56 protein-coding genes and 1 tRNA gene (2 of these 57 only partly in view) are annotated in these 56,741 nt (G+C 48.9%); 28 read left to right on the top strand and 29 right to left on the bottom strand.

Translation table 11 applies throughout. The features are described 5' to 3' along the window. Positions 1–749 carry the 3' portion of an archaetidylserine decarboxylase gene (gene asd / locus AB3Y96_RS02420; protein ID WP_367298405.1) on the top strand. 187 nt of this gene lie to the left of the window's left edge, so the window shows 749 of its 936 coding nt (coding positions 188–936); its start codon lies beyond the left edge, outside the window; it ends in the stop codon at positions 747–749. Between the two features lie 236 nt (positions 750–985). Continuing rightward, entirely contained in the window at positions 986–4,303 is a 3,318-nt protein-coding gene (gene mscM / locus AB3Y96_RS02415; protein WP_367298404.1) for a miniconductance mechanosensitive channel MscM, read from the top strand. A gap of 690 nt (positions 4,304–4,993) precedes the next feature. On the opposite strand, the gene epmA is transcribed toward mscM, so the two are convergent. After that, on the bottom strand, positions 4,994–5,971 hold the full coding sequence (gene epmA, locus AB3Y96_RS02410; protein ID WP_025798737.1) for an elongation factor P--(R)-beta-lysine ligase: 978 nt from the start codon (positions 5,969–5,971) through the stop codon (positions 4,994–4,996). 418 nt (positions 5,972–6,389) lie between these two features. Between epmA and frdA the strand changes: the two genes are divergently transcribed. From frdA to blc, 5 genes are all read left to right on the top strand, one after another. Continuing rightward, complete coding sequence (frdA, locus tag AB3Y96_RS02405; protein WP_040046330.1) at positions 6,390–8,189, top strand: fumarate reductase (quinol) flavoprotein subunit; 1,800 nt, start codon at positions 6,390–6,392, stop codon at positions 8,187–8,189. Continuing rightward, positions 8,182–8,916: a succinate dehydrogenase/fumarate reductase iron-sulfur subunit gene (locus tag AB3Y96_RS02400; RefSeq protein ID WP_025798733.1), complete on the top strand. Its 735-nt coding sequence runs from the start codon at positions 8,182–8,184 to the stop codon at positions 8,914–8,916. The genes frdA and AB3Y96_RS02400 overlap by 8 nt, the downstream gene beginning before the upstream one ends. A gap of 14 nt (positions 8,917–8,930) precedes the next feature. Next, positions 8,931–9,329: a fumarate reductase subunit FrdC gene (gene frdC, locus AB3Y96_RS02395; protein ID WP_040046331.1), complete on the top strand. Its 399-nt coding sequence runs from the start codon at positions 8,931–8,933 to the stop codon at positions 9,327–9,329. A 17-nt stretch (positions 9,330–9,346) separates the two neighbouring features. Beyond that, positions 9,347–9,703 carry a fumarate reductase subunit FrdD gene (frdD, locus tag AB3Y96_RS02390; RefSeq protein ID WP_072307833.1) on the top strand — a complete coding sequence of 119 codons (357 nt, stop codon included), beginning with the start codon at positions 9,347–9,349 and terminating at the stop codon, positions 9,701–9,703. A 109-nt stretch (positions 9,704–9,812) separates the two neighbouring features. After that, a complete protein-coding gene (gene blc, locus AB3Y96_RS02385) occupies positions 9,813–10,361 on the top strand; it encodes an outer membrane lipoprotein Blc (RefSeq protein WP_072307834.1) in 549 nt (182 codons plus the stop codon). A gap of 30 nt (positions 10,362–10,391) precedes the next feature. On the opposite strand, the gene sugE is transcribed toward blc, so the two are convergent. The 4 genes from sugE to efp all read right to left on the bottom strand — a co-directional run bounded on the left by sugE (position 10,392) and on the right by efp (position 11,902). After that, positions 10,392–10,709 carry a quaternary ammonium compound efflux SMR transporter SugE gene (gene sugE / locus AB3Y96_RS02380; protein WP_025798724.1) on the bottom strand — a complete coding sequence of 106 codons (318 nt, stop codon included), beginning with the start codon at positions 10,707–10,709 and terminating at the stop codon, positions 10,392–10,394. A gap of 178 nt (positions 10,710–10,887) precedes the next feature. Next, positions 10,888–11,019, bottom strand: coding sequence for an entericidin A/B family lipoprotein (locus tag AB3Y96_RS02375; protein ID WP_008814834.1), 132 nt, complete (start codon positions 11,017–11,019; stop codon positions 10,888–10,890). Positions 11,020–11,114: 95 nt separating this feature from the next. Beyond that, entirely contained in the window at positions 11,115–11,246 is a 132-nt protein-coding gene (locus AB3Y96_RS02370; protein ID WP_025798721.1) for an entericidin A/B family lipoprotein, read from the bottom strand. An 89-nt stretch (positions 11,247–11,335) separates the two neighbouring features. After that, complete coding sequence (gene efp / locus AB3Y96_RS02365) at positions 11,336–11,902, bottom strand: elongation factor P (protein ID WP_025798719.1); 567 nt, start codon at positions 11,900–11,902, stop codon at positions 11,336–11,338. Positions 11,903–11,946: 44 nt separating this feature from the next. Here efp and epmB point away from each other — a divergent pair, with 44 nt between their 5' ends. Next, positions 11,947–12,981 carry an EF-P beta-lysylation protein EpmB gene (gene epmB, locus AB3Y96_RS02360; protein WP_367298403.1) on the top strand — a complete coding sequence of 345 codons (1,035 nt, stop codon included), beginning with the start codon at positions 11,947–11,949 and terminating at the stop codon, positions 12,979–12,981. 66 nt (positions 12,982–13,047) lie between these two features. Here epmB and hemW read toward each other — a convergent pair whose 3' ends face one another. From hemW to AB3Y96_RS02335, 5 genes are all read right to left on the bottom strand, one after another. Beyond that, positions 13,048–14,178 (bottom strand): radical SAM family heme chaperone HemW, encoded by a 1,131-nt coding sequence (gene hemW / locus AB3Y96_RS02355; protein WP_367298402.1) that lies wholly within the window; start codon positions 14,176–14,178, stop codon positions 13,048–13,050. Further along, entirely contained in the window at positions 14,171–14,764 is a 594-nt protein-coding gene (gene rdgB / locus AB3Y96_RS02350) for an RdgB/HAM1 family non-canonical purine NTP pyrophosphatase (RefSeq protein WP_367298401.1), read from the bottom strand. Before rdgB ends, hemW begins: the two co-directional genes overlap by 8 nt. A gap of 53 nt (positions 14,765–14,817) precedes the next feature. Next, positions 14,818–15,120 (bottom strand): DUF167 family protein YggU, encoded by a 303-nt coding sequence (gene yggU, locus AB3Y96_RS02345; RefSeq protein ID WP_072307838.1) that lies wholly within the window; start codon positions 15,118–15,120, stop codon positions 14,818–14,820. 5 nt (positions 15,121–15,125) lie between these two features. Next, positions 15,126–15,680 (bottom strand): YggT family protein, encoded by a 555-nt coding sequence (locus AB3Y96_RS02340; protein WP_072307839.1) that lies wholly within the window; start codon positions 15,678–15,680, stop codon positions 15,126–15,128. Between the two features lie 73 nt (positions 15,681–15,753). Continuing rightward, positions 15,754–16,467, bottom strand: coding sequence for a YggS family pyridoxal phosphate-dependent enzyme (locus AB3Y96_RS02335; protein WP_072307840.1), 714 nt, complete (start codon positions 16,465–16,467; stop codon positions 15,754–15,756). Positions 16,468–16,489: 22 nt separating this feature from the next. Between AB3Y96_RS02335 and AB3Y96_RS02330 the strand changes: the two genes are divergently transcribed. The 3 genes from AB3Y96_RS02330 to AB3Y96_RS02320 all read left to right on the top strand — a co-directional run bounded on the left by AB3Y96_RS02330 (position 16,490) and on the right by AB3Y96_RS02320 (position 18,069). Next, entirely contained in the window at positions 16,490–17,506 is a 1,017-nt protein-coding gene (locus AB3Y96_RS02330; protein ID WP_367298400.1) for a type IV pilus twitching motility protein PilT, read from the top strand. Positions 17,507–17,570: 64 nt separating this feature from the next. Beyond that, positions 17,571–17,822, top strand: coding sequence for a type II toxin-antitoxin system Phd/YefM family antitoxin (locus AB3Y96_RS02325; protein WP_072307842.1), 252 nt, complete (start codon positions 17,571–17,573; stop codon positions 17,820–17,822). Further along, entirely contained in the window at positions 17,815–18,069 is a 255-nt protein-coding gene (locus AB3Y96_RS02320; RefSeq protein WP_103008914.1) for a Txe/YoeB family addiction module toxin, read from the top strand. The genes AB3Y96_RS02325 and AB3Y96_RS02320 overlap by 8 nt, the downstream gene beginning before the upstream one ends. Before the next feature lie 5 nt (positions 18,070–18,074). On the opposite strand, the gene ruvX is transcribed toward AB3Y96_RS02320, so the two are convergent. The 6 genes from ruvX to AB3Y96_RS02290 all read right to left on the bottom strand — a co-directional run bounded on the left by ruvX (position 18,075) and on the right by AB3Y96_RS02290 (position 22,443). Then, positions 18,075–18,497 (bottom strand): Holliday junction resolvase RuvX, encoded by a 423-nt coding sequence (gene ruvX, locus AB3Y96_RS02315; RefSeq protein WP_072307844.1) that lies wholly within the window; start codon positions 18,495–18,497, stop codon positions 18,075–18,077. After that, positions 18,497–19,060: a YqgE/AlgH family protein gene (locus AB3Y96_RS02310; RefSeq protein ID WP_072307845.1), complete on the bottom strand. Its 564-nt coding sequence runs from the start codon at positions 19,058–19,060 to the stop codon at positions 18,497–18,499. The genes ruvX and AB3Y96_RS02310 overlap by 1 nt, the downstream gene beginning before the upstream one ends. Positions 19,061–19,266: 206 nt before the next feature. After that, positions 19,267–20,220: a glutathione synthase gene (gshB, locus tag AB3Y96_RS02305; RefSeq protein ID WP_040046342.1), complete on the bottom strand. Its 954-nt coding sequence runs from the start codon at positions 20,218–20,220 to the stop codon at positions 19,267–19,269. Positions 20,221–20,229: 9 nt separating this feature from the next. Further along, the gene (gene rsmE, locus AB3Y96_RS02300) at positions 20,230–20,961 is read right to left on the bottom strand and encodes a 16S rRNA (uracil(1498)-N(3))-methyltransferase (protein WP_072307847.1); all 732 of its coding nucleotides are present in this window, start codon (positions 20,959–20,961) and stop codon (positions 20,230–20,232) included. Positions 20,962–21,069: 108 nt separating this feature from the next. After that, entirely contained in the window at positions 21,070–21,780 is a 711-nt protein-coding gene (gene endA / locus AB3Y96_RS02295; RefSeq protein ID WP_072307848.1) for a deoxyribonuclease I, read from the bottom strand. Positions 21,781–21,909: 129 nt separating this feature from the next. Continuing rightward, entirely contained in the window at positions 21,910–22,443 is a 534-nt protein-coding gene (locus tag AB3Y96_RS02290; protein WP_072307849.1) for a SprT family zinc-dependent metalloprotease, read from the bottom strand. Positions 22,444–22,936: 493 nt separating this feature from the next. Between AB3Y96_RS02290 and cadB the strand changes: the two genes are divergently transcribed. Beyond that, positions 22,937–24,265 (top strand): cadaverine/lysine antiporter, encoded by a 1,329-nt coding sequence (gene cadB / locus AB3Y96_RS02285; protein WP_072307850.1) that lies wholly within the window; start codon positions 22,937–22,939, stop codon positions 24,263–24,265. A gap of 104 nt (positions 24,266–24,369) precedes the next feature. Beyond that, positions 24,370–26,589, top strand: coding sequence for a lysine decarboxylase (gene cadA, locus AB3Y96_RS02280; RefSeq protein WP_367298399.1), 2,220 nt, complete (start codon positions 24,370–24,372; stop codon positions 26,587–26,589). A 174-nt stretch (positions 26,590–26,763) separates the two neighbouring features. On the opposite strand, the gene AB3Y96_RS02275 is transcribed toward cadA, so the two are convergent. The 3 genes from AB3Y96_RS02275 to AB3Y96_RS02265 form a co-directional block, all read right to left on the bottom strand. Further along, complete coding sequence (locus tag AB3Y96_RS02275; RefSeq protein WP_025798685.1) at positions 26,764–26,922, bottom strand: Hok/Gef family protein; 159 nt, start codon at positions 26,920–26,922, stop codon at positions 26,764–26,766. 267 nt (positions 26,923–27,189) lie between these two features. Continuing rightward, positions 27,190–28,350, bottom strand: coding sequence for a glutathionylspermidine synthase family protein (locus AB3Y96_RS02270; RefSeq protein ID WP_046458220.1), 1,161 nt, complete (start codon positions 28,348–28,350; stop codon positions 27,190–27,192). A gap of 2 nt (positions 28,351–28,352) precedes the next feature. Continuing rightward, complete coding sequence (locus AB3Y96_RS02265; RefSeq protein ID WP_072307853.1) at positions 28,353–29,036, bottom strand: DUF1190 family protein; 684 nt, start codon at positions 29,034–29,036, stop codon at positions 28,353–28,355. A gap of 513 nt (positions 29,037–29,549) precedes the next feature. On the opposite strand from AB3Y96_RS02265, the gene AB3Y96_RS02260 reads away from it, so the two are divergent. The 4 genes from AB3Y96_RS02260 (at position 29,550) to dhaM (ending at position 33,953) form a co-directional block, all read left to right on the top strand. Further along, on the top strand, positions 29,550–30,650 hold the full coding sequence (locus AB3Y96_RS02260; RefSeq protein ID WP_025798680.1) for a glycerol dehydrogenase: 1,101 nt from the start codon (positions 29,550–29,552) through the stop codon (positions 30,648–30,650). A 107-nt stretch (positions 30,651–30,757) separates the two neighbouring features. Then, the gene (gene dhaK, locus AB3Y96_RS02255; RefSeq protein WP_367298398.1) at positions 30,758–31,828 is read left to right on the top strand and encodes a dihydroxyacetone kinase subunit DhaK; all 1,071 of its coding nucleotides are present in this window, start codon (positions 30,758–30,760) and stop codon (positions 31,826–31,828) included. A gap of 1 nt (position 31,829) precedes the next feature. Continuing rightward, the gene (dhaL, locus tag AB3Y96_RS02250) at positions 31,830–32,459 is read left to right on the top strand and encodes a dihydroxyacetone kinase subunit DhaL (RefSeq protein WP_367298397.1); all 630 of its coding nucleotides are present in this window, start codon (positions 31,830–31,832) and stop codon (positions 32,457–32,459) included. Positions 32,460–32,492: 33 nt separating this feature from the next. Further along, positions 32,493–33,953, top strand: coding sequence for a dihydroxyacetone kinase phosphoryl donor subunit DhaM (gene dhaM / locus AB3Y96_RS02245; RefSeq protein ID WP_367298396.1), 1,461 nt, complete (start codon positions 32,493–32,495; stop codon positions 33,951–33,953). 70 nt (positions 33,954–34,023) lie between these two features. Here dhaM and AB3Y96_RS02240 read toward each other — a convergent pair whose 3' ends face one another. The 4 genes from AB3Y96_RS02240 to AB3Y96_RS02225 all read right to left on the bottom strand — a co-directional run bounded on the left by AB3Y96_RS02240 (position 34,024) and on the right by AB3Y96_RS02225 (position 37,293). Next, a complete protein-coding gene (locus AB3Y96_RS02240; protein WP_168780273.1) occupies positions 34,024–34,371 on the bottom strand; it encodes a DUF4156 domain-containing protein in 348 nt (115 codons plus the stop codon). Positions 34,372–34,555: 184 nt separating this feature from the next. Further along, positions 34,556–36,199: a chaperonin GroEL gene (groL, locus tag AB3Y96_RS02235; RefSeq protein WP_072307859.1), complete on the bottom strand. Its 1,644-nt coding sequence runs from the start codon at positions 36,197–36,199 to the stop codon at positions 34,556–34,558. A gap of 60 nt (positions 36,200–36,259) precedes the next feature. Beyond that, on the bottom strand, positions 36,260–36,553 hold the full coding sequence (locus AB3Y96_RS02230; RefSeq protein WP_008814807.1) for a co-chaperone GroES: 294 nt from the start codon (positions 36,551–36,553) through the stop codon (positions 36,260–36,262). 233 nt (positions 36,554–36,786) lie between these two features. Then, positions 36,787–37,293 carry an FxsA family protein gene (locus AB3Y96_RS02225; RefSeq protein ID WP_367300267.1) on the bottom strand — a complete coding sequence of 169 codons (507 nt, stop codon included), beginning with the start codon at positions 37,291–37,293 and terminating at the stop codon, positions 36,787–36,789. A gap of 366 nt (positions 37,294–37,659) precedes the next feature. Here AB3Y96_RS02225 and aspA point away from each other — a divergent pair, with 366 nt between their 5' ends. From aspA to AB3Y96_RS02200, 5 genes are all read left to right on the top strand, one after another. Then, positions 37,660–39,096, top strand: a complete 1,437-nt coding sequence (aspA, locus tag AB3Y96_RS02220) for an aspartate ammonia-lyase (RefSeq protein WP_072307861.1) — start codon at positions 37,660–37,662, stop codon at positions 39,094–39,096. 234 nt (positions 39,097–39,330) lie between these two features. Next, positions 39,331–40,632 carry an anaerobic C4-dicarboxylate transporter gene (locus tag AB3Y96_RS02215; RefSeq protein WP_072307862.1) on the top strand — a complete coding sequence of 434 codons (1,302 nt, stop codon included), beginning with the start codon at positions 39,331–39,333 and terminating at the stop codon, positions 40,630–40,632. 142 nt (positions 40,633–40,774) lie between these two features. Beyond that, positions 40,775–41,125 carry a divalent cation tolerance protein CutA gene (gene cutA, locus AB3Y96_RS02210; protein ID WP_072307863.1) on the top strand — a complete coding sequence of 117 codons (351 nt, stop codon included), beginning with the start codon at positions 40,775–40,777 and terminating at the stop codon, positions 41,123–41,125. Then, positions 41,101–42,795 (top strand): protein-disulfide reductase DsbD, encoded by a 1,695-nt coding sequence (locus AB3Y96_RS02205; protein WP_367298395.1) that lies wholly within the window; start codon positions 41,101–41,103, stop codon positions 42,793–42,795. The genes cutA and AB3Y96_RS02205 overlap by 25 nt, the downstream gene beginning before the upstream one ends. Positions 42,796–42,854: 59 nt before the next feature. Further along, complete coding sequence (locus tag AB3Y96_RS02200) at positions 42,855–43,430, top strand: transcriptional regulator (RefSeq protein WP_040046355.1); 576 nt, start codon at positions 42,855–42,857, stop codon at positions 43,428–43,430. A 96-nt stretch (positions 43,431–43,526) separates the two neighbouring features. Here the strand turns inward: AB3Y96_RS02200 and AB3Y96_RS02195 are convergent, their stop codons facing one another. Further along, positions 43,527–44,171, bottom strand: a complete 645-nt coding sequence (locus AB3Y96_RS02195; RefSeq protein ID WP_367298394.1) for a YfdX family protein — start codon at positions 44,169–44,171, stop codon at positions 43,527–43,529. A 709-nt stretch (positions 44,172–44,880) separates the two neighbouring features. On the opposite strand from AB3Y96_RS02195, the gene AB3Y96_RS02190 reads away from it, so the two are divergent. Continuing rightward, positions 44,881–44,956, top strand: a tRNA-Phe gene (locus AB3Y96_RS02190). 264 nt (positions 44,957–45,220) lie between these two features. Here AB3Y96_RS02190 and AB3Y96_RS02185 read toward each other — a convergent pair. From AB3Y96_RS02185 to AB3Y96_RS02175, 3 genes are all read right to left on the bottom strand, one after another. Further along, positions 45,221–45,439: a helix-turn-helix domain-containing protein gene (locus AB3Y96_RS02185; RefSeq protein WP_367298393.1), complete on the bottom strand. Its 219-nt coding sequence runs from the start codon at positions 45,437–45,439 to the stop codon at positions 45,221–45,223. Then, entirely contained in the window at positions 45,436–45,909 is a 474-nt protein-coding gene (locus AB3Y96_RS02180; RefSeq protein ID WP_367298392.1) for a hypothetical protein, read from the bottom strand. Before AB3Y96_RS02180 ends, AB3Y96_RS02185 begins: the two co-directional genes overlap by 4 nt. A 339-nt stretch (positions 45,910–46,248) precedes the next feature. After that, positions 46,249–49,461, bottom strand: a complete 3,213-nt coding sequence (locus tag AB3Y96_RS02175; protein ID WP_367298391.1) for a hypothetical protein — start codon at positions 49,459–49,461, stop codon at positions 46,249–46,251. Between the two features lie 315 nt (positions 49,462–49,776). Here AB3Y96_RS02175 and AB3Y96_RS02170 point away from each other — a divergent pair, with 315 nt between their 5' ends. Further along, on the top strand, positions 49,777–50,559 hold the full coding sequence (locus AB3Y96_RS02170; RefSeq protein WP_367298390.1) for a type IV toxin-antitoxin system AbiEi family antitoxin domain-containing protein: 783 nt from the start codon (positions 49,777–49,779) through the stop codon (positions 50,557–50,559). Further along, positions 50,546–51,475, top strand: coding sequence for a nucleotidyl transferase AbiEii/AbiGii toxin family protein (locus tag AB3Y96_RS02165; protein ID WP_367298389.1), 930 nt, complete (start codon positions 50,546–50,548; stop codon positions 51,473–51,475). Before AB3Y96_RS02170 ends, AB3Y96_RS02165 begins: the two co-directional genes overlap by 14 nt. Before the next feature lie 524 nt (positions 51,476–51,999). Here AB3Y96_RS02165 and AB3Y96_RS02160 read toward each other — a convergent pair. Further along, complete coding sequence (locus AB3Y96_RS02160; protein ID WP_367298388.1) at positions 52,000–52,884, bottom strand: LysR family transcriptional regulator; 885 nt, start codon at positions 52,882–52,884, stop codon at positions 52,000–52,002. A 108-nt stretch (positions 52,885–52,992) separates the two neighbouring features. Here AB3Y96_RS02160 and AB3Y96_RS02155 point away from each other — a divergent pair, with 108 nt between their 5' ends. Further along, on the top strand, positions 52,993–53,496 hold the full coding sequence (locus AB3Y96_RS02155; protein WP_025798645.1) for a phenolic acid decarboxylase: 504 nt from the start codon (positions 52,993–52,995) through the stop codon (positions 53,494–53,496). A gap of 12 nt (positions 53,497–53,508) precedes the next feature. Here the strand turns inward: AB3Y96_RS02155 and AB3Y96_RS02150 are convergent, their stop codons facing one another. Further along, positions 53,509–54,930: a PLP-dependent aminotransferase family protein gene (locus AB3Y96_RS02150; RefSeq protein WP_367298387.1), complete on the bottom strand. Its 1,422-nt coding sequence runs from the start codon at positions 54,928–54,930 to the stop codon at positions 53,509–53,511. 195 nt (positions 54,931–55,125) lie between these two features. Here AB3Y96_RS02150 and AB3Y96_RS02145 point away from each other — a divergent pair, with 195 nt between their 5' ends. After that, entirely contained in the window at positions 55,126–56,529 is a 1,404-nt protein-coding gene (locus AB3Y96_RS02145; RefSeq protein WP_367298386.1) for a cytochrome ubiquinol oxidase subunit I, read from the top strand. Continuing rightward, positions 56,529–56,741 carry the start of a cytochrome d ubiquinol oxidase subunit II gene (cydB, locus tag AB3Y96_RS02140; RefSeq protein ID WP_367298385.1) on the top strand. It continues 795 nt past the right edge of the window, so 213 of the gene's 1,008 nt are visible here — the first part of the coding sequence; the start codon lies at positions 56,529–56,531; its stop codon lies beyond the right edge, outside the window. The genes AB3Y96_RS02145 and cydB overlap by 1 nt, the downstream gene beginning before the upstream one ends.

Here is a 56,741-nt window from a genome sequence, read left to right as displayed (position 1 = left end):
TTAATGAATTCTTTGTTCGTCCACTGCGCAGCGGCGTGCGTCCGGTTGCCGATCACGCCGACGGACTGGTTTTACCTGCCGACGGCGCAATCAGCCAATTAGGTAAAATCGAACAAGGTAAAATCTTGCAGGCCAAAGGCCATGACTACTCTCTAGAAGCCCTGTTAGCTGGCAACTATTTGTTGGCCGACGAATTCAAAGATGGTCATGTTGCCACGACCTACCTGTCGCCACGTGATTACCACCGCGTTCATATGCCTTGTAACGGCGTATTGCGTGAAATGATCTACGTTCCTGGCGATCTGTTCTCGGTAAACCCGCTTACTGCCGCTAACGTTCCTAATCTGTTCGCACGCAACGAGCGTCTAATTTGCATTTTTGATACAGATTTCGGCCCAATGGCGCAGATTTTAGTCGGTGCAACGATTGTCGGCAGCATCGAGACCGTTTGGTCTGGAACGGTGAACGTAACTCGCGAAGGTATTATTCAGCGTTGGACTTACCCAACTGCGGGTAATGAAGGCGCGGTAGTGCTGAAAAAAGGCGAAGAAATGGGCCGCTTCAAACTTGGCTCTACGGTTATCAACCTGTTTGCCGCCAACCGCATCGAATTTAACGCCACGCTAGCCAGCGGAGCCAAAACGCTCATGGGGGCTGAATTTGCTCACGGCGTTAGTGCAGCGGTACCCGCAGAAACCGTGATCGCAGAAGACACCATAGAGCAGACCGAAACACCTGCCGCAGAGTAAAACGCGTAGTGGCAAGCCACAATTGATGTGGGCTTGCCATCTTTCCCGCCTTTATTCTTTAGTTTATATACCCAAAATAATTCAAGTCGCATTGAGGCGGCGACGCAGTGAATCCCTAGGCGTTTACATAAGTAAATGACTGGGGTGAGCGAGGAAGGCCAACAAAGATGCCACTTGAAGTATGACGGGTATAAAGAATTAATCCGAGAAACGTTCGTAAAAAGAAAGGAAGAGTTATGCGCCTGATTACCAAATTGTTGATAACCGGGTTACTGATGTTATCCCTTCCACTTAGTGCGAACGCCGCACTGAATGAGCAACAGCTCGCCCAAGAACTCAAACAAGCCGAATCCAATAAAAATACCCCCAATCAGGCTGAACTGGTTGAGGCGCTTCAGAGCGCAATTAACTGGCTTAATGAGAGTAAAGCGTCTGCTCAACGTACTCAGCAATATCAGAAATCCATCAGCGATTTCCCCAAACTCACGCGAGAACTCCGCCAACAGCTCAGCGATGAAAGCACCCCACCGCTGCCCGCGGCATCGATACCTGCTAGCGACGCAGAACAACAAATTCTGCAAATTAGCAGCCAGCTGCTGGAAGTTTCACGTCAGTTACAGCAAGAACTCGACCGCTCGCGTGTTATCAGTGATTCGCTGAGTCAGGTTCCCCTCAAACAGGCTACCGCCCGCAAGGACTTAACGGAGGCCGAACGCCGCCTGCAAAATCTGGTTGTCACCAGCTCCCCGTTAGCGCAGGCGCAATCAAACCAGCTACAGGCCGAGGTCGCGGCACGTAAAGCGTTGGTCGACGAACTCGAGCTGGAACAGCTTTCTGCTAATAACCGTCAGGAATTGGCGCGTCTACAGGCAGATGTACTGCGCAAACGCCATGAGCGCCTCGATCTTCAGTTACAAGATTTGCGTAACTCGCTGAATATTCAACGTCAGCGTGAAGCCGAACAGGCCTTAGAACGAACTCAACAATTAGTTGAACAAAGCGGGGATTTACCCAAATCAATTTCCGAACAGCTAAAAATCAATCAGGAACTATCCCGCGCATTGAATGAGCAAGCGGCGCGTATGGATGATATTGCCAATCAACAGCGAACCGCCGCGGCGCAAACTATTCAGGTGCGTCAGGCTCTAAGCACCATTCGTGAACAAGCCCAGTGGCTAGGAGTTTCCACCGCGTTGGGGGAAACGCTACGTGCGCAGGTTGCGCGTTTGCCTGATATGCCTAAACCGCAGCAGCTCGATGGGGATATGGCCAAACTGCGTGTTCAACGTCTATCTTTTGAAAACCTGCTCAACAAAATTGAACCGGCCGCCGACTATAAACAAAACGATGGTAAGCCCTTAACAGCTTCACAGCAGCGTTTGTTACAGCCGCAGCTTAAAACACAGCGCGAGCTACTGAACACGCTGCTTTCCGGCTGTGATTCGCAAATCCTAGAATTAACCAAGCTCAAAGTCGCCAACACCCAGCTTATTGATGCGCTGACCGAGATTAAAGACGCCACCCACCGTTATCTTTTCTGGGCGGCAGACGTCGATCCTCTAGGCGTGAGTGCACCGTTAGACGTTATACAGAGCCTCAACCGCCTGCTGTCATTGGATACGCTTTCTCAGCTTAGCCAAGCGTTTCTCATGATGCTAACCACGAAAGAAACGCTGTTACCACTGTTTGGTGCCCTGTTACTGGTTGGCTTTAGTTTTTATTCTCGCCGCCATTATCAGGCCTTTATGGAGCGTGCCAGCAGTAAGGTCGGTAAAGTGACCCAAGACCATATTTCGCTCACGCTGCGCACGGTGTTCTGGTCAATTCTCGTGGCGTTGCCGCTGCCGGTGCTGTGGGCGGCGTTAGGTTATGGATTACAAAATGCATGGCCTTACCCGATGGCCGTTGCCATCGGTGATGGCGTAACGGCTGCGCTACCGGTGCTGTGGGCATTTATGATCAGCGCCGCATTTGCCCATCCAAACGGACTGTTCATTGCGCATTTCCGTTGGGAAGAACAACCGGTTAAGCGCGCGATGCGTTACTACCTCATGTCGATTTGGCTGATCGTGCCGCTGCTAATGGCGCTTGTCACCTTCGATAATCTAGACGATCGTGCGTTTGCAGGATCGCTGGGGCGCGCCTGTTTCATCATGCTTTGTGTAGCGCTCAGCCTGCTAACCACCAGCCTGAAACGTGCAGGCATCCCGCTTTACCTCAACAAGCAGGGCGACGGCGAAAATCTGATTAACCATGCGCTGTGGTGGATTTTGCTGTGTGCACCGCTGGTAGCCGCTTTCGCTTCTCTGCTGGGCTACTTCAATACGGCGCAAATTTTATTAGCCCGTCTAGAAAGCTCGGTGGCCATCTGGTTCATCTTGTTAGTGGTGTATTACATCATCCGCCGTTGGATGTTGATTCAGCGCCGCCGTATCGCCTTTGAGCGAGCCAAACAGCGCCGTGCAGAACGCTTAGAGAAGCGAACCAAGGGTGAAGAAGACTCAACTCCGCACAGCGTCGAAGGGAGTCAAGACATTGAAGAGCCAGTGGTCGATCTCGACGCTATCAGTGCTCAATCGCTTCGGTTGGTTCGTTCGATTCTTACCATGATTGCGCTGGTATCGCTTATTTGGCTGTGGTCTGAATTACATTCAGCTTTTGCGTTTTTAGAGAACATTCGTCTGTGGGATGTGACCAGCTCATCGCAGGGAGTTGAAAGCCTGCAGCCTATTACGCTCGGCGCGGTGCTGATCGCGATATTAGTCATGATCGTCACGGTGCAGCTAGTCAAAAACCTGCCAGCGCTGCTGGAACTTGGATTGCTGCAACACCTTGATTTAACGCCAGGCACCGGATACGCCATTACCACCATCACCAAATATCTGTTGTTGCTGATAGGCGGTCTAATTGGCTTCTCAATGTTGGGTATTGAATGGGCGAAATTACAATGGTTGGTCGCCGCTCTGACCCTCGGTTTGGGCTTCGGTTTACAGGAGATCGTTGCTAACTTTGCCTCAGGTCTGATCATCTTGTTTGAAAAACCGATCCGCATCGGCGATACCGTGACAATCCGCGATCTCACCGGATCCGTGACCAAAATCAATACGCGCGCAACCACGATTTCAGACTGGGACCGCAAAGAGATCATTGTGCCCAACAAGGCCTTTATTACTGAGCAATTTATCAACTGGTCGTTAAGCGATGCCGTCACCCGTGTTGTGCTTACCGTTCCTGCCGAGGCAACAGCAAGCAGCCAAGAAGTAACAGACGTTCTGCTTGAAGCGGCATCCAAATGCTCGCTGGTGTTAGAAACGCCCGCTCCAGAGGCATATCTGGTGGATATACAGCAAGGGATCCAGATTTTCGAGCTGCGTATTTACGCTGCTGAAATGGCGCATCGTATGCCGCTGCGACACGAGATCCATCAGTTGATCTTGGCTGGCTTCCAGCAGCACGATCTGAAACTGCCGTTCCCACCGTTCCAAGTGAGCACCGATACATTGCGGCAGGCGCGAGGAAGTATAAGAAGGACGTTTACGACTGGGGGGCTATAGTTTTTATGGCTTGCACAGTGAAAAACTCCATCAGCCGTGTATGAAATGGCGGTGTAAGGTTTCGTTCGCCTATCCGCTGCTGTATTCATATACAAACTGCGTAGTAGGCGACCGATGAGGGGCGCCAGCGCGCGCCCCTTCAATCCTCGCGCTTTTTATCCGAGACGCCATCTCCGCTCCGGTTTGGTATCGCCCATCCCGGGCGCCCCAAACTCCACCGGTACATCCCTGTACCGGCGGCTCTCTCTACCAAGACTTAAACGATTAAAAGATAAGAAAGAAGAGATAATAAAATCTTTGTCTTTTTTATGTTTAAAAAATGCGATTTAGAGCCGCCAGCAGGGATGCTGGTGGCAGGTTGAGGGCGCACAGGACGTGCGCTCCGAGACCGGTCGGCCAAACGACTCGGTAAAAAGCGCGAGAGTGAAGAGGTTGCGCGCTGGCAACCTCTTCTCGGACGCCTACGCCAGCGGTTTCATAGAAACACAAATGCTCACGGGCGGACGAAATTTTTCACCGCTCTCACATAAAAGATTCTAGATGCAAGGCGGCGTTGCTTGAACCGCCTCACTCGGACGCCTACGCCAGCAGCTTCATAGAAACACAAATGCTCACGGGCGGACGAAACCTTTCACCGCTCTCACATAAAAGATTCTAAATGCAAGGCAGCGTGGCTTGAGCCAAAATTACCTACGCCCTATCCACCGGAAACGCAATCACTTCACTTAACCGTTCTGCTTTAAGCGCCAGCATAATCAATCGATCAACGCCAAGTGCGACACCCGAGCAATCCGGCAAACCGTGCTCTAGTGCCGCCAGCAGATTCTCATCCAGTGGATGCTCTGGCAAACCCATTGCAGCGCGTTTACGGTTATCTTGTTCAAAGCGCATACGCTGCTCGCGTGCATCCGTTAACTCATGGAAACCATTCGCCAGTTCGATGCCTTTGTAATAGACCTCAAAACGCTCTGCCACACGGTGATCTTCGGTGCTGATTTGTGCTAAAGAAGCCTGCGAGGCAGGGAAATGATACACAAACGTTGGCTTATCACGGCCAATATTCGGCTCCACGCCAAAGGTAAACAGCAGCTGTAGCAGCGTATCGCGATCTTCTTCTTGATCGGCCACGTTGCTCAGATCGAGCTTCGCCGCAACTTCACGCAGCTGTACTTTATCGGCAGAAAGCGGATCCATATCCAAATGACGAATAAACGCCTGCTGATAGGACAGCGTTTCGGCGCTGTCGCATTCCAATACCTGTTGCAGAAGATCGTCGACTTCATTCATTAAACGGTACATGTCGTAGTGTGGGCGATACCACTCCAGCATGCTGAATTCAGGATTATGATGTCGACCTGACTCTTCATTGCGGAAGCTTTTTCCGAGCTGATAGATAGGACCACTGCCTGCAGCTAACAGGCGCTTCATGTGGTATTCCGGGCTGGTCATCATGTATAGCGTCATGCCCTGCGCCGCACCAGGGCCCACAAAGTGGGTTTGGAATGGCACAAGATGAATGTCCGTTACCGTGGCCTGACTCATCGCAGGCGTGTCGACTTCAAGAACACCGCGGTCCGAGAAAAATCGGCGAATGGTGGACACGATTGTCGCGCGCTTCAACAAATTGGCGATAGGGGCACTTGGCTGCCAGCTTGCCGTTTCGCTCATGATAATTACTCCGCTATAAAACAGGATGTGCAGTCTACCCGCATCATCGCAGGCAGACAAACCATTGGCGCTCACTGAGTGAGCTAATAACCACTAGGCAAAACTATTGGCTGCTCTATATTCTTTAAAAAGAACATAAAATAAATAAAAACCACGAGAACAGGCAAAAATAGCGCTGATATCACATTTTTGTACTACGGTTATTAGGAAAAACAGCAAAACAATCGATCACATCAAGTTTCTACTACTTCGTTTTAGGTATAATTTCATCACTTGAACTTATAAATCCTAGCCATTCCCGATGCGTACTAAAAGAGAGCAACTGTTTGAATATCTGCTACTACTTCTCTTTAGTGCGACATTTGGAATGGTTATTCATTTTAATTGATATTGACAATTGATCACCCGGAGGAATGCAGTGCAAACCTTTAACGCAGACCTTGCCATCGTCGGGGCAGGGGGTGCTGGTTTACGTGCAGCAATTGCAGCAGCGGAAGCCAACCCTCAACTGAAGATCGCGCTTATCTCTAAAGTATATCCAATGCGTAGCCACACCGTGGCCGCAGAAGGCGGATCAGCGGCCGTTACTCAGGCTCACGACTCATACGACTACCATTTCAACGATACCGTTGCTGGTGGTGACTGGCTTTGTGAACAGGATGTGGTGGATCATTTCGTCCATAACTGTCCTCGCGAAATGGCTCAGCTTGAGCAATGGGGTTGCCCTTGGAGCCGTAAACCTGACGGTTCCGTTAACGTTCGCCGTTTTGGCGGGATGAAGATTGAGCGTACATGGTTCGCCGCGGATAAAACCGGCTTCCATATGCTGCACACTCTTTTCCAAACTTCCTTAAAATATCCACAGATTCAGCGCTTTGATGAGCACTTCGTTCTCGACATTCTGGTCGACGAAGGCAAAGCACGCGGCCTTGTTGCCATGAATATGATGGAAGGTACTCTGGTTCAGATCCGTGCAAACGCCGTGGTTATGGCAACAGGCGGTGCAGGCCGTGTGTATCGCTACAACACCAATGGCGGCATCGTGACCGGCGACGGTATGGGCATGGCGTTAGATCACGGTATTCCTTTACGCGATATGGAATTTGTTCAGTATCACCCAACCGGCCTGCCGGGTTCAGGGATCCTGATGACTGAAGGCTGTCGTGGCGAAGGTGGTATTCTGGTCAACAAAGATGGCTATCGCTATCTGCAAGACTACGGAATGGGCCCTGAAACCCCACTCGGCGAACCAAAAAACAAATACATGGAACTGGGTCCACGCGACAAAGTTTCTCAGGCATTCTGGCACGAGTGGCGCGCAGGTCGCACCATCTCTACTCCGCGCGGCGATGTGGTCTATCTGGACCTGCGTCATCTGGGTGAGAAAAAACTGCTGGAGCGTCTGCCGTTCATCTGTGAGCTGTCTAAAGCTTACGTGGGCGTCGATCCGGTTAAAGAGCCGATCCCAGTTCGTCCAACTGCGCACTACACCATGGGTGGTATTGAAACCAACCAGACCTGCGAAACCCGCATTCAGGGTCTATTCGCCGTGGGTGAATGTTCTTCTGTTGGTCTGCACGGTGCAAACCGTCTGGGTTCTAACTCTCTGGCAGAGCTGGTGGTATTTGGCCGCGTTGCGGGCGAACACGCTGTTCAGCGCTCACAGGAAGCGACTCCGGCTAACGGCAGCGCGCTAGATGCACAGGCAAAAGACGTTGAAGCACGTCTGCACGCGCTGGCTAATCAGGAAGGTACTGAAAGCTGGGCGAAAATCCGTGACGAGATGGGTATGTCAATGGAAGAAGGCTGTGGTATCTACCGTACTACTGACCTGATGCAGAAAACCGTTGATAAATTGGCCGAACTGAAAGAACGTTTCAAACGCGTCAAAATTACCGATAACTCTAGCGTCTTCAATACCGACCTACTGTACACCATCGAATTGGGTCACGGCCTGAACGTGGCTGAATGTATGGCTCATGCGGCAATCAACCGTAAAGAATCCCGTGGCGCGCATCAGCGTCTGGATGAAGGTTGCACCGAGCGTGATGACGTTAACTTCCTGAAGCACACCCTGACATTCAAAAATGCCGATGGTCTCGCCCCGCGCATTGAATACAGCGACGTGAAAATTACCAAACTGCAACCAGCGAAACGTGTATACGGTGCTGAAGCAGAAGCTCAGGATGCAAAGAATAAGGAGCAAGCGAATGGCTGAGATGAAAATCTTAAAAATGGAAGTCATGCGCTATAACCCAGAACAGGATGCCGAGCCGCATTTCGTGACGTATGACGTCCCGTATGACGAAACGACTTCCCTGCTGGATGCGTTAGGCTACATCAAAGATAATCTGGCTGCTGACCTGTCTTACCGCTGGTCTTGCCGTATGGCAATCTGTGGCTCTTGCGGCATGATGGTTGACCGCGTGCCTAAGCTGGCGTGTAAAACCTTCCTGCGTGACTACCCAACCGGTATGCGCGTTGAAGCGTTAGGCAACTTCCCAGTAGAACGCGATCTGGTGGTCGATATGACTCACTTTATCGAAAGTCTGGAAGCCATTAAGCCATACATCATCGGTAACAACCGTAAACCAGAAGACGGCACCAACCTGCAGACCCCAGCTCAGATGGAAAAATACCATCAGTTCTCCGGCTGCATTAACTGTGGTCTGTGCTACGCAGCATGCCCACAGTTTGGTCTGAATCCTGAGTTCATCGGCCCAGCCGCTATCACTCTGGCACACCGTTACAATCTGGATACCCGTGACCACGGGAAGAAAGAGCGTATGCCTGTTCTGAACTCCGATAACGGCGTTTGGACTTGTACCTTCGTCGGTTATTGCTCAGAAGTTTGTCCAAAACACGTCGACCCAGCCGCAGCTATCCAGCAAGGCAAAGTTGAAAGTGCGAAAGACTTCATGATCGCGATGCTGAAACCGCAATAAGGGAGGATGAATCAATGACGACTTCAACTAAACGCAAACCTTATGTGCGTGGCATGCAGGCTAACTGGTGGCAGAAACTCGGTTTCTACAAGTTCTATATGCTGCGTGAGAGCTCTGCTCTGGGCAACGTATGGTTCAGCATCGTGCTGATTTATGGAATTTTCTCCATGAAAGACGGCGCTGCTGGCTGGGAAAGCTTTGTCGCTTTCTTACAGAACCCACTGGTACTGATCCTGAACATCATCTCATTGCTTCTGGCTGCACTTCATACCAAAACCTGGTTTGAGCTTGCTCCAAAAGCGGCCAATATCGTGGTTGGTGACACGAAAATGGGCCCTGGTCCGGTGATCAAAGCCCTTTGGGTGGTGACCATCATTGCGACTGTGGTCATTTTGGCCGTTACCCTGCTATAACCGTAAAGGAGAACATTGTGGATAATAAAGTATACAAACGTTCTGACGAGCCGGTTTTCTGGGGGCTATTTGGTGCAGGCGGCATGTGGGGGGCAATCATTGCGCCCGTCGTAATTCTGATCGTTGGCATCATGCTGCCTCTGGGCTGGTTCCCAGATGCACTGACTTTCGAACGTGCGCTGAGCTTCAGCCAGAGCTTCATTGGCCGTATTTTCTGGCTGCTGATGATCATTCTGCCGCTGTGGTGTGGTCTGCACCGTATGCATCACATGATGCATGACCTGAAAATCCACGTACCTGCGGGTAAGTGGGTATTCTACGGTTTAGCAGCGATTCTAAGCGTGGTTGCGCTGATCGGCGTATTCACGCTGTAATTAGCCATTTCGCTGACTATGAAAGCCTCCTCTTGGGAGGCTTTTTTATTGGTTAGATTTCCACGATCGGGTCTACACTTTAACGGTATCCATTTGAAAAGGAGCCGTTATGCCTGTTTGGTCTCGCATTGCCGCTGTTCTTACAGCACTGCTCTCCGTTGGCTGTAGTACTAAGCCACCGCCTGACGTTACCGTCGTCAGCGACTTTCAATTGCCCCGCTATCTCGGCAACTGGTATGAAATTGCCCGGCTAAATCATCCTTTTGAACAGGGATTAGATCACGTCACGGCGCATTACAGCATGCGTGAAGATGGCGGTGTAAAGGTCGTTAATCGTGGATTTAACGCTGAAAAACACCAATGGAAGGAGAGTATCGGCAAGGCTTATTTCGTTCAGTCACCGAACATTGCTTCGCTCAAGGTTTCTTTCTTCGGCCCATTTTACGGCGGTTACAACGTGATTGAGTTGGATAGCGAATATCGCTATGCGCTAATTTGCGGACCTAATAAGAACTATCTATGGATACTGGCGCGTACGCCTACCCTAGATGACAGCGTGAAGCAAAAGCTACTGGCAACCGCCCAGCGCTATGGATTTAAAACTCAGGATTTAATTTGGGTGAATCAATCACCTATCGATATGAGCCCGCCTCGATAGAGGCGAGCTGTAACGCGAGCGAGGCTAAGATTATTGGCTACTGAATTTCAACCCCAGTATCCCGATAACGATCAGGCACAAGCTGATAATTCTCGGCAAGCTCGCTGATTCCCCCAGCAGCACAATCCCCATAATTGCCGCCCCTACTGCGCCAATTCCCGTCCACACGGCATAAGCGGTGCCTGCCGGTAAAGTTTTCATCGCATGCGCCAGCAGCACCATACTCACTACCATGGCAGCAATAGTAATAATGCTCGGCGTTAAACGAGAAAAACCATGGGTATATTTTAGGCCAATTGCCCAAACAACTTCCAAGAGACCAGCGACCATCAGAATGATCCAAGACATGCGATTTATCCACAACGATGGGGTCGTCCCCGAATTAAGATACGTACACAGGTCGTCCTGCGCAGTTTTTTGAATGGTGAAGCGTGGTTAGAATACGATGATTTTGAGAAAAAGTTAAGAAGAGGAAATATCAGGGCGTAGGCAACAAGACAACGCCCTTGCGTATGACTAATAAAAGCTACTGTGCGGCGCGCTGAATCGCCTGACCACCGGCCTCTACATCTTCACCCGCACCACGAGTGGTATTACAGCCAGCCAGAGCGGCAAGAACTAACAGAGAACATACTAATGCGATGCTTTTCTTAATCATTGCTATCTTCCTTATCTGCGATTTTAAAAGTAATGCCTTCTAAGCGTAGACAAGAAATCAGCAGTAGGCGAAAAAACATCACCGCGCTTAATTAATTAGCTCGCAACCCGTGAAATCGCGCCACCGAGATGCTGCACGTCCTCACCAAATCCGCGGGCGGTGTTGCAACCGCTCAAAGCCGCTAACGCACTCACCATCAATGCCAACACAACGATTTTCTTTATCATATTTATCCGTGTTCCTCATGCGAGCCATTTGGGTAAAAAAAAACCGCGTTATACGCGGCTTTTTTAAAACAAATTAGCTTTCTTCGCAATTACTTAACGCGAGAAACATATTCGCCAGAGCGGGTGTCAACTTTGATCACTTCGCCGATCTGTACGAACAATGGAACTTTAACCACTGCGCCAGTGCTCAGGGTTGCAGGTTTACCGCCGGTACCTGCGGTATCACCTTTCAGACCTGGATCGGTATCAACGATTTCCAGCTCTACGAAGTTTGGAGGAGTAACCTGAATTGGACGGCCGTTCCACAGAGTTACGATACACTCTGCCTGATCCAGCATCCATTTAGCGTTATCGCCGATGGCTTTCTCATCGGCAGCCAGCTGCTCGAAGGTTTCGTTGTTCATGAAATGATAGAACTCACCGTCGTTGTACAGGTAAGTCAGGTTCAAGTCGACAACGTCCGCGCCTTCTGCGGAGTCAGTAGATTTAAAGGTTTTTTCAACACGGGTGCCGGTCAGCAGGCGACGCATTTTAACGCGAGCAAAGGCTTGGCCTTTACCTGGTTTAACGAACTCGCTGCTTTCTACTGCATAAGGCTCGCCCTCGAACATGATTTTAAGACCGGGACGGAAATCGTTGCTAGAATAAGTCGCCATAAAGGCCCTCTGAATTATTTATAACTGGTAGCTTAGCCAAAAAAATGGCACATATTGTAACTCAAAATACGCAGTCTAGAGAAGATTGGCTGCAACAACTTGCCGATGTTATTACTGAACCGGCAGAATTGCTTGAATATTTAGCACTTTCTGACAGCCCTGAATGGCAAAAAGGTCACGATGCGCGGCGTCTTTTCGCCCTGCGCGTTCCTTACGCCTTCGCTCGGCGCATGAAAAAGGGCGATCCGAACGATCCGCTCCTCCTTCAGGTCATGACGTCCGCCAACGAATTTATCGTCACGCCGGGCTATTCGACTGACCCGCTGGAAGAACAAAACGACGCCATCGCCGTGCCAGGACTGCTGCATAAATATATTAACCGAGCGTTGCTGTTGGTCAAAGGTGGCTGTGCGGTTAACTGTCGTTATTGCTTCCGCCGTCACTTTCCCTATCAGGATAATCAGGGAAACAAAGCCAACTGGCGCCAGGCCCTAGAGTATATTCGCCAACAGCCTGAACTGGATGAAATCATTTTCTCCGGCGGCGATCCGTTGATGGCGAAAGATCATGAGTTGGCTTGGTTGCTCGACGAGATAGAAACCATTCCGCATATTAAACGGCTACGCATCCATAGCCGCTTGCCGGTGGTTATCCCTGCTCGAATCACCGAAGCGCTGACCCAACGTTTTTCTCAGTCACGCTTGCAGATTCTACTGGTGACTCACATTAACCATGCCAATGAAATTGACTCAAAGTTTTGCGATGCCATGACACGCCTCAAACGCGCCAGCGTCACGCTTCTCAATCAGGGCGTTTTGCTGCGCGGAGTGAATGATAACGCCGATACGCTGGCTAAGCTGAGTAATGCGCTGTTTGACGCGGGGATTATGCCTTATTACCTGCATGTCCTCGACCGAGTACAAGGTGCGGCGCATTTTATGGTGTCAGATGATGAAGCACGGCTGATCATGCGTGAACTGATGACGAAAGTCTCAGGCTATATGGTGCCGAAACTCACCCGTGAAATCGGCGGTGAGCCAAGTAAAACAACCATTGATTTAGGCTTGCGCCAACGTTGATCTGAAACCTACCCCTGCCCTCCCCAAAAAAGAGGAGGGCAATCTGGGGACAGTGAGATAAGAACGTTACAAAAACAGCTCTAGCAACGAATTCAAAAATAGTTTGCCGTGCTCGGTAATCTGCCAGTACTCATCGGTTTCTACGATATAATTCTGTGCCAGTGCTTCATCAAGCTGAGCACGAATCACCTCTTCGCCAAGACCAGTGTACAGTTGGAACTCTGCACGCGGCGTCGGCTCAAGCAATCTAAAGCGGTTCATAAAGAATTCGAACGGACGATCGTCGTTCTCCACTTCATGCTGTTTATCGAGGTAGCGTCCTTGCATATAACCGCGCGGATGACGTGTTTTCGCCGTGCGTAAAATACGGCCGTCTTCGAATGTCACCTTGCCATGCGCTCCGCAGCCAATCCCCAGATAGTCGCCAAAGCGCCAGTAGTTCAAATTATGCTGGCACTGATAACCCGGCTTGGCGTAGGCCGAAGTTTCGTATTGCTGATACCCTGCCGCGCGTAGCAGCTCATCACCGCGCTGGAAAATGTCCCATAGCGCGTCGTCATCCGGTAATTTCGGCGGACGCGAACCAAACAGCGTGTTTGGCTCAATCGTGAGTTGATACCACGACAGATGCGGCGGATTCAGTTCAATCGCCTGGTGTAAATCATCAAGCGCCTCTTCCAATGACTGGTCTGGTAAACCATGCATCAAATCGAGATTAAAGCTGCGTAGTCCTAAACTCTGTGCCAGATGTGCCGCGCGTTTGGCCTCTTCAGGCCCGTGAATGCGCCCTAACCGCGTTAACTTCTCTGCGCTAAAGCTTTGCACACCAATCGAAATGCGATTGATGCCGGCTCTCTGGTAGGCGCTGAAGCGATCGGCCTCAACGGTGCCGGGATTCGCCTCCATAGTCACTTCCGCATTGGCCGCAACCGGTAAACGCGCACGCACGCCATCCATCAACCGCTGCATACCCTCAGCGCTCAGCAGGCTTGGCGTTCCACCACCGATAAAGATAGTGCCAATTTCGCGCCCTGAGGTTAGCGCCACATCAGCATCTAAATCAGCCAACAAATGGTCGACATATTCCGTTGAAGGAATATCGCCTTTCTGAGCGTGAGAGTTAAAATCGCAGTATGGGCATTTCTGCACACACCACGGGATATGTATATAGAGGCTAAGCGGGGGCAACTTAAGCATTGTGCATTGCTTCCAGCAGCAGCTTCAATGCTTTACCACGATGCGAAACCGCAATTTTCTGCTCTTTACTGAGCTGCGCCGCAGAACAACCTAATTCAGGAACATGGAAAATAGGGTCGTAGCCGAAGCCACCGTCGCCTGATGGCGCAAAACTGATTTCGCCCGCCCAGCTACCGTGGCATACCAGCGGCGTAGGATCTTCAGCATGACGCAAATAAACTAATACGCAGTGGAACCGCGCCTGACGTTGGCCTTCGGGAACATCTTTCAGCGCCACCAGCAGTTTCTCGAGATTCTGGCGATCGCTAGCATCTTCACCCGCATAACGCGCGGAATAGATCCCTGGAGCTCCGCCCAAAGCGTCCACCGCTAAACCGGAATCGTCAGCAATGGCAGGCAACCCCGTGATCTGCGCAGCGTGGCGAGCTTTTAGAATCGCGTTCTCAATAAAAGTCAGGCCCGTTTCTTCAGCAGACTCCACGCCCAATTCAGTTTGCGCCACAACGTCTAACCCAAAGTCTGCCAGCAAACTTGCCAACTCACGCACTTTGCCTACATTTCCCGTCGCTAGTACCACTTTTTGCATGATAAATCCTATATATAGCACCGGCAGGCTAACGCCTGCCGGTAGAAAAACAATTATTCAGGGGAGCACAGTGCAGAGATCACATCAGGAATTTTTTGGGGCTGGTTAATGCGAACCTGCTTATGCCGGCCCAACTCACCTTTCTCAATAACGACCTGACTTTTAGCGACCCGAAACTGTTTGGCGATAAATTTTTGCAGATGGGCATTAGCCTGACCATCCACTGGCGGTGCGGTAATGGCGACTTTAAGTTCTTCACCATGTAGCCCAACAATCTGGTCGCGGCTGGCTTTAGGCTGAATATAAAGGCGTAAAACCAACGCATCATTCTCGAACTTTACTGCGTCTGTACTCATTCCACTCACAGCAAGAACCAGAGTTGCCCCAACAGATCCATGCCGAGGTAATTCAGCATGTACAGCACCAAGATCACAACCATGGCTGAAAAATCTAAGCCGCCCATCGCAGGAATAAAACGACGTATCGGCGACATCAACGGCTCGGTCAGCTGCATCAAAACATAATCCATTGGACTGCGGCCTTGGCTGATCCAGCTCATGATAGAACGGATAATAATCACCCAGAACACCAGATAGCCCGCGGATTTAATAACGGAAATCAGACCAAATAGCAGGTTGTACGGGCTTAGTGAGATCTCTCCGCTTTGGATCAGCAACAACAACGGATATTTAATCGTCATCAGCAAAAATGCCACCAGCAGCGAAGACGAATCAATCGGCCCCAGTGAAGGAATTACGCGACGCAGCGGCCCTACAATTGGCTGAGTCACCTTCACAATAAACTGCGACAGCGGATTATAAAAATCAGTGCGTGCCCATTGCATCCAGATCCGCAGCAATAAAATCATGACGTAAAGGTCAATGACAGTTTTGACCAAGAAAGTCAGTGTTAGCATGAAAAACCCTTTATCCGTTAAATGGTAAGGTAAGTAAGAAAATTAAAATAATCAGCCTATTAACTGATAATTATTATGAAGTTGTACCGTAATCACGGGCGCCAAAAATAGCGGTACCAATACGAACAAGCGTACTACCAGCGGTAATCGCAGCCGCCATATCGTGGGTCATCCCCATCGATAGGGTATCGATATGCGGGTACTGCGTTTTAACAGCCAAAAATGCCTGTTTCATCTGTTCAAACACCGCTTTTTGCTTCGCAGGATCTTCTTCTGGTGCAGGAATGGCCATCAAACCACGTAGACGAAGATTTGGCATTTCAGCAACCTGCGCAGCTAGCGCATCAAGTTCGCTCAGCTCAATACCTGATTTGCTACTTTCGTCACTGATATTAATTTGGATCAGCACATTCAACGGCGCGCATTCCGCTGGGCGCTGCTCGCTTAGACGCTGAGCAATTTTCACACGATCGATGGTATGGATCCAATCAAAATGCTCCGCAACTAAGCGACTTTTATTTGATTGCAGTGGGCCAATGAAGTGCCACTCCAACTCCGCACCGTGAGGTGTCTGTGCAAAATGCTGGATTTTGCTCACCCCTTCCTGCACGTAGTTTTCACCAAAGACTCTTTGCCCAGCGGCCATCGCTTCTTCGATGGCGCTCACAGGCTTAGTTTTACTGACTGCAAGTAACGTAACTTCTTCTGGAGACCTGCCGCAATCCTGAGCCGCAGCGCTGATACGGCTCCTGACGGCCTCTAAATTTTGTTGGATAGTGCTATTCATAATTTTTGGCTCAGGAGGTTAAATGGATTTTTGTGATTTATTGGTTCGTAGTGTAAAGCAAAACGCATCAGATCTGCATCTTTGCGCTGGATATCCACCCGTTCTTCGTATCGACGGTGCGCTGCAGACGGTTGAAGCAGAGCCACTTACGTCCCGCCAGATTGACTCTTGGCTCGCGATGCATCTGCCCACCGAGGCCGATACTTTATGGCGACAGCAACATCAGGTAGATTTCGCCTTAAATCTACATGGGGGCGTCCGGCTCAGAGTCAATGCTTTCCAGCAATTACATGGCCCTTCGTTGGCTCTACGCATTATCCCAAATACGATACCGACGCTGCATGATTTATCGACACCAACGGCGCTGCCTAATCTTCTTGAGGCTGGTTCTGGGCTCATCTTGGTTTGCGGTGCGACCGGCAGCGGCAAATCCACAACGCTTGCCGCTATGCTTAACCATATAAACCACCATCACCCATGGCACATTATTACGCTTGAAGACCCCTTGGAGTTTATTCATATCCCGCAGCAATCGCTGATCCAGCAGCGTGAAATCGGCTCTCATGTTCCGAGCTTCAACCAAGCGCTACGCGCCGCGTTGCGAGAGGATCCCGATGTCATATTGCTGGGTGAATTACGCGATGCAGAATCCATTCGTCTAGCCCTCACGGCAGCAGAAACTGGGCATTTGGTATTAGCGACGCTGCACACGCGAGGTGCCGCACAGGCGGTAGAACGGCTGATTGATGTTTTTCCCACCGAAGAGAAAAATTTTGTACGCACCCAAATTGCAGGCAGCCTGCAAGCGGTGCTGGCACAGCAGCTTTTGCCCAAGCATGACGGGGGAAGAGTTGCAGCGTTTGAATTTCTGCTCAATACCCCTGCCGTCAGTAACTTAATCCGTGAAGATAAAGCGCACCAGATCGCCACCGTCCTACAAACGGGACAGAGACAAGGAATGTTAAGTTTTGAGCAGGACATGGCTCGCTTAAACGCACAGGGAATACTAGGAAGGATAAAAAATGACCATGACCACTAACCTGCTCACTAAGGACAATGTACAATATAGTTGTACATTGTCACTTTCCGGTCAGGAGATTTTTATGCGCAATATCACCTACTCAGCGGCTCGAGCCACTTTAGCCTCAGTCATGGATCAAACTATTCAGGACTGCACGCCCATACTGATCACCCGTCAAAATGGTGAAGACTGCGTTTTGATGTCTAGCAAAGAGTATTCCAGCCTCATGGAAACCGCTTATTTAATGCGCTCACCCGCGAATGCTGAACACCTGCTTAAATCATTGGCACAAGCTAGCGCCAAGGCTCTAGAAAAGAAGGTGCTGGATGAATAAATTCTTCACGGATGAGTCTTGGGCTGATTATGTTTTCTGGCAGGAAAATGACAAACGTTTTATTAAACGTATCAATGAATTGATTAAAGAAATCGAAAGGAGCCCGTTCACAGGCATTGGTAAACCAGAGCCTTTAAAACATCATCTATCGGGTTATTGGTCACGCAGAATTAATGAAGAACACCGGCTCATTTATCGGGTAGAACAAGACAGGATGATCATCCTGTCCTGTCGCTACCATTATTAATCAGCTCATCCCGCCTGCTGATCAAACCAGCTTTCAAGGATAATCACCGCAGAGGCTGCGTCGACGCTGCCTTTATCCAACGCCCGATAGCCGCCACCGGCAAAAAGATGCGATCGCGCTTCAACAGTGCTTAAGCGTTCATCGTGTAGGGCAATTTGCACACCAAAACGACCGTGAATGCGATTAGCAAATTTTCGTGCCTGAGCGGTGACCAGTTGTTCAGTACCGTCCATATTAAGAGGTAGCCCAACCACCACGAGATCTGGCTGCCACTCCTTTAAAATTTTCTCAATTTTTGTCCAGTCAGGCGAACCTTCATTCGCCTTAAACGAAGCCAGTGGCCGCGCTGTACCTGTAATCTCTTGTCCAATCGCAGCACCAATACTTTTAGTGCCAAAATCGAAAGCGATAATTGTTCTGTTACCCATCACGCGTGTCCTGCTGAAGTGGCCATATTGCGAATATCGACGCCCAGTTTTTTTGCCGCGCTGACCCAGCGTTCTGAAATTGGCGTATGGAATAGGATGTGAGCATCGGCTTCAACGGTTAGCCACGCATTATCCAGCAGTTCTTGTTCCAACTGCCCCGCCTCCCAGCTGCAATAACCTAATGAGACCAAAACATCTTTTGGTTGCTCTTGAGTCCCCAGCGTTTCCAGCACATCGCGAGAGGTTGTCATCATGCATTCAGCGGAAATGGCGACGCTGGAGCCGAAATTTGGCTGTGGTGTATGTAGCACAAAACCACGATCTTCAGCCAACGGGCCGCCGTACATGACCGGTTTATCCAGCCGAATTTTCTCGTCTCTTGGCTCTGGCGTGATTTTTAGCTTTTCCAATAGGGATCCCAGAGTGAGCTGTTCCAGTGGTTTATTGATGACTAAACCCATCGCGCCGTCTTTATTGTGCTCACACACATAGATAACGGAACGTTTGAATCGGCTGTCCTGCATAGAAGGCATAGCTATAAGAAAATGATGCGCTAAATTCATCGTCGTGGCTTCAACTCGCTGTATTTGTTTATGTGTTCACTGAAGAGTATTCAGTGAATATACCCGCCGACCTTTGAGGTACAGGGGCATAGTGATTTCATCCTGAAATTTCAGTATGCGAATTTTTTGGCTGGATGTCACGGGAGATAACCCCTACCTGCAAGCGCGATCAAACATATATCGAGCAAGCAGGTAGGGGGCAAAAATTACTTCTTACCGATGCGCTTTTCAATCGCATCCATCAGCATGCCAGTCACGGACACATCAGGGAATGCGGCTTCAATCTCACGCGCACAGGTAGGGCTAGTGACGTTAATTTCGGTCAGGCGATCGCCGATAATATCCAGGCCAACAAAGATGAGGCCTTTCTCTTTCAGTACCGGCGCTACTTTGCGCGCAATCGCCCAGTCACTTTCTGTCAATGGGCGCGCTTCGCCACGTCCACCAGCAGCCAAGTTACCACGGGTTTCGCCGCTTTTTGGAATACGCGCCAAGCAGTAAGGAACCGGCTCACCGTCCACAACCAGCACGCGTTTGTCACCGTCTTTGATCGCAGGGAGAAAGTTCTGTGCCATGCAGAAACGGCTGCTGTGCTCGGTCAGCGTTTCAATGATTACCGACAGATTTGGATCTTCCGCTTTTACGCGGAAAATCGATGCACCGCCCATGCCGTCGAGCGGTTTCAAGATAATGTCACCGTGCTTGGCATAGAATTCACGAATGTGTTCCGCTTTGCGCGTGACCAAAGTATCTGGCGTTAAATCGGCAAACCATGCGGTAAACAGCTTTTCGTTACAGTCGCGCAGGCTCTGCGGCTTGTTGACGATCAGGGTACCTTTATCTTCTGCACGCTCAAGGATATAAGTGGCATAAATAAACTCGGTATCAAACGGAGGATCTTTACGCATCAAAATAACATCGAGATCGGACAGCGCAATATCCTGTTCGCCGTGGAACTCATACCAACCCGCTTTATCTTCTTTCACACTCAGCAATTGAGTACGCGCACGCCCTTCCCCCACGTACATGTAAAGATCGTTCATTTCCATGTAGTGCAGTTCGTAGCCACGGCGCTGTGCTTCTAGCAGCATCGCAAAGCTGGTGTCTTTTTTGATGTTGATGGAAGAAATCGGGTCCATCACTATGCCAAGCTTAATCATTCTTTTCTCCTAGCCTAAATCGCCAAAGCGAACCTGAAGTGCGGTTATGGCTGTCAGCGCGGTGGTCTCTGTGCGTAATACACGAGGTCCTAACAGAATATCAGTAAATTGGTAGCCTGCGGTCATGGCAATTTCATCGGCAGATAATCCACCTTCTGGGCCAATCAGCAAACGTACGCGTTCAACGGGCAGCGGTAATGTGTTGATACTCGCATTAGCACGCGGATGCAAATTCAGCTTCAGGGAATCATCCTCTTCAGCGCACCACTGCTCTAACAGCATCGTTGGACGAACTTCAGGGATCACATTCCGCCCACACTGCTCGCAGGCAGCAATCGCAATTTTTTGCCACTGCCCCAGTTTTTTAGCCATACGCTCGGCGTCCAACTTAACGCCGCAGCGCTCAGAAATTAGCGGAGTAATAATACTGGCACCTAACTCAATGGATTTTTGAATGGTGAATTCCATCTTTTCACCACGTGAAATCACCTGCCCCAAATGCAAATGCAGCGGCGACTCACGGTCGTCTATCACACCAGCCTGTACGCTCACCCGAACATTCTTCTTGCTGGCCGAAATAATATGCGCGGTGAAAATCTGGTTACTACCATCAAATAATTGAATCTCATGCCCTTCGCTCATGCGCAGAACTCGTCCCACATGATTCGCAGCATCTTCGCTAAGATCAATTTCGCAAGGCGCATCAAGGCGTTCAGGGTGATAAATACGAGGAATACGCATGAAGTAGATCATCCTTATGAATGATGAAATAAGCGCCACAATGCGGCGCTGTTAAAAATATAGGTGGGATTATAAAGGCTGGAGTGGGAACCGACAAACGCCTAACGCTCAGCCTTTGGAAGCCTCACAGGCCTGCTGAACATAAGGATTATGATTGCCCTGCATGTTGGCAATTCGCCGATCGCGCGTGCACTCCCACTCGGTGACAGGATATTGGCGATTCCAGACGTCAAACAGCTGGGTTTGTTGTTTAGACAAACGAATGCTGTACCGATCGCGCATATAGAAATAGGTTCTGGCAATAGCCCCACGGGCGCGTGCGGGGGGTTCTGCCTGTTTGTTTTTGAAATCAACTTTCATCGGGCATTGCCCATACTGCCCTTCGCCACCGCGCCATTGGCTATACATGAAATTATTACGATCGCCGTTCACCTCTCCCACAGCAGGCTGCAAGTTATGCAGATCGGTTTCGATCTTTACGTATTGCGGTATTTTTGCACAGTTTTTACGCCCACCATCCTGCCAGCACTGCATTTGATGGCCAAACTGCCACGCAGGCATCACGTGTTCCCACTCAATACGTGAGGCGCGATTCTGATTTTTACGCGCCTGATACCCGCAACTTTCCAGATCGGGGGTGCCCTTTTTTCCTTGCCACTCAATTTGGCAGCCGCAGTAGAACGAGCCAGGAGCATCCTGATTCACTTTAACCGCAGCCGCTTTGGCCTGAGTGAAATTATTGATTTTTTGCGCCTGTCCCAAAAGTGGATAAGCCAGAAGTGCTGAAAACGTCAGCGCGTATGAAATTTTGCGAAGCATATTCCAAAAACAACATTGATATGGAAAAGGCCGCAGGGTAGACAATCCGCCTTAGCCACGCAAACATTGATGGAATTAAATTGTTAATAAATGAGGATTTGAGTGCTTATTAAACACTTTGGGAAATTTTTAATGCTCAGAAATCGAGCCAGGACTGAAGCTTAATACTTGCCCGCACTGACGGCAGCGATATTCCGATTCTTTCCGCATTACTTTATTGTGGCGGCGCACGGTCAACTGATGAAGTTGGCAACCACAGCGGTAGGGATACGTTTTTCCACTCACCGTCTCAACGCCAAATTTGTGTGTCCGACGCGGTTCAATACCAAGCACATGCCCCATCATCCACTGCCATTCACGGCCATGAGGGGCCACTTTGCCAAACTGCTTATAGACCAAGAGATGCGCCAGTTCATGTGGCACAACTTCATCGATGAATTCCTGTCCGTTCTCGAGTAACAAAACGGGGTTTAGGCGGATCTCCCAATCTTGCAGCCACGCGGTTCCCGCCGTGGTACCGCGCTGTTGATAGCTGATTTTGGGCTCAGGGTATTGTGTTTTTAGCTGTGCATTAGCCTGCGCCAACGCATGACGTAAGCACTGCATCACGGCCTGTTGCTGAGCAATAGGAATTCGTCGGGAGATAGGGGAACGTTGTGTCATGCCGATAGGATAATCAGAGAAAGAGTCGCTCGCAACTGCAATTAAAAACCGGGCAGAATTTATTATTTATAACAATATTCCTAATGATATTAATAAATAATTACCATTTAATTTATTTTCAAATCTTGGGTTAGATTAAACCAGCTTAATTGATAAGGCTAATTTACGAATTTATATAAATTAACATTCATCAGTTAGTTTATTGTTTTTCATAAATTAATCATTTTCATTGACACAAAAATAATTTGCACCTTACTGATAGATAACACTATTTATGTATCATAGGTCATATTGAATTATTCCACACTTATGCTACTGGCATATATCACATTGAATTTGTTTAATAAAAAATAAGCCACCATAAGGATTAGTGCTGCTGCAAAATATGAATTCTTACCTATACTTATTTTCGTGGTGAGTATTGCTAAGCAATTGACGCAATAAGATTACGTCTATTGGTCGAGCTTAATAATTATTATGGGAGTGGCAGTTTATGGCATCTGCAAAGAAAATTGGCCTCATTGCCTGCACCGGTGTTGTTGCCGGTAATATGATGGGAAGCGGGATTGCATTGCTCCCCGCTAACCTTGCAAGCTTAGGTTCTATCGCAATTATTGGTTGGGTTGTCGCGCTGATCGGTGCAATTTCATTGGCTTACGTTTATGCCCGACTCGCAACCAAAAACCCACAGGAAGGTGGTCCTATCGCCTATGCAGGTGAAATTGGGCCAGCCTTCGGTTTCCAGACCGGTGTGCTGTATTACCATGCTAACTGGATTGGTAACCTCGCTATCGGCATCACCGCCGTTTCTTACCTTTCTACCTTTTTCCCAATGTTCAACAATCCGATACCAGCGGGTATCGCCTGTATCGCCATTGTTTGGATCTTTACCTTCGTCAATATGCTCGGCGGCGCTTGGGTCAGTCGCTTAACTACGATTGGCTTAGTGTTAGTGCTTATTCCCGTTATCGGTACCGGTGTTGCAGGTTGGTATTGGTTTGATATGGGAACCTATCAGGCGAACTGGAATACCTCTGGGGGCACCGATTATCACGCCGTCATTAAAAGTATTCTGCTATGTCTGTGGGCCTTTATCGGCGTCGAATCTGCCGCGGTGAGTACCGGTATGGTAGAAAACCCAAAACGTAACGTCCCCATCGCTACCATGTTAGGAACATTCCTTGCGGGTATCGTGTATATCGCCGCGACTCAGGTTATCGCCGGAATGTACCCTGCGTCACAAATGGCGGCATCAGGCGCACCGTTTGCAATCAGTGCTTCCACCATGGTGGGTAGCTGGGCAGGGCCGGTAGTGTCTGCATTTACCGCATTCGCCTGTTTAACGTCTTTAGGCTCATGGATGATGCTGGTCGGTCAGGCAGGCGCTCGCGCCGCGCATGACGGCAACTTCCCGAAAGTTTACGGTGAAATGGATAAAGACGGCATTCCAAGAAAAGGCCTGTTCTTAGCCGCAATTAAAATGACAGTATTGATGGTGCTGATTACGGTGATGAACGCCAGCGGCGGTAAAGCATCGGATCTGTTTGGTGAGCTGACGGGGATCGCCGTACTGCTAACCATGCTGCCGTACTTCTACTCCTGTATCGACCTGATCCGTTTTGACGGTGCAAACCTGAAAAACATCCTCAGCTTGATCGCATCTGTACTGGGCTGCGTATTCTGCTTTATCGCCCTAATGGGTGCCAACTCCTTCGAATTGGCGGGAACCTTCATTATCAGCCTGGTCATCCTGATGTTCTACTCTCGTAAGATGGGTAGAAACCAAGATAATTTAACCACGCCAACGGATAATCAGTCTTAATACACTTAATCAGTAACCCGCAAGTTGTTAACAGCACACAGCACAGAGGATGAATTTCGCCTCTGTGCTAATAACCCAGCCCACAGAAGTCTGGAGAGTTTTGCATGAATATCATTGCCATCATGAACGATTTAAGCGCTTACTTTAAGGAAGAACCCCTGCGCGAGCTGCATCAAGAGCTGGAAAAGGAAGGCTTCCGCATTGCTTATCCTAAAGACCGCAACGATCTACTGAAGCTGATTGAAAACAACTCCCGCCTGTGTGGCGTTATTTTCGACTGGGATAAATATAACCTCGAACTCAGCGCTGAAATCAGCGAGCTCAACAAACTGCTGCCGATTTATGCCTTTGCCAACACCTATTCAACGTTAGACGTCAGCATGAGCGACCTGCGCCTCAACGTTCGCTTCTTTGAATATGCATTAGGCAGCGCACAAGATATTGCGACCAAAATCCGCCAAAGCACTGACCAGTATATTGATACCATTCTTCCGCCGCTGACCAAGGCGCTATTTAAATACGTTAAAGAAGAGAAATATACGTTCTGTACGCCGGGGCATATGGGCGGAACAGCATTTGATAAAAGCCCTGTCGGTAGTTTGTTCTATGATTTCTTTGGTGAGAACACCATGCGTTCGGATATTTCAATATCCGTATCTGAACTCGGTTCACTGCTCGATCATAGCGGCCCACACCGTGATGCTGAAGAGTATATTGCGCGCACGTTTAACGCCGATCGCAGCTATATCGTGACCAACGGTACCTCAACCGCGAATAAAATCGTTGGGATGTATTCATCTCCAGCCGGTGCCACTATCCTTATCGACCGCAACTGTCATAAGTCATTGACGCATTTGATGATGATGAGCAACGTTGTTCCTATCTATCTGCGCCCAACTCGTAACGCCTATGGCATTTTAGGCGGGATACCGCAGAGCGAATTCACCCGCGCTAGCATCGAAGAGAAAGTGAAAAATACACCAAATGCGACATGGCCCGTGCATGCGGTAGTCACTAACTCCACCTATGATGGCCTGTTCTACAACACTGAATACATCAAAAAAACGCTCGATGTTAAGTCGATTCACTTCGATTCAGCGTGGGTGCCTTACACCAATTTCCATCCAATTTACCAAGGCAAAGCAGGAATGAGCGGTGAACGCGTGCCGGGTAAGATCATTTACGAAACCCAGTCCACACATAAACTACTGGCGGCATTCTCTCAGGCATCGATGATCCACGTGAAAGGTGAGATCAACGAAGAAACCTTCAATGAAGCCTATATGATGCATACTTCTACATCGCCGCATTACGGGATCGTTGCATCGACGGAAACCGCAGCAGCCATGATGAGAGGCAACGCCGGTAAGCGCTTAATTAATGGCTCAATTGAACGCGCGATCCGTTTCCGTAAAGAAATTCGCCGCTTACGAACTGAATCTGATGGCTGGTTCTTTGATGTATGGCAGCCAGATAACATTGATGAAGTCGCTTGCTGGCCGCTAAACCCACGTAATGAATGGCATGGATTCCCGAATATCGACAACGATCATATGTATCTGGATCCGATCAAAGTCACTCTTCTGACCCCAGGTTTAAGCCCAAATGGCACTCTGGAAGATGAAGGGATACCGGCGTCGATCGTGTCGAAATATCTGGATGAGCACGGCATTATCGTGGAAAAAACGGGGCCGTATAACCTACTGTTCCTGTTTAGCATTGGGATCGATAAAACCAAGGCGCTCAGCTTGCTGCGGGCATTAACCGACTTTAAACGCGTGTATGACCTCAATCTGCGCGTGAAGAACGTGTTGCCATCGCTCTACAACGAAGCGCCTGATTTCTATAAAGAGATGCGGATTCAGGAACTGGCTCAGGGGATTCATGCTCTGGTGAAACACCACAATCTACCAGACCTGATGTATCGCGCATTCGAGGTATTACCAAAGCTGGTGATGACGCCTCACGATGCGTTCCAAGAAGAGGTGCGTGGCAACATTGAGCCATGTGCCTTGGATGATATGTTAGGGAAAGTCAGCGCCAACATGATCCTGCCGTATCCTCCGGGTGTTCCGGTGGTTATGCCGGGAGAAATGCTCACTAAGGAAAGCCGTCCAGTTCTGAGCTTCTTACAGATGCTATGTGAAATAGGCGCACACTATCCGGGCTTTGAAACGGATATTCACGGTGTTCATCGTGACGGAGCAACAGGGAAATACATGGTCGTGGTGCTGAAACAAGGCGCAGATGAGCCGGGTGATAAACCGAGTGATACGGTGAAGAAAGCGCCGGGGAAAAAACCATCAGCGGCTAAGAAATCATAACGGCGAGAAGATACAGGTAACGCTTATCCCCTGAAGGATTGATATCTAGCCATAATGGGGATAAAGCGGGTGCCTGAGAGCCAACCATGCATGAAAACAATTTGAGAAGACTGGGAAGGTTAGGCACCATCCCAGTCTGATTTTGCCGTTACATATTGCCGTTACATATTGCCGTTACAACGCGTGCTTATCTTCGTAGTTTAAGAACGCGGCAACTTCTGTTTTTCCCTGCTTAATGCGTAGCTCACACAGCGAGCCACGTACCATCCAGGTAAAGATCAATAGCGTAAAACACATCACTATTAATCCGTAAAGCAACAGCTTGCGCGACATCAAAGCCTCCAATTGCATTGCTGCATTGAAGAGGCTATCCTCACATTGTTCAGATGTGGTTAGGATTGCCTCAGGTTAATGTAAATTGACCTGGGGCTTTTACTTTCTGCCTCACCACACATTTCATGCTCAAGGCAAAAAGCCTCAAGCACCCGCCGTGATTCTATCCAAACAATGCTTATCTATCGCGCGTATATTGCCGTTACATCAGAGTTACGTGCATAACTGCAAAACGCTTCGCAGATATCACGCAGCAGGCAGCCAGACTCAGTCCACAATCACATGCGGATAGTAACGTGACAGATCCTGCGTGATCAGGCTGCGATCTTCACGAATGCCCATCCCTGCAGGTTGATCGTTCACCAGCCAACTACCGATCAGCACATAGCTGTCGCCAAATTTTGGTAACGGATGAAACTGCTGAATGATCATCCCTTCTTCGCCATAAGGGCCATCAACGCTTGCCACTTCTTTACCGTTTTCGACGATGCGAATATTCGCGCCTTCGCGAGAAAACAACGGTTTAACCACGTAGTGATCAAGCTCTGGCTGATTACCATCGGCAAAGTAGGCAGGTAGCAAGTTTGGATGATTAGGGAACATCTCCCACAGCATCGGCAGCAGCGCTTTGTTAGAGATGATGCTTTTCCATGCGGGTTCTAACCAACGCACGCCGGCATCTTCCAACTTGGTTGAGAAAATCTCGCGCAGCATGAACTCCCACGGATACAGTTTGAACAGGTTGCTAATCACCTGATCCTGCGTGTCCGTGAACTGACCGCGCTCGCCCAAGCCAATGTCTTCAATAAACACAAACTCGGTGGCTAAACCTGCTTCATGCGCACAATCTTGCAGATACTGAACAGTACCGCGATCTTCCTCGGTGTCCTGACAGCACGCCATGTGTAACAAACCGAAACCGTGCGCTTCTCTCAGCTCGGTAAAGCGTTCGATAAGCTTTTCTTGCAGGCTATTAAACTGGTCTGCGTTCTGCGGAAGTTTTCCAGCAGCGATTTGATCTTCAAGCCAAATCCATTGGAAAAACGCTGATTCATACAGCGACGTTGGCGTATCTGCATTGTTTTCCAACAGCTTAGCCGGATTCACGCCGTCATAGGCCAAATCCAGACGAGAATACAGAGAAGGCTGCTGAGTGCGCCAAGAGCTACGAACAAACTCCCAAACGTGTTTAGGAATTTGGAATTTCGTCATCAGCTCATCGCTGGCGATAACCTTCTCAACCACCTTCAAACACATCTGATGCAGTTCGGCCGTGGTCTCTTCTAGTTCTTCAACCTGTGCCAAGCTGAACTGATAAAACGCATCTTCACACCAGTAGGGTTCGCCATACATGGTATGAAATTGGAAACCGTACTCGGTGGCCTTTTCGCGCCAGTCCGGACGCTCACTAATAGGTACACGTTTCATGCTTAGCCACCCATGCTGCGGGTGCCGGATTTGCTTCCGGTCGCGGCATTGCTACGCTGCATAGTGCTCTGTTTAGCCACGCTCTCACCAAAGCCACCACGGGTAACGGTGGAGGTCGTTGCTGGTTTTGGCGCCATCGCCGTTTTCGGTACATTCATGCTGCGGCCACCGGCGGTTGCAGGACCGTAGCTTTTACCGGTCGCATCCACAAATTTACCGTTCGCTGGGCTTGCGGCTGATTTAGAGCTAAACAGTGGCTGTTGGTTATATGCACCACCGCCCATCATTCGGCCCATCATGTAACCCGCCATCAAAGGCATCCAGAAGCTACCGCTCTGCTGAGGCTGAGCCTGCGCTTCGCCATTAGTGCTCGGAGCCATACCGGCCTGAGCCGGCGCCTGAGTACATTGGCCTTCGCCAAACTCGGCAATACAGTCTTCACGCGACGCATATTTCGGCGCGGTTTTTTCCGCTTCTTTCAGCGCATTTTGATATGACTCTTTGCACTGAGCGCTCATCGAAGGATTCGCGTTGCTACAGTCGTCTGCGTTTTGATACAGAGATACGGTTTCGTCCGTTTTCTCACAGCCTGCCAGCATGAACACGGCGCTCACGGCAATAGCCACTGGCGCAAAACGCCAGCTCTTGCGGAAAGCATCGCGGTTAATATTCTTTGTCCGTTTCATTAGTGGATTTCCTCTTATTTCACAGGCTTGCTTAGGTGATAACCAAATTAGTTGGAGCAGCGTCAAGGCGGCAAATGAGAAAATCACGACCAACTTACGTCAGTAAGCGATTCGGATTTGCGAAAGCAACCGACGCAGAAGCAGCTTCAAATAAGAAGGGTATACAAAAATTGTGCCTATGTGTCCCAGTTACCCGTTAGCATAGGTTAAAGCTGCTTAAATTTAAAGCGTAACAGCCTATTCATACGGTGATTTACACAGCCAGAAAGAGGAATGTGCGATAGGTCTCTCTTTCACCTCTTCATAGCCTTTTCACGTTTCGATTTGAAACAAACAGACTGCCATATAGTTTCAAAATGAAACATAAACCTGCTTTGATTTTTGTCTTTTTTTTCGCCGTATAGTCATCTGCAGAGAAATAACAGCACCAATAAATATCCCGCTTCCGAAGTTTGGAAGTCATGCGCTTAGGTTTTAATCCAATTGCTTAGTGATTTATTGAGGAGCTTTATTATGTTGAAAGTCATCCAGTCTCCATCCAAATACATTCAAGGTGCCAACGCACTGCAATCTATCGGTCAGTACGCAAAAATGTTGGCCAATAACTATTTTGTTATCGCTGATGATTTTGTGATGAAACTTGCGGGCGATACCGTCGGCAGCAGCCTAAAACAGCATGATGTTGAAGGTCACTTCGCCCTGTTTGGCGGCGAATGTAGTCATAAAGAGATCAATCGCCTGATTGAAGAACTGAAGAAACACGGCTGTAAAGGCGTGATTGGTATCGGCGGAGGGAAAACGCTAGACACCGCCAAAGCTATCGCGTTCTATCAAAAACTTCCTGTTCTAGTAGTACCAACCATCGCATCCACCGATGCGCCAACCAGCGCCCTTTCCGTCATCTATAGTGAAGAAGGCGAGTTTGAAGAGTATCTGATGTATCCAACCAACCCAGATATGGTTGTGATGGACACCGCAATTATTGCCAAAGCACCGGTACGCTTACTCGTTGCGGGTATGGGTGATGCACTTTCTACCTATTTCGAAGCTCAAGCCTGTTACGACGCGCATGCTGTCAGCATGGCAGGCGGTGAGTCAACTCTCGCCGCGGTGACATTGGCTCGCCTATGCTATGAAACCCTGCTTGAAGAAGGCTACAAAGCGAAGCTGGCCGTTGAAGCTGGGGTTGCAACCACTGCGGTTGAACGCATCGTTGAAGCCAACACTTACCTGAGCGGCATCGGCTTTGAAAGCTCCGGTTTGGCGGCGGCCCACGCAATCCATAACGGCTTCACCGTTTTGGAAGAGTGTCACCACCTCTACCACGGTGAAAAAGTCGCTTTCGGGACCTTGACTCAGCTCGTACTGCAAAATAGCAGCAGCGAGCAAATTGAAACCGTGCTCGATTTCTGCTTACAGGTCGGTCTGCCAGTCACGCTCAAAGAGATGGGCGTTAAGGCCGATGACAAGCTAGAAGAAAAAATCATGGCGGTAGCCAAAGCCAGCTGTGCAGAGGGCGAAACCATCCACAACATGCCGTTCAAAGTCACTCCAGAACAGGTGTTCGCTGCCATTTTGGCCGCTGACCGTTTGGGTCAGGCGTGGTTGAAATAAACCGTAGATACTTTTAGGTCTTGCTTAGCCTTCAACCTCCTCTTTTTAAAAAAAGAGTGAGGTTGGGATAAGGCACATCAAACTCGGATCTCACCGGAGCCTTTTTAATGAAAAAGCTAATCAACCAAGTCGAAACCGTTTTACATGAACAAATTCTCGGATTAGTTGAAGCCCACCCTGAATTAACACTTCACCAAGACCCCGTATTCGTCACCCGCGCCGACGTGCCCGTTGCTGGCAAAGTCGGTATCCTTTCCGGCGGTGGTAGCGGCCATGAGCCTATGCACTGTGGCTTTATTGGTGAAGGCATGCTCGACGCTGCGTGTCCCGGCGAGATTTTCACGTCGCCAACGCCTGACCAGATGTATGAATGTGGCCAGGCTATCGACGGTGGCAAAGGCGTGCTGATGATTATCAAAAACTACACCGGCGACGTTTTAAATTTTGAAACCGCGGCAGAACTGCTGCATGACAGCGGCACTCAGGTCGGCACGATTTTGGTCGATGACGATGTTGCGGTAAAAGACAGTTTATACACCGCTGGCCGTCGTGGCGTCGCCAATACGGTGCTGATTGAAAAGCTGCTTGGCGCAGCCGCCGCTCGCGGTGACTCGCTCGATCAGCTTGTTGAGTTGGGGCATAAACTCAACAACGAAGGCCATTCTATTGGCATCGCGCTTCAGGCTTGTACGGTTCCTGCGGCAGGTAAACCTTCCTTCACCCTGCCCGATAACGTAATGGAGTTTGGCGTGGGTATCCACGGCGAACCCGGTATTGAACGCCGCGAATTTACCACGCTCAATCAAACCGTCGATGAGATGTTTGCCACTCTACTCGCTCATGGCAAATATCAGCGTACGCTACGTTCTTGGGATCGCAACGCGGGTGAATGGAAAGAACAAACGCAATCCAAACAACCGCTGCAAAAAGGCGATCGCGTCATCGCTTTGGTCAATAATCTAGGCGCCACGCCGCTTTCCGAACTGTATGGCGTTTACCATCGTCTTCAACATTGCTGCGCAGAGTTAGGCCTCACCATTGAGCGTAAATTAATCGGCTCTTACTGCACTTCGCTCGATATGCAGGGTATCTCAATCACGCTGCTGAAAGTTGACCAAGAAACGCTGTCCCTCTGGGATGCCCCCGTCAATACACCCGCTTTACGTTGGGGAATGTAATATGTCACTGACTAAACAACAGATCGTTAACTGGCTTATGCGCTGCGGCGAAGTTTTTGCCGAACAGAAAGATTTTCTCACCCAGCTCGATACCGAAATTGGCGACGCCGACCACGGCCTAAACATGAACCGTGGCTTTAATAAAGTCGTCGAAAAACTGCCTTCATTCGCCGATAAAGACATTGGTTTCATCCTGAAAAACACCGGCATGACGCTGCTTTCCAGCGTAGGTGGAGCCAGCGGCCCGCTCTTTGGCACCTTCTTTATTCGTGCATCGCAAAGCACTGCAGCCAAACAAAGCCTATCGCTTATCGAGCTCACTCAAATGCTGAAAGAAGGCATGGAAGGTGTGGTTAGCCGCGGTAAAGCAGAGCCAAACGATAAAACCATGTGTGATGTTTGGTGGCCTGTCGTGGCATCGCTCGAAGCCTCTAGCCAAAAAGATCTCCCTATACCACAGGCGCTGGATTTGGCTGTCGAAGCGGCTCGCCAAGGATTGGAAAGCACCATCACCATGCAGGCCCGTAAAGGCCGCGCCAGCTATTTAGGCGAGCGCAGTATTGGCCATCAAGATCCGGGCGCAACCTCTGCGTGGTTGATGATGCAAACCTTAGCAGCCGTCACCCACTAGTTGGCGTTTCGTTGAATGCACTAGGAATAAATTATGGTCAACATCGTTGTAGTATCTCACAGCGCCAAACTGGCTGATGGCGTTGCAGAACTCGCAGCCCAAATGATCCAGAACGGCTGCCGCTTAGCTGTTGCCGCTGGGGTGGACGATCCCGATCATCCGATAGGCACTGACGCCATTAAAGTCATGCAGGCGATCGAAGAGGTATTCGATCCCTCTGGCGTGTTGATCATGATGGATCTCGGCAGTGCATTACTCAGCGCCGAAACGGCGCTGGAACTGCTTGATCCTGAAATGAGCGCGCGCGTTAAGGCCTGCTCCGCCCCCCTCGTTGAAGGAACATTAGCCGCAGTCGTTGCCGCTTCGGCGGGCGCTTCGCTGGAAGCTGTCGAACGCGAAGCTCAATCAGCGCTCCAAGCCAAAAAAGCCCAGCTCGGTGAACAAGAGCCGACTCATGCCTCAGCGCCTAATCAGGCTGCTCCGCTCTCTTGCGACGAGCAAGGCGTAAATTGGAACGTGTTGAATCCAAATGGATTACACGTTCGCCCCGCCGCTAAGCTCGCTAACGCCTTAGCCCCTTTTGATGCCGAACTGGTGCTGTATAAGATCGATAAAGCAAAAGGAAATCGCCATGCCGATCCGCGCAGCCTAAACCAACTGGCGTTATTACAGGTGCGCAAAGGTGATGAGATCCGCCTAGTTGCCAAAGGCACACAGGCAGCAGAAGCATTGGCGGCGTTTAGACAGCTGGCGCAGACCAACTTTGGCGAAATTATTACATCCGATATCAGCGGCGGTCTAACGCTGCAAGGCAAATCAGTGATGGATACGCAGGTTAGTGCGCCCGCATTTGTCCTGCCCACGCAGGATATCGATGTACCCAATCGCTCAATTTTGTCGGATCGCGTGGAGATCGAGCAGCAGCGTTTACGTCAGGCCATTGCTAAAACGTTGCAGGATCTTAACCGTCTTGCGGATCGCACTAACCAATTACTCGGTAAACAGCACGCGGGGATCTTCGGCGCACACAGTATGCTCATCGACGATCCCGACCTGCAACATTCGGCCTTTAATCGCATTGCGAGCCAGCTATGCAGCGCCGAAACAGCTTGGCAGGCCGAGTTGACCGAGATGGCGAATGCATACCAAGAATTAGACGACGAATATCTGCAAGCGCGTGAGCTGGACGTTCGGGATATTTTACAGCGCACGTTGCTTCATCTGGCGGGCGAAACTCAGGAAATACAGAACCCGAGCATACCTTCCATTATATTAGCCCGTGAACTAATGCCTTCAGATGCCATTATGCTCGACCGCCGCTTGGTTCTGGGCATCGTACTCACCCAAGGTAACGCCCTGTCCCATGCCGCTATTTTAGCGAATGCTATGGGTATCCCGATGATTGTTGGCGTAGGTGATAGCCTGAAACAAGCGCAGGAAGGACAAAAAATAACCCTGAACGCGGCGCGCGGGGAAGTGATTTTAGGTTGTTAGTTTTATTTTTCAGCCAATAAAAAACCGGAGATTCATACTCCGGTTTTTTCGTGCGTCGTGTACCCATCGATCAATTAGGGCACTTGTACACTTGGCCGCTCATCTGGCTGTCTAACGGTGCAAAGCTTGACCAGAAGTTCTCGCTTGGACTCACGGCACCATAGATAACGTTGCCACCCATCGCTGCGGCTTTATTACGTAAATCATTTGCTGCGCCGCGCATAGAGCTAGACTCGCCGCCCTGACCAGACATCCAGTTGCTTTGAGAGCCCGTTACTTCGCCCAACAGCTGGCATTCAGTGCCTGGCTTGGTATCGGTGAATTTAATTTGCTGACCTGCGGTGTCCAGCTGCGTCGTAGAACTACAGCCAGCCAACAGCATCACTGCCGTCAGGCCCAATAAACCTTTAATCCGCATCTTCTTCCCCATTGATGTGTAGAAAGTCACGTCCGAATATTACCAGAATCAGGAAATTACGCTTATAAAAAAACAAAACCCCCGCCAAAGCGAGGGTTTTATTTAGAACGTTAGGATGGCTATGCCATAACCCGTGTCACTGATTGCCGATTCAAAAACTCAACGGCTTCAGCGACAAAGGAAATTACATCATGCCACCCATGCCGCCCATTCCGCCCATACCACCAGCGGCACCCATATCTGCTTTATCATCACGCAGATCGGTAACCATACATTCGGTAGTAATCATCAGGCCAGCGATAGACGCTGCGTACTGCAGAGCAGAACGAGTTACTTTGGTTGGATCCAAGATACCCATTTCGATCATATCGCCGTACTCTTCAGAGTAAGCGTTATAACCGTAGCTGCCTTCGCCCGCTTTCACGTTGTTGGCGATAACAGAGGCTTCTTCACCGGCGTTGATAACGATCTGACGCAGAGGAGCTTCCATTGCGCGCAGCGCAACTTTGATACCCACGTTCTGGTCTTCGTTAGCGCCTTTCAGGCCAGCGATTTTGCCAGCAACACGGATCAGGGCAACACCACCACCAGCAACCACGCCTTCTTCTACCGCTGCACGAGTTGCGTGCAGGGCGTCTTCTACGCGTGCTTTCTTCTCTTTCATTTCAACTTCGGTAGCAGCACCGACTTTGATAACTGCAACGCCGCCAGCCAGTTTAGCCACACGCTCTTGCAGTTTTTCACGGTCGTAGTCAGAAGTTGCATCTTCGATCTGCTTACGGATCTGACCAACACGGCCCTGGATCGCAGCTTCATCACCGATACCATCGATGATGATGGTGGTGTCTTTGTTGATAACGATACGTTTAGCCTGACCCAGATCTTCCAGAGTTGCTTTTTCCAGCTCCATACCGATTTCTTCAGAAATTACGGTACCGCCAGTCAGCGTTGCGATGTCTTGCAGCATAGCTTTACGACGATCGCCGAAGCCTGGAGCTTTAACAGCAGCCACTTTCACGATGCCACGCATGGTGTTAACCACCAGCGTTGCCAATGCTTCGCCTTCAACGTCTTCAGCGATAATCAGCAGTGGTTTGCCTGCTTTAGCAACGGCTTCCAGCACTGGCAGCATTTCGCGGATGTTGGAGATTTTTTTGTCAGCCAGCAGGATGAACGGGCTTTCCAGTTCGATAGAACCGGTTTCTGGCTTGTTGATGAAGTATGGAGACAGGTAGCCACGATCGAACTGCATACCTTCAACCACGTCCAGCTCGTCTTGCAGGCCGGTGCCTTCTTCAACGGTGATAACGCCTTCTTTGCCAACTTTTTCCATCGCTTCAGCGATCAGTTTACCCACGGTTTCGTCGGAGTTAGCAGAGATAGTACCTACCTGAGCGATTGCAGTGGAATCAGAGCAAGGCACAGACAGTTTTTTCAGTTCTTCAACCGCAGCAATGACAGCTTTGTCGATACCGCGTTTCAGATCCATTGGGTTCATGCCAGCAGCAACGGCTTTCAGACCTTCGTTAACGATAGCCTGAGCCAGTACGGTTGCAGTGGTAGTACCGTCACCTGCAGCGTCGTTCGCTTTAGAGGCAACTTCTTTAACCATCTGCGCACCCATGTTTTCGAACTTGTCTTCCAGTTCGATTTCACGAGCAACAGACACGCCATCTTTAGTGATGGTCGGCGCACCGAAAGATTTATCCAGAACGACGTTACGGCCTTTAGGGCCCAGGGTCACTTTCACTGCGTCTGCCAGTACGTTCACGCCGCGAAGCATTTTCACACGTGCTTCGCTACCAAATTTTACGTCTTTAGCTGCCATTGTTCTTTCCTTTAAACTTATTCAGTTAAGAAGATTATGCGTTGTCAAAAGAAGCGATTATTACGCTTCGACTACAGCCAGGATGTCGCTTTCGGACATGATCAACACTTCTTCATTGTCGATCTTCTCTGCTTTCACGCCGTAACCATCGTTGAAAATAACGATGTCGCCAACTTTAACGTCCAGCGGCTTCACTTCGCCGTTTTCCAAAATGCGACCTTTACCGACAGCGACGATTTCGCCACGGGTAGATTTACCCGCTGCGGAGCCGGTCAGAACGATGCCGCCAGCTGATTTGGACTCGACTTCTTTACGCTTGACGATTACACGGTCATGCAATGGGCGAATATTCATTGATAGCTCTCCTTTGAGAAGGTCCATATCGTTTAGGGTTGAACGCCGAAGCTAGAGGAACATCCTCCGCTCTCGGACTCGTGGTTACCAGATTGGGGCAACCAACAACCCCTTCAAGGGGTGATAAGTAAAAAATTTGTGTTTTTCTTCAACCTCTGCGAGGCAGAGCCAATAAAAGAAAAGGCGCGGCCGAAATTTGCCACGCCTTTGCTAAGAATGAAACACTAATACGCTTATTTGTCGTCTTTGTATCTATCGTCTTTATGATCGAGGCGATTATCTACCGGCGGACGGTGCTCATCTTTGCGTTCAAACTCGCCGTCAAAGGTGTTCCCGCCTTGGGTGCTATCAAAACCGCCGTCACCGAAACTGCCGCCGGAGCGAGAAAAACTGAAGTACGGCAATAGTTTGAGCGTTAGATGTTTTTGTACCGGAGGCAAAATCAGCAGCAGGCCTAAAAAGTCGGTGAAAAAACCGGGCAGGATGAGCAAAAAACCCGCCATAACCAATGAAACGCTTTTCACCATTTCTGCTGCAGGGCTTTCCCCCATCGCCATCTTCTGCTGCATCTGCATCAGCGTTTTCATTCCCTGATGACGAACCAGCGAAGCCCCGAGACAAGAAGTCAGGACTACGAGCAACAATGTCAGGGCAACCCCAAGCACTGCGGCAACCTTAATAAAAATAGATATTTCTATATAAACAAACAGAAATACCAATATGAGCGGTAACCAGCGCAACATCCTTCTCCTAAATTGCAGTGCTTTCTAATGATGAGTATTGCATTAAAGAACAACTGAGATAGTTAAAATTTAACAGCATATATGTCTAAAAACAGTCTATATATGACAAGTGGTGGCATTTTATACGTTTTCAACCCTATAACTCTTGTGGGTTATTTTCTTTATCTGTGAGAGTAATCACAGATATGTAAACACCTGAAACTTGAAGCGCCATATAGTGATCTGGGTTCATGCTTTTCCACACCAGCAGCATATGATCAGCCACAGAACAGAGAGGACGGATGATCCTTTCGAATTTGAAAATCTAAACGATATAAATCCATTAGCAAGTTTACTATTCGGCATCAATTAAAGAAGGTTCTTATGTCAAACAACATTCGTATTGAAGAAGACCTGTTAGGCACCCGTGAAGTTCCAGCAGACGCTTATTATGGTGTTCACACTCTGCGAGCGATTGAAAACTTTTATATCAGCAACAACAAAATCAGCGATATCCCTGAATTTGTTCGCGGCATGGTTATGGTTAAAAAAGCTGCTGCGCTCGCAAATAAAGAGTTACACACCATTCCGCGTAAAATTGCCGATACCATTATTCTTGCTTGTGACGAAGTATTGAACAACGGCAAATGCATGGATCAATTCCCTGTAGACGTATATCAGGGTGGTGCAGGTACTTCCGTTAATATGAACACCAACGAAGTGCTGGCAAATATCGGTCTGGAACTGATGGGCCACCAGAAAGGTGAATATCAATACCTGAACCCGAACGATCACCTGAACAAATGCCAGTCTACCAACGATGCCTACCCTACCGGTTTCCGTATCGCTGTGTATTCTTCTATCATGAAACTGCTGGATGCAATCAACCAACTGCGCGAAGGTTTTGATCGTAAAGCAAAAGAATTCGAAAACATTCTGAAAATGGGTCGTACCCAGTTGCAGGATGCGGTACCTATGACTCTGGGTCAGGAATTCAAAGCATACAGCGTATTGCTGAAAGAAGAAGTTAAGAACCTGCAACGCACCTCTGAGCTGCTGCTGGAAGTCAACTTGGGCGCTACCGCTATCGGTACTGGCCTGAACACGCCAGAAGGTTACTCTCAGTTAGCTGTGCAAAAACTGTCTGAAGTCAGCGGCCTGCAATGCTCTGTAGCAGAAGACCTGATCGAAGCAACCTCTGACTGCGGCGCATACGTAATGGTTCACGGTGCACTGAAACGTCTGGCGGTTAAACTGTCTAAAATCTGTAACGACCTGCGCTTGCTGTCTTCTGGTCCACGTACCGGTCTGAACGAAATCAACCTGCCAGAACTGCAGGCTGGTTCTTCAATCATGCCAGCTAAAGTTAACCCAGTGGTTCCTGAAGTGGTTAACCAACTTTGCTTCAAAGTCATCGGTAACGACACCACCGTAACCATGGCTGCTGAAGCAGGCCAGCTGCAGTTGAACGTAATGGAACCTGTTATTGGCCAGGCGATGTTTGAATCCATCTCTATCCTGACTAACGGTTGCTACAACCTGCTAGAAAAATGCGTCAACGGCATTACCGCAAACAAAGAAGTTTGTGAAAGCTATGTATTTAACTCTATCGGTATCGTAACTTACCTGAATCCGTTTATCGGCCACCACAACGGTGATATCGTTGGTAAAATCTGTGCCGAAACAGGTAAAAACGTGCGTGAAGTTGTTCTGGAACGTGGTCTACTGACCGAAGCGGAACTGGATGACATCTTCTCTGTAGAGAACCTGATGCACCCTGCTTATAAAGCAAAACGTTATACTGACGAAAGCGAACAATAATAAAGTTCGCTAGTCGATATCAGGCACGTCTGCCCCTTGGTCAGTCGTGCCTTTTTATTGCGACCAACATACTTAAAAAAAGAATTACACCCGATGTCATTGTGTTGCAGTGAATGATGAGTAAAAGAATTCTGAGTCACCTATGTGAGTATGAGCCTCAGAAAATACACTTATTCCACGCGGCAGCTTCAAGGACAAAAGGAATATTATCGTTACATCTTGAGGAGAAACACTATGTTAGTTTTGGAGCTGGTGATCGTACTGCTCGCCATATTCTTAGGTGCCAGACTAGGGGGCATCGGAATAGGATTCGCCGGTGGTTTAGGGGTTTTAGTCCTTGCCATGATCGGTGTTAAACCAGGCAATATTCCATTCGACGTTATTTCAATTATCATGGCCGTTATCGCCGCAATCTCTGCAATGCAGGTTGCCGGTGGTATGGATTATCTAGTTCATCAAACTGAAAAACTTCTGCGTAAGAACCCAAAATACATCACGATCCTTGCACCGATTGTGACCTATTTTCTGACCATCTTTGCTGGCACCGGTAATATTTCCCTGTCTGCACTGCCAGTTATCGCTGAAGTAGCGAAAGAACAAGGCATCAAGCCATGCCGTCCACTGTCTACCGCCGTTGTTTCTGCTCAGATTGCGATTACCGCGTCTCCAATTTCAGCCGCAGTAGTTTATATGTCTTCAGTGATGGAAGGCCACGGCATCAGCTATATCCACCTGCTGATGGTTGTTATCCCCTCTACCTTCCTCGCTGTACTGGTCATGTCACTGCTGGTTTCTTGGCTCTTCGACTCCAAACTGTCTGACGATCCTATTTACCAGAAACGTCTGGCTGAAGGCCTGATTGAACTGCGTGGCGACAAGCAAGTAGTTATCAAACCTCGTGCAAAAAGCTCTGTATGGTTGTTCCTGCTGGGCGTTGTGTGCGTCGTTTGCTATGCAATCATCAACAGCCCAAGCCTCGGCTTGGTTGAAAAACCGCTGATGAACACCACGAACGCGATTCTGATCATCATGCTGAGCGTCGCAACGCTGACCACTATCCTGTGCCGCGTTGAAACTGACAGCATTCTGAACTCCAGCACCTTCAAAGCAGGTATGAGCGCATGTATCTGTATTCTGGGTGTTGCTTGGTTGGGCGATACTTTCGTTCAAGCAAACCTTGATTGGATCAAAGAAACTGCGGGTACCGTCATTCAGTCTCACCCTTGGCTGCTAGCGGTAATCTTCTTCTTCGCTTCTGCTCTGCTGTATTCTCAGGCTGCAACGGCTAAAGCCCTGATGCCAATGGCGCTGGCGCTGAACGTTTCTCCTCTGACTGCAGTAGCCTCTTTCGCCGCGGTTTCTGGCCTGTTTATTCTGCCTACCTACCCAACTCTGGTTGCAGCAGTACAGATGGATGACACCGGTACAACCCGTATCGGTAAACTGGTCTTTAACCACCCGTTCTTCATCCCTGGCACTATCGGCGTGGCACTGTCTGTTATCTTCGGCTTCCTGCTGGGAAGCATAATGCTGTAAGCCTCCCTCGCTTGTAAGTACAAAAAGGACGCTTCGGCGTCCTTTTCTCATTCTAATCACGCTATTTTTGCGTTGCTGACAATTTTCGCTCACACAAGGTATAGTGTTGATTCAAAATCATCCACGGCGAGGTTTAGATCAGATGTCAGAGACTGAAAAGCCACTACCCGATAACGTTACCGATGCCATCGTCGTGCTCTGCACTGCGCCCGACGAAGCCTGTGCTCAGCAGCTGGCTTCGCTGGCACTGAGTGAAAAACTCACGGCCTGCGTTACGCTGCTACCCGGCGCATCCTCCATGTATTATTGGGAAGGAAAGCTGGAGCAGGAATACGAAGTCCAGATGATTTTGAAAAGCGAGCGCTCACATCAGGAAGCATTGCTAAGCTTTCTGAAACAGCATCATCCATACCAAACCCCTGAACTTTTAGTATTACCTGTTCACGCGGGAGATAAAGATTACCTGTCATGGCTCAACGCTTCTTTACGCTAGTTTTTCTGTTTATCTGTACTCTGCTTCCGGCACAGGCGTCGCTATTTTCTAGCAAAACGCAGTTTGTGCCAGTCGATCAGGCCTTCGCATTCGATTTCAAGCAACAAGAGAATAAGCTCGATCTAAATTGGCAAATCAAACCAGGGTACTACCTCTATCGTCAGCAGATTAAAATTGAGCCTCATCAGGCTAAAATAGCGCCGTTTACGCTGCCTGAAGGCCTAGATCATCATGATGAGTTTTACGGCAAAACCGCTATTTTTAAAGACAACTTAACGCTCAATCTGCGCCTCCAAAGCGCCGATCAAAACGCTACGTTGATTGTGACTTATCAGGGCTGCGCCGAGGCGGGTTTCTGCTATCCACCGGAAACCAAAACCATCCCCTTAGATTCAGTTACCACGCAGGCCACCACTGAGGTGGCACAAAATACAGCGCCTAATACGGAGTCTGCCCCTGCGCTACCGTTCTCACCGCTTTGGGCGCTTCTTATTGGGATCGGCATTGCCTTTACACCCTGCATCTTACCGATGTATCCGCTGATCTCCGCCATTATCCTTGGGCAGGATCGTCAACAGAGCTATCGCCGAATTTTTGTATTGTCGCTCGTTTATGTCCAAGGCATGGCAGTGACTTATACCCTGCTAGGGATGGTGGTCGCCGCCGCTGGATTACAGTTCCAAGCTGCTTTCCAACACCCCTATGTATTGATTGGGCTATCGATTTTATTCGTGCTGCTCGCACTGTCGATGTTTGGCCTGTTTACCTTACAGCTGCCTTCTTCAGTCCAGACACGCCTCACGCTCTGGAGCAACCAGCAACGCAGCGGATCGCTACTTGGCGTATTCGTCATGGGCGCACTGGCGGGCCTGATATGTTCGCCCTGCACCACCGCGCCGCTTAGCGCCATCCTGCTGTACATTGCCCAAAGCGGTAATCTGGCCGCAGGCGGCGGCACGCTATATCTTTATGCGCTGGGAATGGGCATTCCGCTGATCCTCGTGACCACTTTCGGCAACCGCCTGCTACCGCGAAGCGGGCCATGGATGCAGTACGTCAAAGAGGCGTTTGGATTTGTAATCTTAGCGCTGCCAGTATTCTTACTGGAGCGTATTCTGGGTGACGAGTGGGGGTTACGGCTTTGGTCGCTGCTGGGCGTTGCCTTCTTCGGATGGGCATTTGCACTGAGCCTGAAGTCCTCTCATCGCCTAGCGCGCATCATGCAAATTGTGATGCTAGGTTTGGCGCTGGTTTGTTCACGTCCACTGCAAGATTGGGCATTTGGCAATGCATCACAGGCAACCATTGCTCATCTACCGTTCCAAAAAGTGAATACTATTGCAGAACTGGATCACGCTCTGCAGCAGGCTAAAGCAGAGAACAAACCTGTTATGTTAGATCTGTATGCTGACTGGTGTGTGGCCTGCAAAGAGTTTGAAAAATACACCTTCAGCGATCCAACGGTGCGCCAGCAACTGGCGGATACCGTGCTGTTACAGGCAGACGTCACGGCCAACAACGCAGAGCATGCCGCTCTGCTCAAGCAATTAAACGTATTAGGCCTGCCAACTATCCTGTTCTACAACGCGCAGGCGCAAGAACAGCCGCAGCTGCGCGTCATCGGTTTTATGAAGGCAAAGGAATTCACAGCGCATTTGCACAATCGCTAACCATCAACGACACTGAGGATCCGATCGTGAAAGATCCGCACATAAGACAGGAGGATCACGTGCAACGAGAACTCGTGCTCAGCCAGGTACTTGGCCTGCTGGAACAACAAGGACTAGCAACCACGACCTTGGATAAGCTGGCTCCCCAGCTCGATATTTCAAAGGAAGAGCTAATTCGTTTTTGGCCAGATCGTGAAGCCCTGCTTTATGACAGTCTGCGCTACCACGCGCAGCAGATAGACACATGGCGCCGCCAGCTACTGCTGGATGAAACCCTTTCTGCGCGAGATAAAATCTTAGCGCGTTACCACGTGCTGGCCGAATATGTGCAGCAACAACGTTATCCCGGCTGCCTGTTTATCGCCGCCTGCAGCTTTTTCCCTGAAGACGATCACCCGATTCACCTGCTCGCCGAGCAACAGAAAGCAGCCTCTTACGAGTTTACGCTCGCGCTGCTGCAAGATATCGATATGGACGATCCTGAAATGGTCGCTCATCAGATGGAGCTAGTGCTGGAAGGCTGCTTAAGTCGTTTGCTGGTAAAACGCCAACTGCAAGATGTGGAAACCGCACGCCGCTTAGCTGAAGATATCCTGCAAATTGCGCGCTGCCGCCGAAATGGTGCCTTAGGCTAAGGCGCAGTATTTATTGTGATATCGATGAATAAACCACCCCTGAGGGTGGTTTATCGAAGGTAGGAAATAGAACGTGTTAATTAACTCATCGAGAGATTAATTGGCACCCACTAAAGAAACGCTGTCGGTAATAATCCCTTCTTCAGCGCCTTTCAGAGCCAAGTTCGCTTCATAGTATTTACCCTCTTTCAGCAACTGCTGCGCTTTTTTAACAGCCTGCTGAGTTTGTTTCAGCGGCATCAAATATTGAGTTTCCGTTACACCAACGCCAGCCAAACGCAGTTCTTCCATTGCGCCTTTATGATCGCCCTTCTTGAATTTGGCATTAGCGCTATCAATCGCTTTTTGTTTTTCAGGCGTTGCCACAAAATCCTCAGCTAAAGAAATAGAGGCATTGATCACCACGTAGTTATCACCAGCCAGCGGGGTTTTCTTATCGGTCTTAATAAAATCTTTCCAGTTGGTACTGTCATCAGTTAATAAGGTTTGCGCCTGATCGACTAATTTTTGTGCCACATCTGGATATCCACGGAATAAAGAGACGCGAGCATATTGCACATCACGCATGGCGTTAAAGCCTTGTTGAGCCACCTTCGCGACTTCTTTGGCCTGTTGGGCAGTGAGCACATTAGCGCTTACGGTGGTCGTTGCCGCTGGAGCAGTGGTTGCGCCATCAGCAGCCCAAGTAAAAGTAGACATCATGGCAAGAGAAAGCGCGGTTGCTGTAAGAATACGTTTCATAATTAATACACCTGATTTAATTTATATTATTCGGCTATACGCTGCTCTTCTAGAAATAAATAGAGCTTCGTAATCAACAAAACCAAGGTTATATTTCGACTACAATTGATGTCAACAAGCCTAAATTAAGCATGGTTTTTGTAAAATACACATTACGCTTCTGGGAATAAATAATTTACGGCTTATGTTCTATCATTTTATTTTATTACATAAGTGCAAAAATCAGACAAATAATTGACCATAAATAGAACATAACAACATGTTAAACAAAGAAATAACCCAGAGTCATTACAGTCAAAAAAAGTAAACCCATATCAATATTGGCCATCTCTTAGAGTGATATTTTCATACTGCATTATTATTAATATAAAAATTAGCTACCAGCATATAAAAATGAGTTCTTATGTTTAAAATACTATAGAGAATAACCATTCTATTTCAGCGTAAAAATAGCACTCGTAATTTTATGTCAGCCAAATAAACCGGCTATTCTGCCACTATAGAGCTTCTGGCTAGTTCTCAATCCCTCGTGATGACCTCGGCTGACCACTTCTCATAAAGCAGGAGATGAAGGTAAACAGAGATCTCATCGCTATGGCGCAAATTTCGTGCAAAAAAAACCAAAGTGCCGAAACATTAGGCAACCGATCAAGGGAATGAAGAAATTACGTTGACGCAACGATGCAGATCCAGTTTAATACGCCTCGTTGCCCGGATAGCTCAGTCGGTAGAGCAGGGGATTGAAAATCCCCGTGTCCTTGGTTCGATTCCGAGTCCGGGCACCACTATTTAAAAGAACCCGCCTATGGCGGGTTTTTTGCTTTCTGCTTTCCTGTTAAAAATCAGGACTCTTCATCGAACTTCGTTCGATTATTCGCCCCCAGCGCCACTATACACATCCTTCATGATCTTGATGCAACGAGCATCGACAAGATTAAAACCATGAATCCAACATATTTGCTGCAACGTAATTATTTCTGGCTGACGCGCTGCGCTTGCCACCTCGCGCTTCACCACCAGAATAAGCTGATGAAACACGTGAGTCGGAGTTATTCTGTCGGTTTGTGATAGCGGGAAGGCCAGATTTGTTCTGGCTGAACGCCCACTGCTTCGGCAATCAGCCTTTCACCTTTAGGCCAATGCCTTACTAAAGCATTCGTAAGCGTTGCGGAGGCCAGCCCCGCGTTGCGCGATACCGCAGAAAGTGAGGTTCCGCGCTTTTTCAGCGCCGCGATAATGTCGGCGGAATGCCAGTCCGATTGCATCATACCGCCACCTCGTCGATAAACTTCACACCGTCGGCGGTGCGGATCCAGCGCGGTGCTCTGAGTTCATCGGCAAAGTAACACACCAGCTCGAACAGCAATCCGGTGAGCTGCTGTCCTTCATCCGCGTTAAAGGTGTGTTTGCTCAGGAGTTCCGCCAGCGTCATGCAGTAACCGCAGAGGAGTTCTGATTCGGGTTCAAAAACGGGTATTTTGGTGGGGAGTTGGTCGACGGTGAAACGTTCAATCAGATGCGGTGGAACGGGGTCGTTGAGCGTGGATGATAACAGATTCAGGCAATCGCCAAGGCGGTAACACAGTGTCTGCCTTTCGCCTGAATGATGGCTTTCCATCAGCGCATCGGCTAAGCGTTCGCAGTGATCGGCTAAGACGGTGAAATCGGTATCTGCGTTGAAAGACAATGTGAATGGGGAGTTTTCGGGCGAATGTGTTTGTTTTGAGGTAGTAGCCATGGGCCGCCTCCGATGAGGAATTAATATACCCCACCACCGAAGAGACCAATCTTACGGGTGGTGGACTGAACGGAGTTGGTCTTACCGGCCTCATCGAATCCGGCGCACCTTGCGGTGCCCCCGCCCAGCCCACCATAGATGTAGCCGAACGCACGACACAAAAAAGACGCTCGCGCGTCATGTGTCGCCTGTAACAATTTCAGGAGGTCAATCCCGGCACCTGATTTGGCAGGTGCGGGTTAAGAATACTGCGATTAGTAATATGCGGCAAGGGCTACATCCTGTAGCCCTACATCTCACGCAAAAATATCCTGATTAGTAATAGTAAAAATCAGCGTCTTATTTTGGCGGTAGCTTTTCACGATTTTTTGCCAACCTAAATCCTTCAGGCAACGGCTTGAATTTATCGCCATCTTTAGACCAGCGTTTCGCCCTGCTTTGGAATGCCCTTAACGAATCGATATCCAGCGTTGCAGCAACCACAAAGTCATTATCACCGCCCTTAACTCGAGCAATATCTCGCATAAAGGATTCTTTTGCCGGAGAACGTACGCGGCTGTCGCCATATTTTCGGTTATTCACTAAGATGGTATAGGCGTGAACATCCAGCGCTGCTGATTCGATCAAGGATGCAAACGTATCCAGATCTTTATTCCAGCTCAATACCATTAATGCATCTACCGCGCCTTGAAATCGGATCCTCGCTTTACTGTTCTGGAGTTCAGAGCAAATCATAACGCCAAAATTGACGCCGTGATGAATATATACAGGCTTGCGATGCTTCGAATTGAGCGTCGAAAATGCCCAATATTTACCAAACGTTGAAAACAATGCCTCATCTTCACCTACTGCGGGTTCCAGCTTAGGTTGCCATATTTTGACGCTTGCGGGATAACCTAGTCGGTTATCAGAAAGGACAAGTACAGCCTCACTCCTCAGTTGATTATCATCAAAGTGGCGATATTCCGTCCCTGCGATCAGGCTGATATTTGCCGAACTCAAACAATCGGCAATACTGTTAACCCAACGTAACGGGATCGAAAGTTCAGGGAATAAAACATAATCGGGTTTAGGAGAAAGTTTCAATGTTGCATTAACTAGTTCAGATATGCGCTGATATCTTGAACGAGACAAGTTTGATTTATTACAGGCCATTTTGGCCCAGTCATCCTCATCTGTCTTCATGCTAGTTAGCGCAATAACAACTTTATGTTTCTTGTCTGTACCAATACGAATAAATTTTTTAGACCGAACAGCTTTTATCGCTTCATCCGAGTCCTGCTCAGATGCCAGCAACGTTGGTTTGACCCATACACCACGCAATGCTTGAGTATATTTTGCCCAAATGGTAGATGGTCTCTCATCCGGAGCCTTGTCTTCTGCGGAGGGTAACCCAACACATTCTGGCGCCAATTCAGATATTTCAGCAGGTGTTAAAGGACGCGTAGGAAAAACATAAGGTAAGTAACTCTCGTTCTTACGATTTCCTTTGGCCACTTTTTCTAGCCGAGTATTCTTAGTTGATTTCAAAAACAGCTTAATAATGACAATATCAACAAGCGAGGAAGCACTCATTAATTTCAATATTTTAGCTTCTTTTTTACTATCACGCTGATTAACAAGTTTTTCTGCTGACTGACTCTTTACGATCCGTTTATAAGGTTCCTTTGCTAAATCAGCCCGAGCCACCAATGGCGCTTTTAAATAAAAATCTGCTGAATCAAAGTGAAGCTCCAGTATATCGTTTAAATTTGTCAGGCTTTCAGAAATATAATTAAAAAATGTATGCGCAAGGCGCTCTTCTTTCTTTGACCGTTTATCTAGAAAAAGCCTATCAGTATTGTAATATCTCGTTGCCGCATCAACAAATATCCAGCTTAAGGTGCCTTTAATACAACGCCAAAGATCATTTACCGCCCGAGTTTTACAACCATTTATAGTCACTTCCTTGCCCGATGTAACCACCGATGCCAGCAGATCGATGGACTCGTAAGCTTTAAGTACAATTTTTTCCGCGTGCTGCCATTCGTTCATACTGATAGCAAAACCTAGTAATCTTGGCAGATAGCTAAAATGTGCAAACAGATTATCAGCCCTGAGAATATGGTTGTAAGCAAACTGATAGAACTCTTCCCGCTGCTCTTTCCATTCACTCGAAGGCAGATCCCGCGCCAGTGTTTCAACATAGCGTAATTGCAATGACCAGCCTAAGCGACGGATGGTTAATCCATCTGCACGACGCAAAGTATCAGCATTTTCACCCACACTACCGGCAGCAGAAAGTATTTTAGCCGCAGTGGAGTATTCCAGTTGATCCGGTGAAGGCATCAGCCGGTGTTCACTGGAAAGCTCATAGATCTCCTTTTCGATACTGTCGAGCAAGTCTATTCCAGCCCTCCCTTGAAGCACGAAAAGTTTTTGCTTATCAGATTGCAACTGGATGGTGGTCTTACCCTGGAATTGCGCACCCTGCTGTATTTGCCATATATGTTCTTGTTCATTTTTCTGGCTAATGCAATCGCTGCCAAGCCGCTCTTGCAACAGTAACATAAATTCGTGGTTATTGGTAACTTTCCCTGTATCGCGCATCACGAGGAACATATCATCGACATAACGGCCGTAGTGGATCGGCGATAATTTTTCGATGACCAATTTATCCCAATGGTGTAGCAATACATTAGAGATAATTCGACTGGCCGTTAATCCAATAACTAGGCCACCATTAATAGTGGGTGTTTTGTATGCTATTTTCTTTCCAAACGTTGCTGCACCACCAGACCAATTCTTTAAGAATTCAGCTAACTGTTCAGTAAATCCTTTTTCATCCTCAGTCAGTTTTACATTTAGCGTATCGCAGAGATCGTCAGAGGTTATAGCCAGTGGATCAATAAAGTGATAGTAACTTTTTAAATCCAGTGAAGCAGCAATAATGTCACGATCTTTTTCCAACTCGTCACGTATGGCCTTCAAGCCATCACCACGCCATTTCTGGTAGGGCTGAAAATAAGGGCTAAAAGAACCTACCGCACTAATATGAAAGGGATTATCCTGCTCATCGCTAAACAGTTCATCGTTACGAATGCGTTTTAGTCGTGCGCCATAGCAACTGTTATCTAAGCAGGCATCAAATTTATGCCCAACTAAGTTAATCCATAATGCGGAAATAATATGGCTATCAACCGGGAAGTCACCAATAATTCGAAACTCGGGTGTCAGGTCAAAATTTTCAAATAAATGCTCGGTTGCTCGAACAGGGTTAGAAAAATGGACATGCCCATTTTGGTATTCATCTTTTTTCTTTGTGGTTAATTTTTTCGGTAACAAACGAAATTTGCCAATAAGTTCCTCATTGCTGCTAAATCCATCGTCACTCTGCAAAAGATCTAAGAGTTTTTGCAGGTTTTCAAGTAATGCCTGCTCATACTCGGCAAATTTGGTGGCAACAGGAAATGTATTCTCAAAGAAGCTATCGGCTTTGGCCTTCCGGTAGGCAACCAGAAGGTCTTCGATCGTCAGGTCATCCCAGCCAGTGAAAGTTGCCTGATATGTCATGCGTTATCGTCCTTAGATTAGTCTGTACCGATTTAGCCAGCCGCGTTTCATGACCGAAAGGGGAGTTATTGACACCAGTAATACCTCCGTGTGGCGGGCAACCATCTTGATTTGTATCCATATTACACGCTCCCTTCCAACAGTCTGAACATATTTGTCTCCCTTTTCCTGAAAATGCTTCTGTTTATACTTTAACCTTATCATTGATTTTTAATCGACATATTATAAAAAATATAAACCTAATCTTGCTATAAAAACACACATCAATCTACACTAGTTTAAATATTCATATTAATGTCAATTCAGAGGCGACATTTGTCGAATAATCTAAACTGGCTGATGCAAAACACCCTACCCGGTCAGGTACTGCTCCAGTCATGGCTGACCAGTAAGGGTATCGATCGCAAGCTCTCTTATGTTTATGTTCAGAGTGGCTGGCTGAATCGGATCGCCCATGGCGTTTACTGCCGCCCCGGTCGCGAACCGGATTGGGTGGATGCGGTTTACTGCCTGCAAACACAGTGGGGAAAGCCTGTTCGCGTGGCGGGGCTGACTAGCCTTGCGTTACAGGGCCATGCCCACTATACCGAACCGGGCAGACAGCAGATCTGGCTCGAGCTTCCGGCTTACGCCAAACTACCGGGATGGTTCGCTGCCTTTAAACAATCTGCAACGTTTGTCACACTGTATACGTCTGGCCTCACCGTCGATATAACGCCATTCACGACAAAGCTGAATATCGGTGATCGACAATTAGCATGCAGTGTCCCAGAACTCGCCGCGTATGAAATCGCCAGCGGCGTTCCTGCATTGATCTCGTTCGAACATGCCGACGCCCTGTTTCAGGGGATGAATCTTCTCAGCCCGCGTAAATTGCAGGCACTACTCTGTGCCAGTCATTCAATTAAAACTAACCGGGTGATGCTCTACCTCGCTCGACGCAATGAACACCCTTATTTTCAGTATCTCGATCAAAGCGGTATAGAAACAGGCACAGGAAAGCGACAAATCGTTCCCGACGGTTGGCTGGAGCCGGATTATCAAATAACCGTTCCCCGTGCATTTAAACCGGAAGGAGTCGAAGATGGATCTGCGTGATATTTATGCCCGGCAGGTCAGGTTATTAATGACTGCACTGCCACATGTGGCGAAGGTGCCCTGTTTTGCCCTGAAAGGTGGTACGGCGATCAATTTGTTTGTACAGGATTTCCCTCGCCTGTCGGTAGATATCGATCTGGCATATAAGACCTATGCGGATCGCGATACCGATCTAGCAGCCATCAATGACGCCTTGATGCACATAACGGAATCGCTGAACGGTAGGCCAGGGATCACTGCCATCCGACAGGAGAATAAAGCAGATGAAAAACGCATCATCGTTAACACCGTTGATGCGCAGATAAAAATTGAGGTCAGCCCGGTCTGGCGTGGACTACTAGCGCCACCAACAGAAATGCCGGTGTGCGAACAGGTGGAAATGGAGTATGGCTTCACCACGATGAGTGTCGTCTCACTAGCAGATCTTTACGGCGGTAAAATCTGCGCTGCACTCGATCGTCAGCATCCACGAGATCTGTTTGATGTACTGAATATGCTGGAGAAACCGGGCCTGACACGCGAGATCTTTGACGGTTTTCTTTGCTATCTGGCAGGCCATCCTCGCCCTATTGCCGAACTATTGACTCCTAACTGGGATATTGCACGGATCGCTACGCTGTACGCACAGGAATTTTCCGGGATGACGCGGCAGGAAACGTCGCTGGAATCTCTTTTGTCGGTAACAACTTTGCTACCGCAGGCGTTGAAATCACATCTTACGGATCAGGATCGCCAGTTCTTGCTTAGTTATAAGCAGAATAGTCCTGACTGGTCACTGTATCGTTATCCTGAAATTCAGCGTCTTCCGGCTATTCGCTGGAAGCTGCGTAATCTGGCAGTGCTGAATGATAAGAACCCAGCCAAGTATGCAGCGGCGGTGAGCAAGTTAGAGGGGGTTTTGGCGCAGTATTTTTAGCTCTGGTTCTGAGAGATTGAATTGAACCAAGATGTTTAGTTATCTCAACTGTTTCATGTCTACATCTCAAAAACAAATAAAAATATTCATATGATTCAATAAATAATAATCAACACCGTAGAATATTATCTCAAAAGCGGCTAATCCGACATATCGACGTAAAGCTCAATGCAGGAGTGACGGATCAACACCCTACGAGCGAGGTGGATATGTTTTTCACGCCGTTATATGTGAACCCCGAACCGTTATATGTGGAGTTCCATTCACTCTATGTGAACCTCAGACCGTTATTTGTGAACCTGACTCCACACATAACGAAGCCCCTCCCCTCAAACGTCAATTTTTAGTGACGATAATCACAAAAATACAGTGCCTTTTTATGGGGACCTTTGTGGGGGCGCTATTTGGTTGATTTATCAACAAAACCAATAAAAAAAACAGCATGTTGATCGCTGAGGTGATTCCGAGTCCGGGTACCACTATTTAAAGAAACCAGCCTAAGGGCTGGTTTTTTGCTTTCTGAATCAGCCACTCATCGGACTCCCCTCAAGCAAACTCACCAGCAAAGAAATCTCGCGATCTATTCCAGCTAACTCCTCGTTAACCAAGAGATAAAGTGGCGTTGAGCGGCGTTCACCTTGAACTAACGGCAACAACACTAATTCCCCAGAAGCTAACAGCGGCGCAATTTTTTCTTCTGGTAGCCACCCATAACCGACCCCGTGCGCAACAGCTGCGATGGCCGCCTCTATTGTGGTAAAAGTCCAGCTCTCTGCCGCCGCCGACTGGCGGCTGTTCATTTGCTGTTGCGAGCGATCGACAATCTCGATCAGAGGATAGCGGGCTAAATCATCTCGGCTAAGTGGAACCGGTAGTTGCAGCAAAGGATGATCTCGATGAGCAACGGCAGCAAAAGTAATCTCCATCAGCAAGCGCCCGCGCAATGCCACATCTTGGGTTGGTGTAATCAGGTAAACATCTGCATTGCGTTGTTTTAGCTCAGATAAACTCTCGCTGCGTAATACCTCAGAGAGATGTACCTGCGTCATAGGAAAAGCCTGTTGAAAACGGCGCAACACATCAAATAAATGTGATTTAGGAAAAATGCTATCAACCACCAAGTCTAAGCGAGCGCGCTCACCGCGTTTTCGAGCCTCAGCGCGGTTTTCCAGCGTGCGAAATCCTTGTAGCAGAGGCTGAACCTGTGCCAATAGCTGCTGTCCTTCAGGCGTCAATTCGGCCTTGCGCCCAACAATCGTTAACAGCGGCACCCCAAGCCGTTCCTGCATCAGGGTGAGTTGATAGCTCAACGACGACTGGCTGCGGTTAAACACCTCTGCAGCGCGCGAAAAACTGCCGTGATCAATCACTGCCTGCAACAACATCCATTGCTCTAGCGTTGTTTTCATTTCAATAACCAATCTAATTTTTGAATCTATTTAACTCAATATTAGCGTTATTAATCTAATAAATACATCTCTACACTGAACGCATCAAATGAAACGGAGACAAAAATTATGAGCAACTTCGATAAAAACGATTTGAGCGGTTTAGTGGGCAAACACTTGGTCTATACCTATGACAACGGCTGGAATTATGAAATCTATGTCAAAAATGCCACAACGTTAGATTATCGAATTCATAGTGGGATCGTGGGGAATCGTTGGGTAAAAGATCAAACGACCTATATCGTTCGCGTAGCCAAAGCGGTATATAAAATTTCGTGGACGGAGCCGACCGGAACCGATGTTAGCCTAATCGTTAACTTAGAAGATAACGTTTTTCATGGAACAATCTTCTTCCCTCGCTGGGTCATCAATAATCCAGAAAAAACGGTTTGTTTCCAAAACGAGCATATAGCAGAAATGGAAGCCTATCGTGATGCAGGTCCTGCCTATCCAACTGAAGTCATTGACGAATTTGCGACTATTACGTTTGTTCGTGACTGTGGTGAAAATAACGAAAGCGTGATTAATTGCCCTGCGAGCGAGTTGCCTCGTAATTTCCCCCATAATCTATAGATAGAGCATCGTCTAATCAGCGATCTGCATCATTTCACGCACGATAACTGCCAGTTTTTGCACCGCATTTTCGCTTTTGTCTGTCCATTCATGAGACACATTAAAGCGAAAATAGTTGGTGTACTGATTGCTGGCAGAAAACATCTGGCCGGGGGCAATGCTAATCCCTTCATTCAGCGCGCGATGATACAGCTCGGTCGCATTCACATTGATAGGCAGCTCGACCCACAAAAAATAGCCGCCGTGTGAATAATTAATATTCACGCCCTGCGGAAGATGCGCGCGCAGTGACTGCCATGCCGCATATTTTCGCTGCTCCATCACTCGGCGCAGACGCCGCAAATGGCTGTCGTAGCTGCGGGTAGCTAAATAATTCGCCAGCGCCAGCTGCATCGGTGCGCTGGTCGAAAGCGTGCTCATGAGCTGCAGCTGCTGGATTTTTCTCGCCATATTTCCCGCCGCCACCCAGCCAACACGAAATCCGGCCACCAAGCTTTTCGAGAACGAAGAGCAGTGCATGGTCATTCCTGTCTCATCAAAGGCTTTGGCCGGAAGCGGTTTTTCGCCGCCGGCATACAGCTCGCCATAAACGTCATCTTCAATCAAATACACGTTATGCCGCTGTAAGAGCGCCACCAGCTGCTGTTTTTTCTCGACCGAAAGCGTGCAGCCTAACGGGTTTTGAATATTGGTCATCAGCCAGCACGCGCGTACCGGATAAGTATTTAGCGCCTCTTCTAACGCCGCTAAATCAATACCGAATTCGGGATGCGCTGCAATTGAAAGAGCCTTTAGCCGTAAGCGTTCGAGCGCCTGCAATGCACCGTAAAAACACGGATTTTCCACAATCACCCAGTCGCCCGGCTGCGTGACGGCCTGCAAACTCAGGTTGAGCGACTCCAATGCGCCAGCGGTAATGACAATCTCCTCAGGATCGATACGAATACCCTGCATGGCATAGCGTTTCGCGAGGATCTTGCGTAGATCCTCATTGCCCGGCGGCAAATTATCCGTAGCGCTTAGCGTGGTCATCGCCCGCGCCACCGTGGTCAACGATTTACTAATTTGTTGGCGAGGAAACAGGGTTGGATCGGGATACGCAGAGCCAAACGGCACAATGGCGGGATCGCGGCTGGCCTGCAAAACATCGAAAATAAACGCGTTGATACCAACTTCTTCGGCACGCTGCACCGGTTCATGCGTAGGCGATGGGGCTAAAAACTTCGCCTGAGGCGCAACGTAATAGCCCGACTGCGGACGGGAAACGATCCACCCTTGGCTCTCTAGAATTTGGTAGGCATGCATCACCGTCATCAGGCTCAAACCAGAGTGCAAAACCTGCTCACGCAGCGACGGCAGCTTATCGCCAACTTGCCAAATTTCAGCGGTGATCTGCCCGCGAATGCGTTTTACCAAGTCTTCATATTTTGCCACTGCGCTCTCCGAGAGGGTGTCATCGCCATGATCCAAATCAAACTGTTATACATTAAAACAACATTTCTGTTTCTGTCATATCTATTTTACAGCCCGTAAGATCCCTTTCATCGTTCCGGCCCTGATCGCTCCGGCACTCCGTTTCTCACGCCTGCAATTTACCGCGCAGAACTTTATGTCAGTACGAGGCTGTCCATGTTCGGATTAGACGCATTCCATCTCGCCAGGATCCAGTTTGCTTTTACGGTATCCTTTCACATTATTTTCCCTGCCATCACCATCGGGCTAGCCAGCTTTTTGGCGGTGCTTGAAGGCTTATGGCTCAAAACGCGTAACCCGGATTACCGCACGCTCTATCACTTTTGGGCGAAAGTGTTCGCCGTCAATTTCGGCATGGGCGTAGTTTCCGGCTTAGTGATGGCTTATCAGTTTGGCACCAACTGGAGCGGATTTTCCCAATTTGCGGGCAGTATTACCGGCCCGTTGCTCACTTATGAAGTGCTCACCGCGTTTTTCCTTGAAGCCGGATTTCTTGGTGTCATGCTGTTTGGCTGGAACAAAGTAGGCAAAGAGCTGCACTTTTTTGCCACCTGCATGGTGGCGCTCGGCACGCTGATGTCGACGTTCTGGATCTTGGCGTCCAACAGTTGGATGCATACCCCACAGGGCTATGAAATCGTAAACGGTCAGGTGGTTCCGGTTGATTGGCTGGCGGTGATCTTCAACCCTTCGTTCCCGTATCGCCTGCTGCATATGACCACCGCCGCTTTCCTGAGCAGCGCTTTCTTTGTCGGCGCTTCTGCCGCGTGGCATCTACTGCGTGGAAACGACACGCCAGCCACGCGCAAAATGCTTTCAATGGCGCTCTGGATGGCGCTTATCGTCGCTCCGCTTCAAGCTTTCATCGGCGACATGCACGGCCTTAACACACTTAAATATCAGCCTGCAAAAATCGCCGCGATCGAAGGCCATTGGGACAATAAACCCGGCGAAGCAACGCCGCTTATTCTGTTCGGGCTGCCCGACATGGAGCGCGAAGAAACGCGTTTTAAAGTGGAAGTGCCCTATCTTGGCAGCCTGATCCTGACGCACAGTTTGGATAAACAAGTGCCTGCATTAACCGAATTTGCTAAAGAGGATCGTCCAAATTCGCCGCTGGTGTTCTGGTCATTTCGAATCATGGCCGGCCTTGGCATGTTGATGATTTTGCTGGGTGCTATCGGTTTATGGCTGCGCTATCGGCAGCGTTTGTACACATCGCGCCCTTTCCTGCATTTCGTGTTCTGGATGGGGCCTTCGGGACTTATCGCTATTTTAGCCGGTTGGATAACCACCGAAGTCGGTCGCCAGCCGTGGATTGTGCATGGCCTGATGCGCACTAAAGATGCCGTTTCTGCTCATGGCGATCTGCATATGAGCATCAGTTTGCTGACGTTCTTCGTGGTCTACGGTGCGGTCTTTGGCGTGGGTTATGCCTATATGATGCGGCTGATCCGTAAAGGCCCTGAACCGATTCTTCCAGCAGCCCACGGCGAAGCGTTACCGACCGCCGCTGGACGTATTGCCGTTAAGCCCTCTCATCAGCAGGAGACTCACTAATGGGTATCGATCTGCCGCTCATTTGGTTCGCCATCATTATTTTCGCCACCTTAATGTATATCGTGATGGATGGCTTCGATTTAGGCATTGGCATGTTGCTGCCCGTCACCCGTGATATGCAAGAGCGCGACATGATGGTCAACACCGTTGCCCCCGTGTGGGACGGTAACGAGACGTGGCTAGTGCTCGGCGGCGCGGCGCTATTTGGTGCC

The sequence above is a fragment of the Hafnia alvei genome, assembly GCF_964063325.1.
Lineage (GTDB): Bacteria > Pseudomonadota > Gammaproteobacteria > Enterobacterales > Enterobacteriaceae > Hafnia > Hafnia alvei_B.
The sequence above is the reverse complement of the archived record's forward strand: the minus strand, read 5'-3'. Positions and strand labels throughout refer to the sequence as shown.

What these genes read in the sequence shown, in the direction of transcription:
- AB3Y96_RS02215 (WP_072307862.1), top strand. Translation starts at nt 39,331, where the DNA reads ATGTTAGTTTTGGAGCTGGTGATCGTACTGCTCGCCATATTCTTAGGT.
- AB3Y96_RS02240 (WP_168780273.1), bottom strand. Translation starts at nt 34,371, where the DNA reads ATGCGGATTAAAGGTTTATTGGGCCTGACGGCAGTGATGCTGTTGGCT.
- AB3Y96_RS02400 (WP_025798733.1), top strand. Translation starts at nt 8,182, where the DNA reads ATGGCTGAGATGAAAATCTTAAAAATGGAAGTCATGCGCTATAACCCA.
- ruvX (WP_072307844.1), bottom strand. Translation starts at nt 18,497, where the DNA reads ATGGGTAACAGAACAATTATCGCTTTCGATTTTGGCACTAAAAGTATT.
- dhaK (WP_367298398.1), top strand. Translation starts at nt 30,758, where the DNA reads ATGAAAAAGCTAATCAACCAAGTCGAAACCGTTTTACATGAACAAATT.
- cutA (WP_072307863.1), top strand. Translation starts at nt 40,775, where the DNA reads ATGTCAGAGACTGAAAAGCCACTACCCGATAACGTTACCGATGCCATC.
- AB3Y96_RS02260 (WP_025798680.1), top strand. Translation starts at nt 29,550, where the DNA reads ATGTTGAAAGTCATCCAGTCTCCATCCAAATACATTCAAGGTGCCAAC.
- AB3Y96_RS02270 (WP_046458220.1), bottom strand. Translation starts at nt 28,350, where the DNA reads ATGAAACGTGTACCTATTAGTGAGCGTCCGGACTGGCGCGAAAAGGCC.
- AB3Y96_RS02165 (WP_367298389.1), top strand. Translation starts at nt 50,546, where the DNA reads ATGGATCTGCGTGATATTTATGCCCGGCAGGTCAGGTTATTAATGACT.
- AB3Y96_RS02310 (WP_072307845.1), bottom strand. Translation starts at nt 19,060, where the DNA reads ATGAATTTAGCGCATCATTTTCTTATAGCTATGCCTTCTATGCAGGAC.
- endA (WP_072307848.1), bottom strand. Translation starts at nt 21,780, where the DNA reads ATGCTTCGCAAAATTTCATACGCGCTGACGTTTTCAGCACTTCTGGCT.
- yggU (WP_072307838.1), bottom strand. Translation starts at nt 15,120, where the DNA reads ATGAGTACAGACGCAGTAAAGTTCGAGAATGATGCGTTGGTTTTACGC.
- epmB (WP_367298403.1), top strand. Translation starts at nt 11,947, where the DNA reads ATGGCACATATTGTAACTCAAAATACGCAGTCTAGAGAAGATTGGCTG.
- aspA (WP_072307861.1), top strand. Translation starts at nt 37,660, where the DNA reads ATGTCAAACAACATTCGTATTGAAGAAGACCTGTTAGGCACCCGTGAA.
- AB3Y96_RS02145 (WP_367298386.1), top strand. Translation starts at nt 55,126, where the DNA reads ATGTTCGGATTAGACGCATTCCATCTCGCCAGGATCCAGTTTGCTTTT.
- AB3Y96_RS02175 (WP_367298391.1), bottom strand. Translation starts at nt 49,461, where the DNA reads ATGACATATCAGGCAACTTTCACTGGCTGGGATGACCTGACGATCGAA.
- rsmE (WP_072307847.1), bottom strand. Translation starts at nt 20,961, where the DNA reads ATGCGTATTCCTCGTATTTATCACCCTGAACGCCTTGATGCGCCTTGC.
- cadB (WP_072307850.1), top strand. Translation starts at nt 22,937, where the DNA reads ATGGCATCTGCAAAGAAAATTGGCCTCATTGCCTGCACCGGTGTTGTT.
- hemW (WP_367298402.1), bottom strand. Translation starts at nt 14,178, where the DNA reads ATGCTTAAGTTGCCCCCGCTTAGCCTCTATATACATATCCCGTGGTGT.
- AB3Y96_RS02160 (WP_367298388.1), bottom strand. Translation starts at nt 52,884, where the DNA reads ATGAAAACAACGCTAGAGCAATGGATGTTGTTGCAGGCAGTGATTGAT.
- sugE (WP_025798724.1), bottom strand. Translation starts at nt 10,709, where the DNA reads ATGTCTTGGATCATTCTGATGGTCGCTGGTCTCTTGGAAGTTGTTTGG.
- AB3Y96_RS02340 (WP_072307839.1), bottom strand. Translation starts at nt 15,680, where the DNA reads ATGCTAACACTGACTTTCTTGGTCAAAACTGTCATTGACCTTTACGTC.
- gshB (WP_040046342.1), bottom strand. Translation starts at nt 20,220, where the DNA reads ATGATTAAGCTTGGCATAGTGATGGACCCGATTTCTTCCATCAACATC.
- AB3Y96_RS02195 (WP_367298394.1), bottom strand. Translation starts at nt 44,171, where the DNA reads ATGAAACGTATTCTTACAGCAACCGCGCTTTCTCTTGCCATGATGTCT.
- AB3Y96_RS02180 (WP_367298392.1), bottom strand. Translation starts at nt 45,909, where the DNA reads ATGGCTACTACCTCAAAACAAACACATTCGCCCGAAAACTCCCCATTC.
- cadA (WP_367298399.1), top strand. Translation starts at nt 24,370, where the DNA reads ATGAATATCATTGCCATCATGAACGATTTAAGCGCTTACTTTAAGGAA.
- frdC (WP_040046331.1), top strand. Translation starts at nt 8,931, where the DNA reads ATGACGACTTCAACTAAACGCAAACCTTATGTGCGTGGCATGCAGGCT.
- dhaL (WP_367298397.1), top strand. Translation starts at nt 31,830, where the DNA reads ATGTCACTGACTAAACAACAGATCGTTAACTGGCTTATGCGCTGCGGC.
- AB3Y96_RS02205 (WP_367298395.1), top strand. Translation starts at nt 41,101, where the DNA reads ATGGCTCAACGCTTCTTTACGCTAGTTTTTCTGTTTATCTGTACTCTG.
- AB3Y96_RS02185 (WP_367298393.1), bottom strand. Translation starts at nt 45,439, where the DNA reads ATGATGCAATCGGACTGGCATTCCGCCGACATTATCGCGGCGCTGAAA.
- AB3Y96_RS02290 (WP_072307849.1), bottom strand. Translation starts at nt 22,443, where the DNA reads ATGACACAACGTTCCCCTATCTCCCGACGAATTCCTATTGCTCAGCAA.
- AB3Y96_RS02330 (WP_367298400.1), top strand. Translation starts at nt 16,490, where the DNA reads ATGGATTTTTGTGATTTATTGGTTCGTAGTGTAAAGCAAAACGCATCA.
- mscM (WP_367298404.1), top strand. Translation starts at nt 986, where the DNA reads ATGCGCCTGATTACCAAATTGTTGATAACCGGGTTACTGATGTTATCC.
- groL (WP_072307859.1), bottom strand. Translation starts at nt 36,199, where the DNA reads ATGGCAGCTAAAGACGTAAAATTTGGTAGCGAAGCACGTGTGAAAATG.
- AB3Y96_RS02230 (WP_008814807.1), bottom strand. Translation starts at nt 36,553, where the DNA reads ATGAATATTCGCCCATTGCATGACCGTGTAATCGTCAAGCGTAAAGAA.
- AB3Y96_RS02375 (WP_008814834.1), bottom strand. Translation starts at nt 11,019, where the DNA reads ATGATTAAGAAAAGCATCGCATTAGTATGTTCTCTGTTAGTTCTTGCC.
- AB3Y96_RS02265 (WP_072307853.1), bottom strand. Translation starts at nt 29,036, where the DNA reads ATGAAACGGACAAAGAATATTAACCGCGATGCTTTCCGCAAGAGCTGG.
- dhaM (WP_367298396.1), top strand. Translation starts at nt 32,493, where the DNA reads ATGGTCAACATCGTTGTAGTATCTCACAGCGCCAAACTGGCTGATGGC.
- AB3Y96_RS02335 (WP_072307840.1), bottom strand. Translation starts at nt 16,467, where the DNA reads ATGAATAGCACTATCCAACAAAATTTAGAGGCCGTCAGGAGCCGTATC.
- rdgB (WP_367298401.1), bottom strand. Translation starts at nt 14,764, where the DNA reads ATGCAAAAAGTGGTACTAGCGACGGGAAATGTAGGCAAAGTGCGTGAG.
- AB3Y96_RS02155 (WP_025798645.1), top strand. Translation starts at nt 52,993, where the DNA reads ATGAGCAACTTCGATAAAAACGATTTGAGCGGTTTAGTGGGCAAACAC.
- AB3Y96_RS02370 (WP_025798721.1), bottom strand. Translation starts at nt 11,246, where the DNA reads ATGATAAAGAAAATCGTTGTGTTGGCATTGATGGTGAGTGCGTTAGCG.
- blc (WP_072307834.1), top strand. Translation starts at nt 9,813, where the DNA reads ATGCCTGTTTGGTCTCGCATTGCCGCTGTTCTTACAGCACTGCTCTCC.
- AB3Y96_RS02325 (WP_072307842.1), top strand. Translation starts at nt 17,571, where the DNA reads ATGCGCAATATCACCTACTCAGCGGCTCGAGCCACTTTAGCCTCAGTC.
- AB3Y96_RS02320 (WP_103008914.1), top strand. Translation starts at nt 17,815, where the DNA reads ATGAATAAATTCTTCACGGATGAGTCTTGGGCTGATTATGTTTTCTGG.
- efp (WP_025798719.1), bottom strand. Translation starts at nt 11,902, where the DNA reads ATGGCGACTTATTCTAGCAACGATTTCCGTCCCGGTCTTAAAATCATG.
- epmA (WP_025798737.1), bottom strand. Translation starts at nt 5,971, where the DNA reads ATGAGCGAAACGGCAAGCTGGCAGCCAAGTGCCCCTATCGCCAATTTG.
- AB3Y96_RS02275 (WP_025798685.1), bottom strand. Translation starts at nt 26,922, where the DNA reads ATGTCGCGCAAGCTGTTGCTTTACGGATTAATAGTGATGTGTTTTACG.